Source organism: Novosphingobium aquiterrae, from assembly GCF_042434435.1.
Lineage (GTDB): Bacteria > Pseudomonadota > Alphaproteobacteria > Sphingomonadales > Sphingomonadaceae > Novosphingobium > Novosphingobium aquiterrae.
On sequence record NZ_JBHLTL010000006.1, the window covers coordinates 555,170 to 609,120 of the forward strand.

General features: G+C 65.1%; 57 protein-coding genes and 2 pseudogenes (2 of these 59 running past the window's edge). 25 read left to right on the forward strand and 34 right to left on the reverse strand.

Annotated elements, in window-relative coordinates; all coding sequences use genetic code 11:
• A protein-coding gene (locus ACFFF7_RS12480) for an amino acid permease (RefSeq protein WP_379481679.1) crosses the window boundary here: on the reverse strand, positions 1-122 show its start. Its footprint begins 1,186 nt before the window's first position; the window shows 122 of its 1,308 coding nt (coding positions 1-122); its start codon is at positions 120-122; its stop codon lies off the left edge, out of view.
• Positions 123-196: 74 nt separating this feature from the next.
• Between ACFFF7_RS12480 and ACFFF7_RS12485 the strand changes: the two genes are divergently transcribed.
• The gene (locus tag ACFFF7_RS12485; RefSeq protein WP_379481680.1) at positions 197-1,807 is read left to right on the forward strand and encodes a tetratricopeptide repeat-containing sulfotransferase family protein; all 1,611 of its coding nucleotides are present in this window, start codon (positions 197-199) and stop codon (positions 1,805-1,807) included.
• Between the two features lie 111 nt (positions 1,808-1,918).
• Positions 1,919-4,489 (forward strand): TonB-dependent receptor, encoded by a 2,571-nt coding sequence (locus ACFFF7_RS12490; RefSeq protein WP_379481681.1) that lies wholly within the window; start codon positions 1,919-1,921, stop codon positions 4,487-4,489.
• 56 nt (positions 4,490-4,545) lie between these two features.
• Here the strand turns inward: ACFFF7_RS12490 and ACFFF7_RS12495 are convergent, their stop codons facing one another.
• The 6 genes from ACFFF7_RS12495 to ACFFF7_RS12520 form a co-directional block, all read right to left on the reverse strand.
• Entirely contained in the window at positions 4,546-5,280 is a 735-nt protein-coding gene (locus ACFFF7_RS12495) for an alpha/beta fold hydrolase (RefSeq protein ID WP_379481682.1), read from the reverse strand.
• The gene (locus ACFFF7_RS12500; protein ID WP_379481683.1) at positions 5,277-5,741 is read right to left on the reverse strand and encodes a low molecular weight protein-tyrosine-phosphatase; all 465 of its coding nucleotides are present in this window, start codon (positions 5,739-5,741) and stop codon (positions 5,277-5,279) included. The genes ACFFF7_RS12495 and ACFFF7_RS12500 overlap by 4 nt, the downstream gene beginning before the upstream one ends.
• The gene (locus ACFFF7_RS12505) at positions 5,734-6,012 is read right to left on the reverse strand and encodes a hypothetical protein (protein WP_379481684.1); all 279 of its coding nucleotides are present in this window, start codon (positions 6,010-6,012) and stop codon (positions 5,734-5,736) included. The genes ACFFF7_RS12500 and ACFFF7_RS12505 overlap by 8 nt, the downstream gene beginning before the upstream one ends.
• Positions 6,013-6,015: 3 nt before the next feature.
• Entirely contained in the window at positions 6,016-7,569 is a 1,554-nt protein-coding gene (ubiB, locus tag ACFFF7_RS12510; protein WP_379481685.1) for a 2-polyprenylphenol 6-hydroxylase, read from the reverse strand.
• 1 nt (position 7,570) lies between these two features.
• Complete coding sequence (locus tag ACFFF7_RS12515; RefSeq protein ID WP_379481686.1) at positions 7,571-8,302, reverse strand: class I SAM-dependent methyltransferase; 732 nt, start codon at positions 8,300-8,302, stop codon at positions 7,571-7,573.
• A gap of 115 nt (positions 8,303-8,417) precedes the next feature.
• A complete protein-coding gene (locus tag ACFFF7_RS12520) occupies positions 8,418-8,936 on the reverse strand; it encodes a DUF1993 domain-containing protein (protein ID WP_379481687.1) in 519 nt (172 codons plus the stop codon).
• Positions 8,937-9,056: 120 nt separating this feature from the next.
• On the opposite strand from ACFFF7_RS12520, the gene mutM reads away from it, so the two are divergent.
• The 4 genes from mutM to ACFFF7_RS12540 all read left to right on the forward strand — a co-directional run bounded on the left by mutM (position 9,057) and on the right by ACFFF7_RS12540 (position 12,923).
• Positions 9,057-9,872 (forward strand): bifunctional DNA-formamidopyrimidine glycosylase/DNA-(apurinic or apyrimidinic site) lyase, encoded by an 816-nt coding sequence (mutM, locus tag ACFFF7_RS12525; protein WP_379481688.1) that lies wholly within the window; start codon positions 9,057-9,059, stop codon positions 9,870-9,872.
• Positions 9,873-9,976: 104 nt separating this feature from the next.
• Positions 9,977-10,237 (forward strand): 30S ribosomal protein S20, encoded by a 261-nt coding sequence (gene rpsT / locus ACFFF7_RS12530; RefSeq protein ID WP_379481689.1) that lies wholly within the window; start codon positions 9,977-9,979, stop codon positions 10,235-10,237.
• A gap of 518 nt (positions 10,238-10,755) precedes the next feature.
• Positions 10,756-12,201: a chromosomal replication initiator protein DnaA gene (gene dnaA / locus ACFFF7_RS12535; RefSeq protein WP_379481690.1), complete on the forward strand. Its 1,446-nt coding sequence runs from the start codon at positions 10,756-10,758 to the stop codon at positions 12,199-12,201.
• A gap of 95 nt (positions 12,202-12,296) precedes the next feature.
• Complete coding sequence (locus tag ACFFF7_RS12540; protein ID WP_379481691.1) at positions 12,297-12,923, forward strand: LysE family translocator; 627 nt, start codon at positions 12,297-12,299, stop codon at positions 12,921-12,923.
• A gap of 4 nt (positions 12,924-12,927) precedes the next feature.
• Here ACFFF7_RS12540 and ACFFF7_RS12545 read toward each other — a convergent pair whose 3' ends face one another.
• The gene (locus tag ACFFF7_RS12545) at positions 12,928-13,698 is read right to left on the reverse strand and encodes an SDR family NAD(P)-dependent oxidoreductase (protein ID WP_379481692.1); all 771 of its coding nucleotides are present in this window, start codon (positions 13,696-13,698) and stop codon (positions 12,928-12,930) included.
• A 3-nt stretch (positions 13,699-13,701) separates the two neighbouring features.
• On the reverse strand, positions 13,702-15,399 hold the full coding sequence (locus tag ACFFF7_RS12550) for a class I adenylate-forming enzyme family protein (protein WP_379481693.1): 1,698 nt from the start codon (positions 15,397-15,399) through the stop codon (positions 13,702-13,704).
• 106 nt (positions 15,400-15,505) lie between these two features.
• Between ACFFF7_RS12550 and ACFFF7_RS12555 the strand changes: the two genes are divergently transcribed.
• Entirely contained in the window at positions 15,506-16,273 is a 768-nt protein-coding gene (locus tag ACFFF7_RS12555) for a HesA/MoeB/ThiF family protein (RefSeq protein WP_379481694.1), read from the forward strand.
• Here the strand turns inward: ACFFF7_RS12555 and ACFFF7_RS12560 are convergent.
• Positions 16,270-16,608 carry a GFA family protein gene (locus ACFFF7_RS12560; protein WP_379481695.1) on the reverse strand — a complete coding sequence of 113 codons (339 nt, stop codon included), beginning with the start codon at positions 16,606-16,608 and terminating at the stop codon, positions 16,270-16,272. The genes ACFFF7_RS12555 and ACFFF7_RS12560 overlap by 4 nt on opposite strands.
• Positions 16,605-17,303 carry an NAD-dependent deacylase gene (locus tag ACFFF7_RS12565; protein WP_379481696.1) on the reverse strand — a complete coding sequence of 233 codons (699 nt, stop codon included), beginning with the start codon at positions 17,301-17,303 and terminating at the stop codon, positions 16,605-16,607. Before ACFFF7_RS12565 ends, ACFFF7_RS12560 begins: the two co-directional genes overlap by 4 nt.
• A gap of 35 nt (positions 17,304-17,338) precedes the next feature.
• Here ACFFF7_RS12565 and dapB point away from each other — a divergent pair, with 35 nt between their 5' ends.
• Positions 17,339-18,067, forward strand: coding sequence for a 4-hydroxy-tetrahydrodipicolinate reductase (gene dapB, locus ACFFF7_RS12570; RefSeq protein WP_379481697.1), 729 nt, complete (start codon positions 17,339-17,341; stop codon positions 18,065-18,067).
• Positions 18,064-18,702, forward strand: coding sequence for an endonuclease III (gene nth, locus ACFFF7_RS12575; protein WP_379481698.1), 639 nt, complete (start codon positions 18,064-18,066; stop codon positions 18,700-18,702). The genes dapB and nth overlap by 4 nt, the downstream gene beginning before the upstream one ends.
• A gap of 2 nt (positions 18,703-18,704) precedes the next feature.
• Here the strand turns inward: nth and ACFFF7_RS12580 are convergent, their stop codons facing one another.
• The gene (locus ACFFF7_RS12580) at positions 18,705-20,051 is read right to left on the reverse strand and encodes a dicarboxylate/amino acid:cation symporter (RefSeq protein WP_379481699.1); all 1,347 of its coding nucleotides are present in this window, start codon (positions 20,049-20,051) and stop codon (positions 18,705-18,707) included.
• Between the two features lie 65 nt (positions 20,052-20,116).
• Positions 20,117-21,253 (reverse strand): succinyl-diaminopimelate desuccinylase, encoded by a 1,137-nt coding sequence (gene dapE / locus ACFFF7_RS12585; RefSeq protein WP_379481700.1) that lies wholly within the window; start codon positions 21,251-21,253, stop codon positions 20,117-20,119.
• Positions 21,254-21,306: 53 nt separating this feature from the next.
• Between dapE and ACFFF7_RS12590 the strand changes: the two genes are divergently transcribed.
• Complete coding sequence (locus ACFFF7_RS12590; RefSeq protein ID WP_379481701.1) at positions 21,307-21,768, forward strand: cupin domain-containing protein; 462 nt, start codon at positions 21,307-21,309, stop codon at positions 21,766-21,768.
• Between the two features lie 6 nt (positions 21,769-21,774).
• Here ACFFF7_RS12590 and ACFFF7_RS12595 read toward each other — a convergent pair whose 3' ends face one another.
• On the reverse strand, positions 21,775-22,443 hold the full coding sequence (locus ACFFF7_RS12595) for a glutathione S-transferase family protein (RefSeq protein ID WP_379481702.1): 669 nt from the start codon (positions 22,441-22,443) through the stop codon (positions 21,775-21,777).
• A gap of 406 nt (positions 22,444-22,849) precedes the next feature.
• On the opposite strand from ACFFF7_RS12595, the gene ACFFF7_RS12600 reads away from it, so the two are divergent.
• The 4 genes from ACFFF7_RS12600 to ACFFF7_RS12615 all read left to right on the forward strand — a co-directional run bounded on the left by ACFFF7_RS12600 (position 22,850) and on the right by ACFFF7_RS12615 (position 28,228).
• The gene (locus ACFFF7_RS12600; protein ID WP_379481703.1) at positions 22,850-25,171 is read left to right on the forward strand and encodes a TonB-dependent receptor; all 2,322 of its coding nucleotides are present in this window, start codon (positions 22,850-22,852) and stop codon (positions 25,169-25,171) included.
• 2 nt (positions 25,172-25,173) lie between these two features.
• The gene (locus tag ACFFF7_RS12605; protein WP_379481704.1) at positions 25,174-26,511 is read left to right on the forward strand and encodes an alkaline phosphatase family protein; all 1,338 of its coding nucleotides are present in this window, start codon (positions 25,174-25,176) and stop codon (positions 26,509-26,511) included.
• A gap of 100 nt (positions 26,512-26,611) precedes the next feature.
• The gene (locus ACFFF7_RS12610; RefSeq protein WP_379481705.1) at positions 26,612-27,031 is read left to right on the forward strand and encodes a VOC family protein; all 420 of its coding nucleotides are present in this window, start codon (positions 26,612-26,614) and stop codon (positions 27,029-27,031) included.
• Between the two features lie 12 nt (positions 27,032-27,043).
• Complete coding sequence (locus tag ACFFF7_RS12615; protein ID WP_379481706.1) at positions 27,044-28,228, forward strand: acyl-CoA dehydrogenase family protein; 1,185 nt, start codon at positions 27,044-27,046, stop codon at positions 28,226-28,228.
• Here the strand turns inward: ACFFF7_RS12615 and yihA are convergent, their stop codons facing one another.
• From yihA to ACFFF7_RS12645, 6 genes are all read right to left on the reverse strand, one after another.
• Positions 28,229-28,903 carry a ribosome biogenesis GTP-binding protein YihA/YsxC gene (gene yihA, locus ACFFF7_RS12620; RefSeq protein WP_379481707.1) on the reverse strand — a complete coding sequence of 225 codons (675 nt, stop codon included), beginning with the start codon at positions 28,901-28,903 and terminating at the stop codon, positions 28,229-28,231.
• Positions 28,875-30,650 carry a membrane protein insertase YidC gene (gene yidC / locus ACFFF7_RS12625; RefSeq protein ID WP_379481708.1) on the reverse strand — a complete coding sequence of 592 codons (1,776 nt, stop codon included), beginning with the start codon at positions 30,648-30,650 and terminating at the stop codon, positions 28,875-28,877. Before yidC ends, yihA begins: the two co-directional genes overlap by 29 nt.
• Positions 30,651-30,721: 71 nt before the next feature.
• Positions 30,722-30,931: a membrane protein insertion efficiency factor YidD gene (yidD, locus tag ACFFF7_RS12630; protein ID WP_379481709.1), complete on the reverse strand. Its 210-nt coding sequence runs from the start codon at positions 30,929-30,931 to the stop codon at positions 30,722-30,724.
• Entirely contained in the window at positions 30,928-31,296 is a 369-nt protein-coding gene (gene rnpA, locus ACFFF7_RS12635) for a ribonuclease P protein component (protein WP_379481710.1), read from the reverse strand. The genes yidD and rnpA overlap by 4 nt, the downstream gene beginning before the upstream one ends.
• A gap of 8 nt (positions 31,297-31,304) precedes the next feature.
• Positions 31,305-31,439 (reverse strand): 50S ribosomal protein L34, encoded by a 135-nt coding sequence (gene rpmH, locus ACFFF7_RS12640; RefSeq protein WP_039388288.1) that lies wholly within the window; start codon positions 31,437-31,439, stop codon positions 31,305-31,307.
• A gap of 112 nt (positions 31,440-31,551) precedes the next feature.
• Entirely contained in the window at positions 31,552-32,235 is a 684-nt protein-coding gene (locus tag ACFFF7_RS12645) for an alpha/beta hydrolase (RefSeq protein ID WP_379481711.1), read from the reverse strand.
• A gap of 148 nt (positions 32,236-32,383) precedes the next feature.
• Here ACFFF7_RS12645 and ACFFF7_RS12650 point away from each other — a divergent pair.
• Together ACFFF7_RS12650 and ACFFF7_RS12655 are read left to right on the forward strand one after the other, a co-directional pair.
• Positions 32,384-33,025 (forward strand): annotated as a pseudogene (locus tag ACFFF7_RS12650) (magnesium chelatase domain-containing protein); the annotation flags it as partial.
• 112 nt (positions 33,026-33,137) lie between these two features.
• A complete protein-coding gene (locus ACFFF7_RS12655; RefSeq protein ID WP_379481712.1) occupies positions 33,138-33,548 on the forward strand; it encodes a hypothetical protein in 411 nt (136 codons plus the stop codon).
• 613 nt (positions 33,549-34,161) lie between these two features.
• Here ACFFF7_RS12655 and ACFFF7_RS12660 read toward each other — a convergent pair.
• The 5 genes from ACFFF7_RS12660 to ACFFF7_RS12680 all read right to left on the reverse strand — a co-directional run bounded on the left by ACFFF7_RS12660 (position 34,162) and on the right by ACFFF7_RS12680 (position 40,548).
• Positions 34,162-34,851 carry a recombinase family protein gene (locus tag ACFFF7_RS12660; protein ID WP_379481713.1) on the reverse strand — a complete coding sequence of 230 codons (690 nt, stop codon included), beginning with the start codon at positions 34,849-34,851 and terminating at the stop codon, positions 34,162-34,164.
• Positions 34,852-36,732: 1,881 nt separating this feature from the next.
• On the reverse strand, positions 36,733-37,047 hold the full coding sequence (locus ACFFF7_RS12665) for a hypothetical protein (protein ID WP_379481714.1): 315 nt from the start codon (positions 37,045-37,047) through the stop codon (positions 36,733-36,735).
• Positions 37,044-37,808 carry a hypothetical protein gene (locus tag ACFFF7_RS12670; protein WP_379481715.1) on the reverse strand — a complete coding sequence of 255 codons (765 nt, stop codon included), beginning with the start codon at positions 37,806-37,808 and terminating at the stop codon, positions 37,044-37,046. Before ACFFF7_RS12670 ends, ACFFF7_RS12665 begins: the two co-directional genes overlap by 4 nt.
• Positions 37,809-38,317: 509 nt before the next feature.
• On the reverse strand, positions 38,318-38,788 hold the full coding sequence (locus ACFFF7_RS12675; protein ID WP_379481716.1) for a hypothetical protein: 471 nt from the start codon (positions 38,786-38,788) through the stop codon (positions 38,318-38,320).
• Between the two features lie 122 nt (positions 38,789-38,910).
• Positions 38,911-40,548, reverse strand: coding sequence for a recombinase family protein (locus ACFFF7_RS12680; RefSeq protein WP_379481717.1), 1,638 nt, complete (start codon positions 40,546-40,548; stop codon positions 38,911-38,913).
• Between the two features lie 110 nt (positions 40,549-40,658).
• On the opposite strand from ACFFF7_RS12680, the pseudogene ACFFF7_RS12685 reads away from it, so the two are divergent.
• Both ACFFF7_RS12685 and ACFFF7_RS12690 read left to right on the forward strand, forming a co-directional pair.
• A pseudogene (locus ACFFF7_RS12685) lies at positions 40,659-41,534 on the forward strand (YifB family Mg chelatase-like AAA ATPase); the annotation flags it as partial.
• A gap of 9 nt (positions 41,535-41,543) precedes the next feature.
• Entirely contained in the window at positions 41,544-41,972 is a 429-nt protein-coding gene (locus ACFFF7_RS12690; RefSeq protein WP_379481718.1) for a hypothetical protein, read from the forward strand.
• 179 nt (positions 41,973-42,151) lie between these two features.
• Here ACFFF7_RS12690 and ACFFF7_RS12695 read toward each other — a convergent pair whose 3' ends face one another.
• Both ACFFF7_RS12695 and ACFFF7_RS12700 read right to left on the reverse strand, forming a co-directional pair.
• Complete coding sequence (locus ACFFF7_RS12695) at positions 42,152-42,472, reverse strand: hypothetical protein (RefSeq protein ID WP_379481719.1); 321 nt, start codon at positions 42,470-42,472, stop codon at positions 42,152-42,154.
• A 66-nt stretch (positions 42,473-42,538) separates the two neighbouring features.
• Positions 42,539-43,051, reverse strand: a complete 513-nt coding sequence (locus ACFFF7_RS12700; protein ID WP_379481720.1) for a winged helix-turn-helix transcriptional regulator — start codon at positions 43,049-43,051, stop codon at positions 42,539-42,541.
• 195 nt (positions 43,052-43,246) lie between these two features.
• Between ACFFF7_RS12700 and ACFFF7_RS12705 the strand changes: the two genes are divergently transcribed.
• Positions 43,247-43,591, forward strand: coding sequence for a DUF8200 family protein (locus ACFFF7_RS12705; protein WP_379481721.1), 345 nt, complete (start codon positions 43,247-43,249; stop codon positions 43,589-43,591).
• Positions 43,592-43,668: 77 nt separating this feature from the next.
• On the opposite strand, the gene ACFFF7_RS12710 is transcribed toward ACFFF7_RS12705, so the two are convergent.
• The 4 genes from ACFFF7_RS12710 to galE all read right to left on the reverse strand — a co-directional run bounded on the left by ACFFF7_RS12710 (position 43,669) and on the right by galE (position 47,465).
• The gene (locus ACFFF7_RS12710) at positions 43,669-44,280 is read right to left on the reverse strand and encodes an HAD family hydrolase (RefSeq protein WP_379481722.1); all 612 of its coding nucleotides are present in this window, start codon (positions 44,278-44,280) and stop codon (positions 43,669-43,671) included.
• A gap of 95 nt (positions 44,281-44,375) precedes the next feature.
• The gene (ykgO, locus tag ACFFF7_RS12715; RefSeq protein ID WP_004210176.1) at positions 44,376-44,501 is read right to left on the reverse strand and encodes a type B 50S ribosomal protein L36; all 126 of its coding nucleotides are present in this window, start codon (positions 44,499-44,501) and stop codon (positions 44,376-44,378) included.
• 259 nt (positions 44,502-44,760) lie between these two features.
• A complete protein-coding gene (locus ACFFF7_RS12720; protein WP_379481723.1) occupies positions 44,761-46,389 on the reverse strand; it encodes a M20/M25/M40 family metallo-hydrolase in 1,629 nt (542 codons plus the stop codon).
• 71 nt (positions 46,390-46,460) lie between these two features.
• Complete coding sequence (galE, locus tag ACFFF7_RS12725) at positions 46,461-47,465, reverse strand: UDP-glucose 4-epimerase GalE (protein WP_379481724.1); 1,005 nt, start codon at positions 47,463-47,465, stop codon at positions 46,461-46,463.
• A 135-nt stretch (positions 47,466-47,600) separates the two neighbouring features.
• Between galE and ACFFF7_RS12730 the strand changes: the two genes are divergently transcribed.
• From ACFFF7_RS12730 to ACFFF7_RS12745, 4 genes are all read left to right on the forward strand, one after another.
• Positions 47,601-48,305 (forward strand): DUF4136 domain-containing protein, encoded by a 705-nt coding sequence (locus ACFFF7_RS12730; protein ID WP_379481725.1) that lies wholly within the window; start codon positions 47,601-47,603, stop codon positions 48,303-48,305.
• A 69-nt stretch (positions 48,306-48,374) separates the two neighbouring features.
• Positions 48,375-48,968, forward strand: a complete 594-nt coding sequence (locus ACFFF7_RS12735) for a DUF4136 domain-containing protein (protein ID WP_379481726.1) — start codon at positions 48,375-48,377, stop codon at positions 48,966-48,968.
• Positions 48,965-50,113: a M14 family metallopeptidase gene (locus ACFFF7_RS12740; RefSeq protein ID WP_379481727.1), complete on the forward strand. Its 1,149-nt coding sequence runs from the start codon at positions 48,965-48,967 to the stop codon at positions 50,111-50,113. The genes ACFFF7_RS12735 and ACFFF7_RS12740 overlap by 4 nt, the downstream gene beginning before the upstream one ends.
• An 83-nt stretch (positions 50,114-50,196) precedes the next feature.
• Positions 50,197-50,436 carry a hypothetical protein gene (locus tag ACFFF7_RS12745; RefSeq protein WP_379481728.1) on the forward strand — a complete coding sequence of 80 codons (240 nt, stop codon included), beginning with the start codon at positions 50,197-50,199 and terminating at the stop codon, positions 50,434-50,436.
• 3 nt (positions 50,437-50,439) lie between these two features.
• Here the strand turns inward: ACFFF7_RS12745 and ACFFF7_RS12750 are convergent, their stop codons facing one another.
• The 3 genes from ACFFF7_RS12750 to ACFFF7_RS12760 are packed head-to-tail and all read right to left on the reverse strand — an operon-like array spanning position 50,440 to position 52,081.
• Complete coding sequence (locus ACFFF7_RS12750) at positions 50,440-50,859, reverse strand: cytidine deaminase (RefSeq protein WP_379481729.1); 420 nt, start codon at positions 50,857-50,859, stop codon at positions 50,440-50,442.
• Between the two features lie 11 nt (positions 50,860-50,870).
• Complete coding sequence (locus ACFFF7_RS12755; protein WP_379481730.1) at positions 50,871-51,572, reverse strand: glycoside hydrolase family 25 protein; 702 nt, start codon at positions 51,570-51,572, stop codon at positions 50,871-50,873.
• Positions 51,573-51,598: 26 nt separating this feature from the next.
• Entirely contained in the window at positions 51,599-52,081 is a 483-nt protein-coding gene (locus tag ACFFF7_RS12760) for a UPF0262 family protein (RefSeq protein WP_379481731.1), read from the reverse strand.
• Positions 52,082-52,210: 129 nt separating this feature from the next.
• On the opposite strand from ACFFF7_RS12760, the gene ACFFF7_RS12765 reads away from it, so the two are divergent.
• Both ACFFF7_RS12765 and rpoZ read left to right on the forward strand, forming a co-directional pair.
• A complete protein-coding gene (locus tag ACFFF7_RS12765) occupies positions 52,211-53,719 on the forward strand; it encodes a replicative DNA helicase (RefSeq protein WP_379481732.1) in 1,509 nt (502 codons plus the stop codon).
• 110 nt (positions 53,720-53,829) lie between these two features.
• Positions 53,830-53,951, forward strand: partial view of a DNA-directed RNA polymerase subunit omega gene (gene rpoZ, locus ACFFF7_RS12770; protein WP_379481733.1) — the 5' portion only. The gene runs 223 nt beyond the window's last position; 122 of the gene's 345 nt are visible here — the first part of the coding sequence; its start codon is at positions 53,830-53,832; its stop codon lies beyond the right edge, outside the window.

Consider the following 53,951-nt stretch of genomic DNA (forward strand, 5'->3'; position numbering starts at 1 on the left):
TGGTTCCAGCCGAGTGGTGCCAATGTTGCCGGGAGCAGGTAGATGCCCGAGCCGATCATGTTGCCCACGACCAGGGCGAGCAGTGCCCAGAACCCCAGTTTGCGTGCGCCGCTGCCGGTCATTGCCGTCTCCCCCGTCGGTGATGGTCGCAACCTATCGCTTGATTGCGCGGCGTCACCATGTTTGTTGCACGGCAATGTTTGCGCAAACCCAATCCTCATGGCTGTCCCGGCTCGGCCAGTATCATCCCCGCCTGATCGCAGCGGCGATGGCGATGAACGACAACGACCTGCCCAAGGCCGAACCGCTGCTGCGCGCGCATCTGAAGGAGGATCCCTTCGATGTTGCCGCGATCCGCCTGTTCGCGGAACTGGCCGGACGGATCGGGCGCAACAAGGACGCCGAGACCCTGCTGCGCCGCGCGCTGGAGCTGTCGCCCGCCTTCACTGCGGCGCGGGCCAACCTGGCGCTGGTGCTCTACCGCCAGAATCGCCCGCTCGAAGCGATCGCCGAGCTTGACCAAGTGATCGCTGAAGAGCCTGACAATGCCGGGGTCGGCAATCTCAAGGCCGCCTCGCTCAGCCGGCTGGGCGATTTCGACGATGCGCTGGGGGTCTATGCCGAGGTGCTGAAGCGCGTGCCGAACCAGCCGCGGGTGTGGATGAGCTATGGTCACGTGCTCAAGACCGTCGGGCAGCTCGACGAAGGTATCGCCGCCTATCGCCGTGCGATCGAGATCATGCCGACCCTGGGTGAAGCCTGGTGGAGCCTGGCCAATCTGAAGACCTATCGCTTCAGCGATGCCGACATTGCGGCCATGGAAGCGGCGCTGACAGCACCCGACCTGCCCGACGATGACCGCTTCCACCTCGACTTTACGCTGGGTAAGGCGCTGGAAGACCGGGGTCAGGCCGATGCGTCCTTCGCCCATTATGCCGCGGGCAATGCCCTGCGCCGCACGCAGATCGACTACGAAGCCCAGGAGGTCAGCCGCCACGTCGATCGCTCGATCACGCTCTATACCCCGGACGTCTTCGAACGCCGCGCTGGACAGGGCTGCGATGCCCCGGACCCGATCTTCATCCTGGGCATGCCGCGCGCCGGATCGACCCTGGTCGAACAGATCCTTGCCAGCCACAGCCAGGTCGAGGGCACGATGGAGTTGCCCGACATGCCCGCCCTGGCCAAGCGCCAGCGGCCCTATCCGGAAGGCGTCGCCCAGCTGTCCGGCGGCGACTTGCGCGCGCTGGGTGAGGAATTCCTCCAGCGCACCCGCATCCACCGCAAGACCGGCCGGCCGTTCTATATCGACAAGCTGCCCAACAACTGGGTCCACGTCCCGCTGATCCACCTGATCCTGCCGAACGCACGGATCATCGATGCACGGCGCCATCCGCTCGGCTGCTGCTTTTCCAACTTCAAGCAGCACTTCGCGCGGGGTCAGACCTTCAGCTACGATCTGGAGGACATGGGACGCTATTATGCCGACTATGTCCGGCTGATGGCGCACGTCGACCGGGTCCTGCCCGGACGGGTCCACCGCGTGATCTATGAGCGGATGGTCGACGATACCGAGGCTGAAGTGCGCGCCTTGCTCGACTATTGCGGGTTGCCGTTCGAGGACGCCTGCCTCGCCTTTCACCAGACCGAACGCGCGGTGCGCACGCCGAGTTCGGAACAGGTACGCCAGCCGATTTACCGCGACGGGACCGAGGCGTGGAAGCCCTACGATCGGTGGCTGGATCCGCTGCGCGGCGCCTTGGGACCAGCGCTCGAACATTACCCGGATGCGCCGCCCGCGTGGTAATTGTGCAACGCAATACGTGCGATTGGTGACAGATTGATGCGCCCGGCTTGACGCTTGCCGCATCCCGACTCACTGTGTCCCGCAATGTCCGCAGCACATCGGGGAAGTCGCATGCGTTTCAATACTCGCCGGGCCATCATGTCCGCGCTGTTCACCACCACCGCCCTTGCCGCCGCGCCGGCCTTCGCGCAGGAAGCGCCAGCCGATGACACCACTGTCGATCCGTCCGAAATCGTGGTGACCGCGCAAAAGCGCTCGGAAAACCTGCAGAACGTACCGATCTCGATCCAGGCGCTGGGCACGCAAAAGCTTGACCAGCTCAACATCTCGGACTTCAAGGGCTACGCGGCGCAGCTGCCCTCGGTGTCGTTCCAGTCGAGCGGCGCGCCCGGTTCCAGCGTGATCTACATGCGCGGGATCGCCTCGGGCAGCGACGGCAACCATTCGGGCTCGCTGCCTTCGGTCGGCGTCTATCTCGACGAACAACCGGTGACCACGATCGGCGGCAACCTCGATGTCCATATCTACGACATCGCCCGGATCGAAAGCCTGTCGGGCCCGCAGGGCACGCTCTATGGCGCCTCGTCCGAAGCCGGAACGATCCGCATCATCACCAACAAGCCGTCGACCGCAGGCTTCGAAGGCCGCATCGATGGCGAAGTCAACACGATCGATCACGGCGGCTGGGGCGGCAAGCTGGAAGGCATGATCAACGCTCCGCTGTCGTCATCGGCAGCATTGCGCGTGGTCGGCTTCTATCAGAAGGACGCCGGGTTCATCGACAACGTCCCGGGCAGCCGCAGCTTCCTCGACGGCGCGGTGATCGACGCCGCACCACTGGGCAAGGGCAACGCGGCGCCGGCGCTTGCCGCTGCAGCGGCGGCAGGCGGGATCACCGTCGACAACGCCGCTTTCGTCAAGAACAACTACAACTACACCGACACCTGGGGCGGCCGCGCCGCGCTCAAGCTCGACCTCGACGACAACTGGACCGTGACCCCCACCGTCCTGTATCAGGAACAGCGCGCTTACGGCACCTTTGCCTTCGATCCCTCGGTCGGTGACTTGAAGATCCAGCGCTTCTTCCCCGAAGGTCGGCGCGACCGCTTCATTCAGGCGGCGCTGACGCTTGAAGGCAAGCTGGGCAACTGGGACGTTACCTATGCTGGGGCCTATCTCGACCACACCGACCGCACCGAGAGCGACTACACCGACTACGCCGAGTACTACGATTCGTACTATGCGAGTTCGGGCGGGATCGCCGGCTACCAGTATTTCGTCGATTCGCTGGGCAACACCATCGATCCGCGTCAGCACATCCTTGGCACCGACCATTTCAAGAAGATGAGCCACGAACTGCGCATTGCATCGCCATCGACCGATCGCTTCCGGTTGGTCGCCGGGATGTTCCTGCAGCACCAGTCGAACGACATCCTGCAGGACTACCAGGTCACCAACCTGGCACCAGCCATGTCCGTCAACGGATCGCCCGGCACGCTGTGGCTGACCAAGCAGCACCGCAACGATCGTGACTACGCGATGTTCGGCGAAGCCAGCTTCGATGTGACGGATACGTTCACCCTTACGGGCGGTCTGCGCGTCTTCATGTACGACAACGATCTGATCGGCTTCTTCGGGTTCGGGGCAAATCCGGCGAACAATTACCAGGCCTCGCCGACCAACGCGGTGGATACGCGCAAGTACGGCGTATCGCAGTGTTTCACCACCGCCGGCGACCGGCTCTACGACCGGGCGACCGATACTTTCAGTTCCTCGAGCACGCTGCTTCCGGGCGTCGTAGCGGGGACGCCTTGCACCAACCTCGGCGTGGCCACCAACGGGACCGTCATTCCCGTCAAGGCAGTCGGATCGGGGGTGACCTATCGCTTCAACGCGACCTGGAAGCCGGTTCAGGGGATGATGGTCTATGGCACCTTCAGCCGTGGGTTCCGTCCTGGCGGACAGAACCGCTTCGGTGATTTCGGCGCCTATCAGCCTGACTACCTGAAGAACTACGAAATCGGCTTCAAGACCTCGCCGGCGCGCGGGGTCCGGCTCAACGGGGCGGTTTATCGTCAGGACTGGGACAACTTCCAGTTCAGCTATCTGGGGCCGAACAGCTTTACCGTCATCATCAACGGCCCGAATGCGCGGATCTGGGGTGCGGAACTCGATGCGGGCTACAATGTCGAGAATTTCGCGCTCAACGTGAACGCGTCCTACACTGACGCTATCATGCAGAAGAACCTGTGCCGGGGCTTCGATCCGACCTTTGAATGCACCAACGATCTGCCCAACGGCGATCCCAATTCGATCAAGGCGCCAAAGGGCACCCGCCTTCCGATTACGCCGCAGTTCAAGATCGCCGGAACGATGCGCTATACGGTGCCGATGGGTGACGCCAAGGCCTATGGGCAGGTCAATGCGTCGTATCAGACCTGGGCGCGCTCTGCGCTGCGCGATGGGGACGCGGCATTGCTCGGTCGGCTTGACCCCTATGGCCTTGTCAATCTTGCGGTCGGTGCCGATTGGGACAAGTTCAACCTCGAACTGTTCGTCTCGAACGTGTTCGACGAACGCGGACAAGTGTCTAAGTTTGTCCAGTGCGGCAGCTGTTCGCGGATCTACACCGTACCGACCGTGCCCCGCATGTTCGGCCTGCGGGTCGGCGCCAAGTACTGAGATCAGTCTAACTGCCAAACGAGCGCCCCGGACCCTGCAAGGTCCGGGGCGTTTTGTCATGGGCCCGCGATGGCCTTAAGCGCATGCGCCAGCGCCGAATAGTGCGATGCACCTGGAACTGTGACCAGACGGCTTTCGCCTGGGAGGGAGGCCTTGAGCGCCGTCGCCATTGCCGGCGGAGTCCAGGTGTCGGCATCGCCTTGCCAGATCGTCGTTGGGCTACCGATCGCGGCAAGGCTTTCCCGCCAGTCGCTGACATAGCGCAACACTTCGGCAATGAAGCCATGCGCGTTGCGGCCAAGGCCGTTGCGCAGCACCCCGGCCATGGCGACGATGAAAGCCTTGTCCCGCACCAAGGCTGCATCGGCGCCAGCTGCGCCGGCCATCAGGCGGCGCATCAGCCAGGCTGGGGCGATGCGTGCGACCAGGCTTTCGGCGTGAACAAGGGCGCGGAACAGAGCCGGTCTCTGCGCGGCCAGGCGGAACAAGGCGCCGCCAGCCATGTGCGGCAGGAAATCGCCCAGCTGCAGAGGCCCTGCCGGCGAAACGAGGTGAATGTGCGCCGCGCGATCGCCAAGGCGCGCCGCAACCTGCAGCGCGATCGGCGCACCAAGAGAGAAACCGATCAGCGTCCAGCCATCGCCATGCAGCAAGCCGGCAAGCTGCTCGACGGTCTGCCCTTCATTCCGGTCGGGTACGACTGCACCCTCGCGCAGGGCAGGCGGGGCGAACTGGCTCCATTCGCCCGGGCCACCGGGCATGCCATGGAAATAGGCGATCCGCCCGGTCACCGCGACAGCTTGGCCACCAGAGCCCTGGCAGCGGCTGTCACATCGGCCCAGGTCTCAAGGAAACCCGCCGCGTCGCCGTACCACGGATCAGTCAGGTCCTGTCCCGCGCGGCCCGGAACCAGATCGAGGATAAGCCCGAGCTGTGCCGCGTGCCCCGCGGGCGCAATCCGCCGCAAGTTGCGCAGATTGGCATGGTCGGCGGCGAAGATATGGGTGAACCGGGTAAAATCGGCCGGGCGTACCTGACGCCCGCGATAGGCCGCGATATCGATGCCGTAAGCGGCAGCGGTGCGGATCGCACGCGGATCGGGCGGTTCGCCGACGTGATAGTCAGCCGTGCCCGCTGAGTCCGCTATGACAGTCAGTCCTGACAATGCCACTTCATGCCGAAATGCCGCTTCGGCCAGTGGCGAGCGGCAGATATTGCCCAGGCAGACGAACAGGACCGCCGGATCAGGCATCGCCGTCGCCAAAGCGTTCGAGACGAAACGCGGCGCTGAGATATTCGTCGGCTGCAGCCTTCAGCTGCGGCTCCTTGGCAAAAGCCTCAGCCGGCAGCGGTGCCATGTCGAGGGCGTGGAGCAGGGTCCACAGCGCGAAGCGGCGGCCGGGTTCGCGCTCGATCCCGAAAGCGATCTTCAGCTTTTCGGTCGCCCGGTCGAATTCCGCCTCGGTCAGATTCGCCGGGTCGTCGCTGCCGAAGAAGTGCACCAGCAGCGCTTCCAGATCCATGGCTCAGCCCAGCCAGTGCAGCGTCTGCGCCGCCCACAAAGCCAGGCCACCAGCAGCCGCTGCAACAAGATAGCTGGGCCAGCGCCGCTCGCCGCGGCGGCGATCCCAGATCAGCTCGACCGGGGGCAATGGCGGTGCATCCGGAGCACCGCCCCTTGGCGGATATCGTTCTTCCAACCGGCGGACCAGATCGGGCACGCGCAGGAGCGTTTCGGTGTCCTTGCGCAGCCGCTCGGCGATCGCGGCTTCCGGACCCAGTTCGTCGCGAATCCATTCGCGCACATAGGGCGCGGCGACATCCCACATGTTGATTTGCGGGTTGAGCTGGGTCGCCAGCCCTTCGACCATCACCATGGTCTTTTGAAGCAGCAGCAGGTGCGGCTGGGTCTGCATGTCGAATTCGCGGGTGATCGCGAACAGGCTGTCGAGCATCTGCCCGACCGACAGTTCGCTGACCGGGCGGCCGCGGGTCGGCTCGCCCACGGCGCGCAGCGCGGTGGCGAACTCGTCGACCGAATGATAGCTCGGCACATATTGCGCCTCGAAATGGATCTCGGCGACGCGGCGATAATTGCCGGTGGTCAGGCCATAGAGAATTTCCGCCAGCCACAACCGGGCCCGGCGGTCGATCCGTCCCATGATCCCGAAGTCGATCGCGGCGATGGTACCGTCCGGCTGCACGAACAGGTTGCCCTGGTGCATGTCGGCGTGAAAATAGCCCAGGCTGATCGCCTGCTTGAGGAAGGTCAGCACCAGGTGGTTGGCCAGGGCTGCCAGATCGTGACCGGCTGCGCGCAGCGCCTCGGTCTCGTTGATCTTGATGCCGTCGATCCAGTCGATGGTCATCACGCGGCCATTGGTCCGGTCCCAGTCGATCCCGGGCACGCGATAGCCCTCGGTCGATTTCATCAGATCGGCGAGTTCCGAGGCTGAAGCAGCCTCTCGCCGCAGATCGAGTTCGCGCAGCGTCCAGCGCTTGAAATTGGCAATGACCAGGCGCGGGCGCAGCCGTGTCGCCTCGCCGCCCAACGCCTCTAGATGGGCAGCCGCCCATTCGTAGGTCTGGATGTCGTCCGCGAACTTCTCGCGAATGCCAGGGCGCAGCACCTTGACCGCCACCGTCCTGCCCTCGGTCGTCACCGCGCGGTGGACCTGGGCGATCGAGGCTGCGCCGACCGGCACGTCCTCGATACTGGCGAACAGCGCCGACAGCGGCTTGGCAAAGCTGCGCTCGATTTCGTCCTTGATCGCCGCGAACGGCACGGGTGGAAGACTGTCCTGCAGCAGCAGAAGATTGGTTGCCGCTTCGTCGCCGACGATGTCGGGCCGCGTGGCCAGCGTCTGGCCCAGCTTGATCGCCGCCGGGCCGATGTCCTGGAATGCCCCGGCGTAGTCGGGGACGCGTGGCTGGAGCGTACCGAAGCGGGCGATCCGCACCATGCGCCGGACCGGGGTAGGGGTGTTGGGATCCTTCTCGATCCCGCGCAGTGCACCGTGCCGTGCAAGCGTGCGGCCCCAGCGCAGCAGGCGCAAGATATGCGTCGAAGGCCGCGTCACCTCAGACTTTCCACCCCGAATGGATGGCGACCAGGCCGCCCAGAATCGGTTCGACCCGGGTGCGGGCAAAGCCGGCATCGCGGATCATCCGTTCGAATTCGGGCATGGTCGGAAAGCGACGGATCGATTCGATCAGATAGCGGTACGAATCCGCATCGCCGGCGATTGCACTGCCGATCTTCGGCACCAGCTTGTGCGAATAGAGGTCATAGGCTTCCTTGAAACCCGGCCATTCGGTCGTCGAAAACTCCAGGCAGAAGAACCGCCCGCCATGCTTGAGCACGCGGTGCGCCTCGGCCAGGGCACGGTCGATGCGGGTGACGTTACGGATCCCGAAAGCGATGGTGTATGCATCGAAAAAGCGGTCGGGAAAGCTCAGTTCCTCGGCATTCTGGCGCGACCAGACAAGGCTGTCGAGCCCGCGCTCCATGGCCCGCTCGATCCCGACATCCAGCATATCCTGGTTGATGTCGGAAACCGTAACCTGCGCACCGGCCGCAGCCAGGCGGAAGGCGATGTCGCCGGTGCCGCCGGCCATGTCGAGGATCTGCTCGCTGTGCTGCGGCTTGACCCGACGCACGAACTTGTCCTTCCACAGACGGTGCATGCCGCCCGACATTGCATCGTTCATGATGTCGTACTTGCGCGCGACGCTGGAAAAGACTGCGCCGACCTTTTCGGTTTTCTCCTCGGGAGAAACCTCGTCGTAGCCAAAGGATACCGTATCGTTCATGCGCCGCGCATTAGCGGCAACCGCCGCTGCGTGCCAGCGAAGAGTCGGTGTACGGAAGGGCAATCCGCCCTCTGCCGGACCTGCCGGAAAATGGCGGATGCCCGTCCTGTTGCGGTCAGCCCGGCGCGAACATGTGCGGCGCCATGTGCATCAGGAAGTCGGCCTTGCCCAGCGGCACGCCCTGGCTGCGCAGGATCGCGTAAGTGGCGGTCGCATGGAACATGAAATTGGGCACGGCAAAGCCCGAAACGAACGTGGCGCCATCGCATTTCAGGCCGCCGCCGTTGGGGAAAGTCAGCACGATCTCGCGATTGGCACCGGCATCGAAAGCGGCCGGATCGATCGACTGCAGATAGGCGATGGTCCTGTCGCAGCGGTCCTTCAGTTCGGCAAAGGTCGCCTCGGTGTCGGGCATCGCCGGGGCTTCGCCGCCAGTCAGCCGCGCCGCGACCCCCTTGGCGCCATCGGTTGCGATCTGGATCTGATTGGGCAGGGGATGCATGTCGGGTGCCAGACGCGCGTCAAGCAGGGCGGTTTCGTCGCCATGTGCAGCGGCCTTGTCGAGCCAGGCTTTCATGTTGCCCAGCATGGCGATGAAGCCGGGAATGGCGGATTGATAAAGTGAAACGGCCATCGCGTGTTCTCCCAAGTGATTGCGTGCGTTGCCACTGTCTAGGCACACGGGATATTAGTTGCAATACGAAACTAATATCCCGTGGACAAGGTGCCGAGCCATGCCTAGTCCGAAATGGACATGCCAGAGCTTCCCGAAGTCGAAACCACCGTGCGCGGCCTGCAGCGCTATCTTGAGGGGCAGCGAATAGCGCGGATCGCGACCTACCGCGCCGATCTGCGGCGGCCCTTTCCCGAAGGTCTGGTTCAGGCCATGACCGGTGCGACCATTACCGCGCTGGGACGGCGGGCGAAGTACGGTCTGATCCACACCGACCGCGATCAGACCCTGGTGTTCCATCTTGGCATGTCGGGCCGTTGGCGGATCGAGCCGGATGCGCTGGGTCCGCACGATCATCTGGAAATCGAAACCGCTGCCGGGCATCGCCTGGCCCTGTGCGATCCGCGCCGTTTCGGATCGGTCGATCTGCTCGATACCTCTGCACTCGATCAGTGGCCGACCTTCGCTGCGCTGGGCCCGGAACCGCTGGGCGACGATTTGACCGCGGCCTATCTGAAGTCGGCCCTTGCCGGGCGCGTGGCGGCAATCAAGCTGATGCTGCTCGACCAGCGCGTGATTGCGGGCCTGGGCAATATCTATGTCTGCGAGGCGCTGTTCCGCGCGCGAATCGACCCGCGCAAGCCTGCCGGACAAGTCAGCGGGCCGGCATTGCAACGGCTCGTCCCGGAAATCCGCGCTGTCTTGGGCGAAGCGATCGCAGCAGGCGGCTCGAGCCTGCGCGACTATGCTCGGCCGGATGGCGAACTGGGCTATTTCTCCAAGCGGTTCGACGTCTATGACCGCGCGGGCCAGCCTTGCGTGCGGGACGGCGCGCCGATCCAGCGCGTGGTCCAGGGCGGGCGCAGCACCTGGTTCTGCGCAAGGTGCCAAAAATAACCGCAATACTTGACGATTCGCAGACCCGCAGTTAAGGGCCGCGCTTCCCGTGGGGCCGATTCCGTTCGGCGCCCCGTTTTTGCACGAGTTTTCTAAGGACGAACATGGCCAATACGCCGCAAGCCAAGAAGCGCATCCGCCGCAACGACCGTCGCGCCGAAATCAACGGCAACCGTCTCGGTCGCATCCGTACCTTCGTCAAGAAGGTCGAATCGGCGATTGCCGGTGGTGACAAGTCGGCAGCAGCCGACGCGCTCAAGGCGGCGCAGCCGGAATTGGCCCGCGGCGTGGCCCGCGGCGTGCTTCACAAGAACACGGCGTCGCGCAAGCTGTCGCGTCTGACCAAGCGAGTCGCCTCGCTCTGATTCGCGCCGATCAGGGCGATTCGTCCCTTGTCGGGACACCGCCTTAGGTACGAATACGGAACATCGAAGCTGAAAAGCCGGCCCGCAAATGGCCGGCTTTTTTCATGCTTACGTATGTGTCCTGTGCTGCAGTGCACTAAGCTGGTGGAATCCCACGATTCGCACTTGATCTCGATGGAAAATTCAAACTTAACAGTACGTTAGGACTTGGTGACGGGATTCCGCCGTGCAGCGGGTCGTCAAGGCGATTTATTTCATTTTTTTTACGGCGAACGCCTTGCTCTCGTCGCTGCCTCGTCCATAACGCGGGGACTGTCCGGCACGGTTTCCCGCGTAGGACATCACAACACATCGCGAAATGGTAGCGTCGACTTGGGCAGTTGGCGCAAGGCGTTCTGTGGGGCTTCGCCACGCAGATCATGGCCGTAGTGTAAATTGGGGGCGTCCGGGTGACTGGCACGGGATTGGGCGGACAGCGGGGCATTGCCGCTGCCGGAAACAGGAATGATGTAGAGCGCATGAAAGAAGAACAAGAAGCGCTCGACCTTGCCGCCGACTGGGCTGACATCAGCCAGGGCCTGCGCAAGGACCTGGGTCATCAGCTACATGGGCAGTGGATCAAGCCGATCCAGCTGGGCACGTTCTGCAAAGAAACCGGAACGCTGGACCTGTTCCTGCCGACCGAGTTCTCGGCCAACTGGGTGGCCGACCGCTTTGCCGACCGGCTGTCGCTGGCGTGGAAGATCGCGCGGCCCGACGTGCGCCACGTCCGCATCTCGGTCCAGCCGCATCGCCGCGCGCTGTCCGGGCTGCGCCTGGGCCGCGAAGACGGCGTGCGCCGCGCGGCCAATGACGGCGCACCGCCGTCGCAGCCGGGCGATGCGCTGGGTATGGGCGCGGCCGAGCTGGGCGGCATGGCCGCCGGCGGCATCGGCATGGCCTCGATCGGGCTCGATCCCTCGCTGACTTTCACCACCTTTGTCACTGGCAGCGCCAATGTGCTGGCCAGCAATGCGGCGCAGCGCATGGCTGCCACCGAAACGCCGCAGTTCGCGCCGCTTTATCTCAAGGCCGCGACCGGGCAGGGCAAGACGCACCTGCTCCATGCGATCGGCCACGCCTATCTGGTCGCCCATCCGCGGGCGCGGATCTTCTATTGCTCGGCCGAGCGGTTCATGGTCGAATTCGTCCAGGCGCTGCGCCAGAACCAGACGATCGAGTTCAAGGCGCGGCTGCGGGGGTTCGACCTACTGCTGGTCGACGACATCCAGTTCATCATCGGCAAGGCCAGCGCCCAGGAAGAGCTGCTCTATACGATCGACGCGCTGCTGGCTGAAGGCAAGCGGCTGGTCTTTGCCGCGGATCGCGCTCCGCAGGCGCTCGACGGAGTTGAGCAGCGGCTGCTGTCGCGCCTGTCGATGGGTCTGGTGGCGGACATCCAGCCGGCCGACATCGAGCTGCGCCGCGCGATCCTCGAGCACCGTCTGCAGCGCTTCAGCCCGACCCATGTCCCCGCCGACGTGGTCGAGTTCCTCGCCCGGACGATCAACCGCAACGTGCGCGAACTGGTCGGCGGGCTGAACAAGCTGATCGCCTATGCACAGCTGACCGGGCAGGCGGTGTCGCTGCAGCTGGCTGAAGAACAACTGACCGACATCCTTTCGGCCAATCGTCGCCGCATCACGATTGACGAGATTCAGCGTACCGTCTGCCAGTTCTACCGCGTCGACCGCACCGAAATGGCATCGAAGCGCCGCGCCCGCGCCGTGGTCCGCCCGCGCCAGGTGGCGATGTATCTGGCCAAGGTGCTGACCCCGCGCAGCTACCCGGAAATCGGCCGCAAGTTCGGCGGACGTGACCACTCCACCGTGATCCACGCGGTGCGCCTGATCGAAGACCTGCGTACCCGCGATGCCGACATGGACGGCGACGTGCGCAGCCTGCTGCGCCAGCTGGAAAGCTGATCTCTCCACCGCCTATCCACCCGTTTCACCCTGGCGGTGCACAGCCTTGTCAACAAGGCTGTGCACCGTTGCGCCTGTTCTGATAGCCTGTCCCGATGATCGACATGTCGCATCTCGCCGCGTTCCTGGTGGCGGCAACACTGCTGACCATCACCCCCGGCGTCGATACCGCGATGGTACTCCGCGCTGCGACGGTCGAGGGGCGACGCGCCGGTTTGCTGGCAGCATTGGGGATCAATCTGGGCTGCCTGATCTGGGGCGGTGCCGTGGCGCTGGGTCTGGGCACGGTGCTGCAAGCCTCGGCCCTGGCCTTTGCGATCATCAAGCTTGCTGGCGCGGCCTATCTGGTGTGGCTTGGCATTGGACTGTTGCTTCGCCCGCGCAGCGCTCTGGCCCAGCCTGACGCCGCGTTGCCCGGCCCGAGAGGCAGTGCCTTCCGCCGCGGACTACTGACCAACCTGCTCAATCCCAAGATCGGGGTGTTCTACATCAGCTTCCTGCCGCAATTCGTGCCCGCCGGCGCGCCGGTTGCGGCAACGACGTTTTTCCTGGCCGTGCTGCACGACGTGCTGGGCCTGGTGTGGTTCGCGATATTGATCGGCGCAACGGTTCCGCTCAACCGCTTGCTGCGTCAGCCGCGTACGCTGCGCTGGCTCGACCGCTTGACCGGCGCGGTATTCGTCGGCTTCGGCCTGCGGCTGGCCATGTCGTCGGCGCGCTAGGCGCCTAGGCGGACAGCCCCCCGTCGACCACCAGTTCGCTGCCGGTGGTAAAGGCCGCGCGGTCCGAAGCGAGAAACACCACCGCATCGGCGACATTCTGCGGCTCGCCCAGATGGCCCAGCGGATGCATGGCCGAGACCTGCGCCAAGACCTCGTTATTGCCGAGCTGCTGGGCCTGGGCGAAGTCGTCGACCAGATGGCGGCCCATGTCGGTGTCGATCACCCCCGGGTGGACCGAGTTGACCCGGATCCGCGCCGCCGCCAGTTCCTTGGCGCAGCCCTTGGTGAACAGCCGCACCGCGCCCTTGGTGCTGTTATAGCAGGTCGCCCCGGCAGCGCCTTCGATACCAGCAACCGAGGACAGGTTGACGATTGCCGAGCCGCCGCGCCACTGGTGCGCGCGTTCGGCGAGCAAGGGGACCGCGGCCCGGGTGCCCAGGAATACGCCTTCGACATTGACGGCATGGAGCCGTCGCCAGTCGTCCAATGTGGTTTCGGTGATCGGCTTGAACAGCCACAGCCCGGCATTGTTGACGAGCACGTCAAGCCCGCCAAGTTCGGCCCTGATCCAATCCATCGTCGCGGCCCAGTCGTCTTCGCTGGTGACGTCCTGCGCGTGGGCGATGCCGCCGATTTCAGCGGCGAGGCCCTCAGGCGCGGTCAAGTCGGTGACGGCCACCTTGGCGCCTGCAGCAGCCAGAGCACGCGCCGCCGCCGCACCCAGCCCGGTCGCCGCTCCGGTCACCAGCGCTATGCGTCCATCAAGATCGCCCATGCCTCAAGCCTCCGTGGTTTCGCCGGCGAACAGGTCGCGCAAGTCGCGGCGCAGGAATTTTCCGCTGGCATTGCGCGGCAGCGGATCGGTGAAGAAGCGGACGAAGCGCGGCACCTTGTGCCGGGCGAGGTGCGCCGCGCAATGCGCCTGCAAGGCAGCCTCATCCAGCGCAGCGTCGGACTTGAGCACCACAGCCACGGCGATCTCTTCGCCCATCCGGTCATCGGCCACGCCGAAAACGCAGCACTCCGCCACCGCCGCATGGCGATAGACGCTGGCCTCGACCTCGGTGCAGCTGACGTTCTCGCCGCCGCGGATGATGATGTCCTTCTTGCGGTCGACGAGATAGATGAACCCGTCTTCGTCGATCCGCGCGACATCGCCGGTGTGGAGCCAGCCATCGGTGATCGCTTCGGCCGTGGCCTCGGGACGGTTGATGTAACCGCGGATCACCGATGATCCGCGCACCCACAGCTCGCCCGCTTCGCCGGGCGCGACATCCTTGCCATCGTCACCGACCAGCCGGGTTTCGAAATTGGGCAGGGCGGGGCCCGCGCTGTCGGGGCGGTCGGTGAAGAAATCGCCGCCGACCGAGGTGATTACGCCGCAGGTTTCGGTCATGCCATAGCCGGTGGTGGGGCGGGCGGTGGGAACCCGCGCATCGATTTCCAGCACCTGGTCGGGCGGGACCTGCGCCCCGCCGCCGGACAGCGACAGCAGGCTGGTGGTATCGGTCTTGGCAAAGTCGGGGTGGTTGATCACCTCGCGCGCCATGATCGGCACGCCGCTCATCCCAGTGACCTTTTCGCGCTCGATCAGACGCAATGCTTCGCCCGCATCCCAGCGGTACATCAGCACCAGCGTGCCGCCCAGCGCGGTTGCGGCATAAGCGCCGCAGTTGTTGGCGGTGACATGGAACAGCGGCGTGGTCAGCAAGGTCACCGGTGGTGGCGGATCGGCGGGGGGCGCTTCGCCGGTCGCACGCTCCATCGCCATGGCATTTGATGCGCCGGCGTAAAGCAGGTTGACCAGATTGGCGACGCAGCCGCGGTGGGTCAGCTGCGCGCCCTTGGGAAAGCCGGTCGTGCCGCTGGTGTAAAAGATGCTGGCGTCCGAATCCGGATCGACCGTCACATCGGGCAGTGCGCCGGGATGGGCGATCACATCAGCCCACGGCGTCACGTCGGCAGGCATTTCGGCCAGGCGTACCCCGACCAGGGGGATGGTTCCGGCCAGATCCGGGCACTGGCGAAACCGGTCGAGCCGCTCCGCATCGCAGATCAGCACTTTTGGCGCCGAATCGCGCAGCGCGTAGTCCATTTCGTCGGGGGTCCACCAGGCGTTCATCCCTACCGCGGCAATGCCGACGCTGGCGCAGGCCCAATAGGCCAGCATCCATTCGGGATAGTTGCGCATCGCAATGGCGACGCGGTCGCCGGGGCGCAGGCCCTGATCGAACAGCCACGCCGCGATCGCCGTGGTCTGGCGATGCGCATCGGCATAGGTCATCCGCTCGTCCTGATAGACCTGATAGGTTCGCTCGGCGAAAGCGGCAGAGGCCAGCCAGAACTCGCGCACCGAAGGCGGCGCATTCTTGTAGGTGCGGATCCGGTTGCCCAGGATATCCGCCTCGATCACTTCGAATTGCCCACCCGGACCGGTCAGTTCTTCGCGCGCCTGGCGCAGCTCGGCATAGTGCATCGCTCATCCCGTTTTTCTTAATTGTCCGGTTAATGCCGGAGTCGGGGAGCAGGGGCAAGCGGCGAACGTCTCGCCTGCCCGGGGTTTTGTGCGTAAGGGGCCTTGAATGAGCTTGCCGCCCGACCGCCTTGACCGCTTTGCCCGCCACATTGTCCTGCCCGAAGTGGGCGGCGCGGGGCAGGTAGCGCTGGCACAGGCGCGAATCGTGCTGATCGGTTGCGGGGGGATCGGATCGCCGGCGCTACAATATCTCGCAGCAGCGGGAGTCGGTTCGATCACGCTGGTCGACAACGATGTGGTCGATGCCAGCAATCTGCATCGCCAGACGGTGTTCACCCCGGCGGATATCGGTCGGCCCAAGGCCGACGTTGCAGCCGACTGGATCCGGCGGTTCGACGGGGCCCTCAAGGTTCGCGCCTGCGTCGGGAGGATCGGGGGGCAAAGCGCGGCGGCGATCCTTGAAGGTGCCGATCTTGTGCTCGACGGCTGTGACAACTTCGCGACTCGCCTGGCCGTGTCGGACGCCTGCGTGGCGCTGGGCGTGCCACTGACCAGCGCAGCAATTGGCCGCTTCCAGGGGCAGGTCGCGAACTTCGCCGGGCACCTGCCCGGGGAGAGCTGCTATCGCTGCTTCGTGGGCGATGCCTTCGATGCCGAAGACTGCGATACCTGCGCCGCCGATGGCGTTCTGGGCGCGATGGCGGGGATGGTCGGCGCCTTTGCCGCAATGCAGGCGATTCGCGTCCTGCTGGCCGGCAAGGCCACGCTCGGTGATCCGCAATGGGGCCGGCTGCATCTGGTCGAGGGGCTGACTCCGGCAATGCGGACAATGCGGATCGCCAAGGATCCGGCGTGCAAGGGCTGTTCCGCCTAGAAGCTTGCCCCATCGATCAGCCGCCGCGGCAGGTCCTGCCACAGCGCGGGATCAAACATCCGCAGATTGATGGCCATCCTTGGGTAATCGGGATCGACCGGGGTCCAGTGCGTGATGCATCCGCAGGTCGGGCAGTGCCAGTTGTCGATCATGCAGTCGCCCTGGCGGTAAGGTTGGCCCGTTCCTTCGATCGTAACCATCGCAGGCGCGGTATGGTGCCACAGCCCGCCGACCCGGCGGCACAGCGAGCAGTTGCACTCGGCGCAATCGCCGGGCGTTACGCGCAGCACCAGCCGGATCGCGCCGCAGTGGCAGCTGCCGCGGTGTTCGCTCATTGCAGCAGCTCATCGACCCATTGCGGAACCACTTCGCTTGCAGGCCCCAGCCGGGTTTCGTGGAACCAGCTTGAGCCCTGGCTCCGTTCGAGGTTGAGTTCCAGCGTCCGCGCACCCAGTTCGCGGGCATCGCGGACGAAACCGGCCGCGGGATAGACCGCGCCCGATGTGCCGATCGAGACAAACAGGTCGGCTTGGCGCAAGGCGGCATAGATCCGCTCCATCTGGTAGGGCATCTCGCCGAACCAGACCACGTCCGGGCGCAGGCTGCGCGCCTGACACACCGGGCAGGGTGGCCGCGCAAGCAGCGGTTCGCGCCATACGGATCGCACATCGCAGCTGGTGCACCATGCCTTGAGATGCTCACCATGCATGTGCAGCACGCGGTGGGCGCCGGCGCGCTCGTGCAGATCATCGACGTTCTGGGTGACGATCAGCAATTCACCCGGCCATTCCGCGTCGAGCCGGGCAAGCGCGAAATGGGCCGGATTCGGCTCCTTTTCCTGAATGGCAGCGCGGCGCATGTCATAGAAGCGGTGGACCAGGTCGGGGTCGCGGACAAAGGCCTCGGGCGTGGCGACGTCCTCAACCCGGTGCTGCTCCCACAGGCCGCCACCATCGCGAAAGGTGTCGATCCCGCTTTCCGCCGACACCCCGGCGCCGGTCAGGATCACGATATTGCGGATTTCACTCATGTCGCCCATGAAGCACGACACCAATGGGGACGGCAATGGCAAGAATCGGGATCATCGGCAGCGCGGGACGAATGGGCCAGGCGTTGGTCGACGCCGTACTGGCAGCGGGCGAGACTCATGCCGGCGGGGCCGACAAGGGCGATGACCTGGCGGCGCTGGCAGCGGGCAGCGACGTGCTGGTCGATTTCTCCAGCCCGCACGCGCTCGAAGCCAGCCTTGACGCTGCCGTGGCAGCCGGGGTGCCGATCCTGATCGGGACCACCGGGCTGGAGGAACGGCATCACTTTCTGTGCGATCACGCCGCCGAGCACGTCGCGGTGCTGCAGACCGGCAATACCTCGCTGGGGGTGACTCTGCTGGCGCACCTGGTGCGCGAGGCGGCGCAGCGGCTGGGCGAGGACTGGGACATCGAAGTGATCGAGACGCATCACCGGATGAAGGTCGATGCCCCGTCGGGCACCGCACTGCTGCTGGGGCAGGCCGCGGCAGAGGGGCGCGGCGTGGATCTTGCTGGGCACAGCGAGCGCGGCCGCGACGGGATCACCGGGGCCCGCGCGCGCGGTGCGATCGGCTTTGCCAGCCTGCGCGGCGGCACCGTGGCGGGCGATCACACGGTACAGTTCCTGGGTAATGACGAACGCATCGCGCTGTCGCACCTGGCCGAGAATCGCCGGATCTTTGCACGTGGTGCCGTCCGCGCTGCGCAATGGCTGATCGGCAAGCCCGCGGGGCGCTATACCATGCCCGAGGTGCTGGGTCTTTGAACAAGGCCGATCAGTTCGAGTTCTTCCGCCGCCTGGCCGAAGACAATCCCGCCCCGGAAACCGAGTTGGCCTTTGGCAATACCTACCAGTTGCTCGTCGCGGTGGTGCTGTCGGCGCAGGCGACCGATGTCGGGGTCAACAAGGCAACCCGCGCGCTGTTCCGTGACGTGACGACCCCGCAGCAGATGGTGGCGCTGGGCGAGGAGGGGCTGAAGCAGCACATCAAGACCATCGGACTGTTCAACGGCAAGGCGAAGAACGTCATCGCCCTGTCGGAAATCCTGGTGCGCGATCACGGCGGCGAAGTGCCGGCCGATCGCGATGCGCTGACCGCGTTGCCGGGGGTGGGCCGCAAGACCGCCAACGTTGTGATGAACTGCGCCTTCGGGGCCGAGACCTTCGCGGTCGACACCCACATCTTCCGCGTTGGCAACCGCACAGGGCTTGCCAAGGGCAAGACCCCACTGGCGGTCGAGAAGCAGCTGGAGCAGGGCGTGCCGGCCCCATTTCGCGTCGGCGCACATCACTGGCTGATCCTCCACGGCCGCTACATCTGCAAGGCGCGGCGTCCCGAATGCTGGCGCTGCCCGGTGGCCGACCTGTGCGCGTTCAAACCGAAGTCGGAAGCGCGTTAAGACTATTGCCCCGGATCGAGGTGCAGCCCGCGCTTGCCGTGTTCGGGCGTGTCGTGGGGGGCCTCCGGCTCGCCATCGGCGGGTAGCGGCGGCTGCAGCATGCCTTCCCACTTGGTGATCACCGCGGTGGCGACCGAGTTGCCCAGTACGTTGGTCGCGGTGCGGCCCATGTCGAGGAACTGGTCGATCGCCAGAACCAGCGCGATCCCTTCCACTGGCAGGTCGAACATCGCCAGGGTCGCGGCGATCACCACCAGGCTGGCGCGCGGCACCGCGGCGATGCCCTTTGAACTGATCATCAGCGTCAGCAGGATCAGGATCTGGGTGCCGATTGGCAGGACATGGCCATAGGCCTGGGCGATGAAGATCGTCGCGAAGCTGGCGTACATCATCGACCCGTCGAGGTTGAAGCTGTAGCCCAGCGGCAGCATCAGCCCCGAAATACGACGCGGCACCCCGAAGCGGTCGAGCTGTTCGAACAGCTTGGGCATCGCCGCTTCGCTCGACGCGGTCGAAAAGGCGATCAGCACCGGCTGGCGAACATAGCGGATCAGCATCAGCACCCGGCTGCGCAGGAACACGAAGCCGATGCCGATCAGCAGCGCCCACAGGATCAGCAGGCTGAAATAGAACTCACCCAGCAGCTTGGCATAGGTGCCGAGGATGCCCAGCCCGTTCTTGGCCACCACCGCCGCCAGTGCGCCGAACACCGCGAAGGGGGCAAAGCGCATGACATAGCCGGTGATCTGCAGCATCAGCTCGGCCAGCGCCTCGGCCCCGCGGACCAGCGGCTTGCCCTTTTCGCCGATCGCGGTCAGCGCGATCCCGGCGAACAGCGCGAAGACCAGGATTTGCAGGACGTTGTTGTCGGCCATCGCCTGGATGATGTTCTTGGGGAAGACGTGTTCGATGAATTCGAACATGTCGAGCTTCTTGACCTCGCCGATCGACTGGCTGGTCGCAGTCAGGTCGACCCCGACCCCGGGCTGGAACAGGTTGACCATCAGCAGGCCCAGGCTGATCGAGATGAAGCTGGCAATGATGAACCAGACGATTGCGCGGAAGCCGATCCGCCCGACCGCCGAACTGTCGTTCATGTGGGCCAGACCCGAAACGATCGTGGCCAGTACCAGCGGGGCGACCACCAGTTTGATCAGGTTGAGGAAGATGGTCGAAAGGACCTGGAAGCTGCGCACCCAGTGCTCGGTGGTCATCACGCCAGCCAGCAGGTTCTGGTTGACCAGGTAACCGACGACGATGCCCAGGACCATGCCGATCAGGATGCAGCGGGTCAGGTAGGTGCTGAGCACATGGATGAACCAGCCGAATGGCGATCTGCGCTCTGTCATGACCCTTCAAATCCCTCAGGTTATTTTGTTGCCGGCGATGGTAACAGCCGGTGCGTGTATTGCAATCAGCCCGCCAGCGCGGCCAGCGCCACGCGCGAATAGATCCGCGCCAGGGCGTCGAGATCGGCCACCGCCACCGCCTCGTCACGCTTGTGCATGGTCGCGTTGCACAGGCCGAATTCGATCACCGGGCACAGGTCTTTCAGGAACCGCGCATCGCTGGTTCCGCCGGTGGTGCTGGCTTCGGGGCGCAGCCCGATCTCGGCCTCGACCGCGTCGGCGATCAGCTGGCTGAATGCGCCGGGCGGGGTCAGGAACGCCTCACCATAGACCACCGGGCGGGCCTTGCCGCCGTGCTTTTCGGCAATCGCGCTGACCCGCTCGCCCAGGCCCTTGCCGGTGTGGAGGTCGTTGAAGCGGATCGACAACCGCGCCTGCGCCCGTGCCGGAATGACGTTGGTCGCCGGATTGCCGACCGACAGGTCGGTAATCTCAAGGTTCGAGGCCTGGAACCAGTCGGTGCCATCATCCAGCGGCATGGCCTTCAGTTCGGCCAGCATGTGGACCAGTTTGGTGATCGGATTGTCGGCCAGGTGGGGATAGGCGACGTGGCCTTCCTTGCCCTCCACCTCCAGCCAGATGTTGGTCGATCCGCGCCGCCCGATTTTCATCGTATCGCCCAGCCAGTTGACGCTGGTCGGCTCGCCCACCAGGCACAGATCGGGAATGGCGCCGACGGCGCGCATATGCTCGATCAGTGCGACGGTGCCGTACTTCGCCGGGCCTTCCTCGTCCCCGGTGATGACGAAGCTGATCGTCCCAGCCTCCTGCGGCACCGCGGCGGCGGCGGCGACCATCGCCGCGATCGCGCCCTTCATGTCAACCGCGCCGCGCCCGTAAAGCAGATTGCCGCGCACTTCCGGCGCAAACGGCGCGCTGGCCCAGTCGTCGCCCGGGGGGACCACGTCGACGTGACCGGCGAACGCGAAGTGGCGGCTGCCCTCCGGTCCGTGGCGGATCGCGAACAGGTTCTCGACCGGCCCGTCAGGCGCTTCGCCGGTGATGAAGCGGTGCACGGCAAAGCCCAGCGGCGTCAGCTGCGCTTCGAGGCAGTCGAACACCAGCCCGGCTGCGGGCGTGACGCTGGGGCAGGCAATCAGCGCTTCGGCCAATTCGAGTACGGGAGGCGGGGTGTTGCTCATGCGTGTCCTTCGCATATGGTGTCGCGGCCAGCCGCACAAGCCGGAGCCTGACCATGCCCAAGCTCGATATCGCAGCCATCCCGCAAAGCAATGCCACCGGCTATCCCGCGCCGTTCGACCAGGCGGTGGAAGGCCGGTGGTGGCGCCGTCTGGCGCCGGCCGGCGGGCTGACCGCGCTGGGGGCCAGCCATGTCGTGCTGAAGCCGGGCGGCTGGTCGAGCCAGCGCCACTGGCACCGCGGGCAGGACGAATTGCTGGTCATGCTGACCGGCGAAGCCGTGCTGGTCGAGGACGAGGGGCGCACGGTGCTGCGTCCCGGCGATGTCTGCGCCTGGGCCGAAGGGGTGGCGAACGGCCATCACCTGATCAACGAAAGCGGCGCGGATTGCAGCTTCGTGGCAATCAGCGCGGGACCGGACCTGGGGGGCGAATATTCGGATATCGACATGACGTTCACCGACGAAGGCTATTACCACAAGGACGGCTCACGCTATCCGGCCGAGCGGATGAAGTAACCGGACCTAGCGCGCCGGCTCGGCCTCGAACTGCTCGATGGTCCAGTCCTCGGCCTCGGCCGCGGCGACCCAGGCCTGCAGCCATTCGTGTTCCCACACCGCTTCCATATAGGCCAGGGCAAAGCCGGGGACGGCGATGCCATAGCTGATGAAGCGGCTGACGACGGGCGCGTAGATGATGTCGGCGGCGTTGAAGGTGCCGAACAGGAACGGCCCGCCCTGACCGAAGCGGGCGCGGGCTTCGGCCCACAGCGTCAGGATGCGGACGATGTCGGCCTTGGCCGCCTCGCTGATCGTCGCGCCCTCGATCCGGCGGCGGACGTTGAGCGGGCATTCGCTGCGCAGCGCCTGGTAGGAACTGTGCATTTCCGCGACCATCGATCGGGCCATGGCGCGGGCATCGTCGGCCTTGGGCCAGAACCGGTCGCGCCCGACCTTGTCGGCCAGGTATTCCATGATCGCGACGCTGTCCCAGACGACCGCGTCGCCGTCCCACAGCACCGGGACCTTGCCGGATGACGGCGCGATCTCGTCGTGTTCCTTTTTGCGCATGTCCCAGTCGTCGCCATAGAGCGGGACCATGATCTCCTCGAACGGCAGCCCCGATTGCTTGGCGGCCAGCCAGCCGCGCAGCGACCAGCTTGAATAGTTCTTGTTGCCGAGGATCAGTTTCATGGCCTTGGTGCGTAACCGTTCAGGTTCAGCCTGTCGAGGCTGAACCGCTTCACATAAATGGCAGTGTCCTGCGCGCAAAAAGGGAACCCCGCCGCGCGCCGGGCACAGCGGCTGCGGCAAGGTGCAAATGCCATCGCGGAGATGGGCATCGGGTACGGTCTGGAAGGGACGGATCGGGCCGCGGCGCATCCCCAGTCTATGCGGGAAAGGCGCTTGTGTAGGAAAGGCGAACCTGCGCGCGCAGTGAGCGCCGGTCCGATCATGCTGTCGTCAGCGCGTCACACAATGAACGAATTGGCGTAACCGATCTGCCTTCGAAAGTTCATCGAACTGCCGCCAAACTGGCATCGCGCCGTAACACGCCCCGCCTACCTGCCCACCTGTCACATCACCAACGGGGGGCACCATGCGCCGACTTTCAATCCTTCTGCTTTCAACCGCTGCCTTGCTGCCGCAAGCGGCCCTGGCCAGCGCCGCGCCGGCCAGCACTGCCGATACCGTCGCCGCCGACGAAGCGCCTCCGGTCGAAGAGACGGGTGAGGAAATCGTCGTGTTCGGACGCGGCCAGTCGCGTCAAGTCCAGGAAGTCCGCGCTGTCGATATCGCCCTGCTGGCGCCGGGTTCCAGCCCGCTGCGCGCGATCGAAAAGCTGCCCAGCGTCAACATCCAGTCGGCCGACCCGTTCGGTGCCTACGAATGGTCGACCCGCGTGACGATCCGCGGCTTCAACCAGAACCAGCTGGGCTTCAACCTTGACGGCATTCCGCTGGGCGACATGACCTATGGCAACCACAACGGCCTGCACATCAGCCGCGCCGCATCGGGCGACAACATCGGCCGTACCGTGGTGTCGCAGGGATCGGGTTCGATCACCACGCAGTCGACCAACAACCTGGGCGGCACGCTGGAATTCTTCACCGTCGATCCCGCCGACGTGTTGGGGGTGACCGCATCGGCCACCTATGGCGATTCGAACACGGCGCGCGGCTTTGTCCGCGTCGCGGTGGGCAGCGCGGACGGCCCGCGCGCTTTCGTCTCGGGCCAGTACGGTACCGCCGACAAGTGGAAGGGCGAAGGCAAGCAGCGCCAGTGGATGATCAGCGCCAAGGGCGTGCTGCCGCTGGGCGCGGCGATGCTCGATGCCTACATCACCCATTCCGACCGGGCCGAGCAGGACTACCAGGATCTCTCGCTCGAGATGATCAACCGTCTTGGCTATGACTGGGACAACTTCGGCCCATCGAACTATGCCCTGGCGATCCAGGTGGCCGATATCGGGGCCAATCGCGGCGACAGCGGCACCACGCCGCTCAACCCCGCCGCCGGGACGGTCTATCCCGCGCCGATCGCCTCGCTCGACGATGCATATTATGACGCTTCGGGCCTGCGCCGCGATACGCTGGGGGCGCTGGGGCTGTCCGTGCCGCTGGGCGACACCGCGACCTTCAAGGTCAAGGGCTATTACCACAAGAACGAAGGCCAGGGCACCTGGGGCACCCCCTATGTCAACAGCCCGACCGGCGTGCCGATGGCGGTGCGCACCACCGAATACGCGATCGACCGCTATGGCGTGTTCGGCAATGTCGAGGCCGATCTGGCGTTCAACCACCTCAACGTCGGGGCGTGGTTCGAAAACAACGACTTTAACCAGGCGCGGCGCTTCTATGCCTATACCAGCCGGACCGTGGCCGGGCAGGACCACCTGAAGTTCATGCGCAATCCGTTCTTCACCCAGTGGGACATCGACTTCAACACCAAGACCATCCAATACTTCGTCCAGGACGAGATCAAGCTGGGCCAGGCCAAGCTCAGCCTGGGATGGAAGGGCTTCAAGGTCGACAACCACGCCGCGCCGGTGATCGCGGGCGGACGCACCGCTGGCGATCTCAGCACCGAAGACTGGTTCCAGCCGCATGTCGGGGTGAACTACGATTTCGGCAGCGGGATCGAGGCTTTCGCCGGCTTCAGTTCGGTGACCCGCGCCTTCGTCTCGTCGACCACTTCGGGACCGTTCTCTTCGACCCAGGCCGGGTTCGACGCGATCAAGCCGCTGCTCAAGCCTGAAGCGTCGGACACCTATGAGGCCGGGCTGCGCTTCGGCTCGGGCGGGTTCCACGGGGTGCTGGCGGGCTACTACGTCAACTTCCGCAACCGCCTGCTGACCATTCCCACTTCGGTCGGGATCGTCGGTGCGGCCAATGCCTTGCAGAACGTCGGCTCGGTCCGCGCCCAGGGGATCGAGGCCAGCGGCGAATACCGCATGGGTCCGTGGACGCTCTACGGATCGTACAGCTACAACGACAACACCTACCGCGACGACGTGGTGATCCGGACCACCGATTCGGAAGGCGGTCCGATTGTCACCACGATCCCGACCGCCGGCAAGAGCGTGGTCGATTCGCCCAAGCACCTGGCCCATGGCGAAGTCAGCTATGACGACGGCCAGCGCTTCTTCCGGGTCGCGGCAAACTACATGTCGAAGCGCTTCTTCACCTATACCAACGACAAGTGGGTCGATGCCCGCACCCTGATCGACGTCGCGGCGGGTTACCGCTTTGGCGAGGGTGACAAACACCCGTTCGAGGTGCAGTTCAACATCACCAATCTGTTCGATCTCAACTACGTCTCGACGATCGGCTCGAACGGCTTCGGCAACAGCGGCGACAACCAGACGCTGCTTGCCGGGTCGCCGCGCCAGTTCTTCGTGACGCTCAAGACAGGGTTCTGACCATGAAGGCCGTGCTGCTCGCTTCCGCTCTTGTTGCCTGTCTTGCCGCCACGGCGGCGCAGGCCGAACCGGTGCTGATGATCTCGATCGACGGGCTGCGTCCCGGCGACGTGATCGAGGCCGAGCAGCGCGGCCTCAGGCTGCCCAACCTGCGCAAGTTCCTGACGGAGGGGGCCTGGGCCACCGGGGTCAAGGGCGTCCTCCCGACGGTTACCTATCCCAGCCACACGACGTTGCTGACCGGGGCCAGTCCGGCGCGGCACGGGGTGGTCAGCAATACCACCTTTGATCCCACGCAGATCAATCAGTCCGGCTGGTACTGGTACGCCAGCGACATCAAGTCGCAGACCCTGTGGCAGGCGGCGGCGACAGGCGGCTATTCGGTCGCCAACGTCCACTGGCCAGTCAGCGTCGGGGCCGGGGGCGTGACCTGGAACCTGCCGCAGATCTGGCGCACCGGGCACGACGACGATGCCAAGCTGGTTACCGCTCTGGCGACGCCGGGGCTGGTTGCCGCGCTGCAGAAAGCGACCGGCGAATCCTATGCTCCGGGGATCGATGAAAGCATCGCCGGGGATGAAAACCGCGGCCGCTTCGCTTCCCAGCTGATCGCCAGCCGCAAGCCGGGGTTCGCCACGGTCTACTTGACCGCGCTCGATCACCAGCAGCACCTGGACGGGCCCGATACGCCGGGCGCCCATGCCGTGCTGGAACGGATCGACGCGATTGTCGGCAAACTGGTCGCGGCCGAGCTGAAGGCGCGGCCCGATGCAGTGATCGCGGTGGTCAGCGATCACGGTTTCGAAGCGATCAGCACCGAAACCAGCCTGTTCCGCGCCTTCATCGATGCCGGGCTGATCAAACTGGATGCCAAGGGCAAGGTCAGCAGCTGGGACGCCATGCCCTGGCCATCGGGCGGATCAGCTGCCGTGGTGCTGGCTCGTCCAACCGACGCCGCGCTGGTCGCTAAGGTCGGCGCGCTACTCGCCGCGCTCAAGACCGATTCGGCCACCGGCATCGCCGCGATTGCCGATGCCAAGGCGATCGCCGCGATGGGCGGCAATCCGCAGGCCAGCTTTTATGTCGACTTCGCCCCAGGTGCTTCTGCCGCCAACTTCGCCGGGGCCAATGCGCCGCTGGTCGGCCCGTCCAGCTACAAGGGCACCCACGGCTATTTCCCCGCCGCGCCGCACATGCGCTCGACCTTCCTGATCAAGGGCAAGGGCGTGCCGAAAGGCCGTTCGCTTGGCGAGATCGACATGCGCGCGATCGCACCGACCCTGGCGAAGATCATGAAGGTGCGGCTCGAAGGGGCAGAGCTGCCGGCGCTGGCGTTCTAGCGCGCTGCAGCGGACGCGGCGGGTTCGAATAGGACTTGTTGCAGCGGGTCAAGTTCAGCATGGTCGGCGCAAGCTGCCATGCTGAGCAAGGACCCCCGCATTGTCCCTCCGTCCGTTCCATCTTGCCTTTCCGGTCCGCGACCTGGCCGAGGCGCGCGCCTTCTGGGGCGGAGTCATGGGCTGCGCCGAAGGGCGATCGTCCGATCAGTGGATCGATTTCGACTTCTACGGACATCAGCTGGTCGCGCATTGCACCGGCGCGCAGGCGGGCGATGCGGGCAAAAACCCCGTCGACGGCCACGGCGTACCGGTGCCGCACTTCGGGATCGTCCTTGAGATGAGTGATTGGCAGGCCCTGGCCGACCGCCTGACCGCTGCCGGCGTGCACTTCGAAATCGCACCCTATGTGCGTTTCAAGGGCCAGGTCGGCGAACAGGCCACCATGTTTTTCCGCGATCCCAGCGGCAATGCCATCGAGATGAAGGCCTTTGCCGATCTGGGGCAGCTGTTCGCGAAATAGGGGGTAGAGGCTATGCATCTTGAGCTGACTGGCGAGGACTTGGCGTTCCAGCATGAGGTCCGCGACTGGATCGCCGCCAGCCTGACCGACGATATCCGCGAAGCTGCCGCCAAGGCCGGCAGCGTCTTCGTCGAGAAGGCCTATGGCCTGATGTGGCAGGCCAAGCTGGCGGCAAAGGGCTGGGCCGCGCCGTCATGGCCGCAGGAATATGGCGGCACCGGCTGGACCGAGTCCCAGCGCCACATCTTCGCCGCCGAATGCCGTCGCGCCGGCGCGCCATCGGTTGCGCCGATGGGGCTGCGCATGGTCGCCCCGTGCATCATGCGCTACGGCACCGCAGAGCAGAAGGCGCATTACCTGCCGCGGATCCTGGCGGGTGAGGATTACTGGTGCCAGGGCTATTCCGAACCCCAGGCGGGATCGGATCTGGCCGCGCTGCAATTGCGCGCCGACAGCGACGGCGATCATTACGTGCTGAACGGCTCGAAGATCTGGACCACCCACGCCCACGTCGCCAACAAGATGTTCTGCCTGGTCCGCACCTCACGCGACGCGGCGCGTCAGGCGGGGATCACCTTCCTGCTGCTCGACATGGCCAGCCCGGGGATCGAGGTGCGGCCGATCCATTCGATCGCCGGCGATCACGATTTCAACCAGGTGTTCTTCGAGGATGTCCGCGTGCCGATGTCGGGCCGTCTGGGCGAGGAAGGGCAGGGCTGGACCGTGGCGAAATACCTGCTCGAGTTCGAGCGGACCAGCGCCTATGCCAGCGGCCTGTTCGCCGCGCTGGACGATGTGCGCGCGGCGGCGGCGCATGCAGGCCTGCTCGAATCGCCTGAATTCCGCCGCAAGCTGTCGCTGGCTGCCGCGCAGGTCAGTGCGATCGAAGCGGTCGAGGCCGTGGTGCTGTCGGCCATGGCCAGCCAGGGCAGTCCCGGTCCAGCATCCTCGATCCTCAAGGTCCAGGGGACCGAGGCCGAGCAGGCGATCCAGGAATTGGCGGTCGAAGTCGCCGGGCCCTATGCCGCCGCCGATCAGCACGACGCCCGCCAGATCGGCAGCAATGTCGCGCCACTGGGCGATGGCTTCACGATGATGGCGGTGCCGCGCTATCTCAATGGCCGCGCCGCCTCGATCTACGGCGGATCGAACGAGGTCCAGCGCGGCATCGTCGCCAAGGCCGTGCTCGGGCTGTGATCAGCCCAGCTGCGCATCCTCAAGGATCGCGGCGCGCAGTTCGGCGATGCCCATGCCCTTTTCCGCCGAGGTCACGTGGACCACAGGGAAAGCGGCGGAATGCTTGCGCGCTTCGGCCTGGGTTGCGGCCAGCGCGGCTTCCAGCTCACTCGCCTTGATCTTGTCGGCCTTGGTCAGGACCAGGCGGTAACCGACCGCGGCCTCGTCGAGCATCTGCATCATCTCGCGGTCGACCGGCTTGGGGCCGTGGCGGCTGTCGATCAGCACCAGGGTGCGTTTCAGCACCACCCGCCCGCGCAGGAAATCGCGGACCAGCCGCTTCCAGTTGTCGACCACCTTGATCGGTGCCTTGGCAAAGCCGTATCCGGGCATGTCGACCAGCCGCAGCCGGGTCGGCTCGCCCACTTCGAAGAAGTTGAGCTCCTGCGTGCGGCCCGGGGTGACCGAGGCCCGGGCGATCGATTTGCGCCCGGTCACGGCATTGATCAGGCTGCTCTTGCCGACATTGGAGCGTCCGGCGAAGGCCAGTTCCGGAAAGTCCGGATCGGGCAGGAAAGCCAGCGAAGGCGCACTTTTCAGGAACTCGACCCGGCCCGCGAACAGGCGGCGCGCCTGTTCGGTCAGGTCGTCGGCATCGTCCACCGGATCACCCCCGTGCCTTGGCCCGCGAGGCATCGGCCGTGTCCTTGTCGGCCTGGGCCTTCAATTGCGGATGCTTGCGGTAAAGGTAAGTCTGCTGGGCGATGGTCAGCACGTTCGAAGTGATCCAGTAGATCAGCAGGCCCGCAGCGAACGGGGCCATGATGAACATCATCATCCACGGCATGATCGCGAACATCTGCTGCTGCACGGGATCCATCTGCGCCGGGTTGAGCTTGAACTGGAAGTACATGGTGATGCCCAGCAGCAGCGCGAGGACACCGATCCCCAGGAACGCCGGGGGATTGAATTGGAGCAGCCCGAACAGGTTGAGGATGTGCAGCGGATCGGGGGCGGAAAGGTCCTTGATCCACAGCACGAACGGCTGGTGGCGCATTTCGACCGCCAGGATCAGCACCTTGTACAGCGCGAAGAATACCGGAATCTGCAGGAACATCGGCAAGCATCCGGCGAGGGGGTTGACCCCTTCCGCCTTGTACAGCTTCATCACCTCTTCCTGCTGCTTCTGCTTGTCGTCCTTGTAGCGTTCCTGCAGCGCCTTCATCTTGGGCTGGATCGCGCGCATTGCCGCCATGCTGGCGAACTGGCGCTGGGCGATCGGGAACATGATCCCGCGCACGATCAGGGTCAGCAGGATGATCGCGACGCCGAAATTGCCGGCCAGGCCGAACAGCGACTTCAGCAGCCAGAAGATCGGCTTTTCGAACCAGCGGAACCAGCCCCAGTCAATCGCTAGGCCGAACTTGGGCACGCCCGCCGCCTCGTACTTGTCGAGGACATTGGATTCCTTGGCCCCGGCGAATAGCCGGGTGGTGCGGGCCAGCTCGGTCCCCGGAGCGACCGTCGTATCGCCATAGACCAGATCGGCACGGAACACCTTGTTGCCCAGGCTGCGAAAGCTGCTGGTGGCGCCGGCGGCATCGGGGATCAGCGTCGACATCCAGTAGATATCGGTGAAGCCGACCCAGTCGGTCTTGCCTTCGTTGGCGACCTGGCCGGGTTCGCTGACGTCCTTGTAATTGGGGCCGAAGCTGACCGTGCCGTCGAAGGCCCCGAACGGACCCGAATGGACGTTCCAGGTATCGACGCTGGCGGTCTTGTCGGTGCGGTTGATGAAGGCAAAGGGCTTGACCGAGACCGGCGCGGTTCCGGCATTGGTCACGGCCTGCTTGACCGTGATCATATAGGCATCGTCGATGCTGTAGGTCAGGCTATAGGTCTGGCCGGTGCCGTTGCTGGCGGTCAGCGTGACCGGGGTCTGCGGGGTCAGTTTTGCCCCGGTAGGGGCAGTCCACACCGTTCCGGCATTGGGCGCGCCGACGCCCTGGCCAAGGAAGCCGAACTGCGCGAACTGCTGCGCCGGGGTTCCCGCGGGGGAGAAGATCCGCTGCGGCCCGCTGTCCTTCTGGATCGCGGCGGTATGGTGGTTGAGCGTCAGGTCGTCGATTACCCCGCCGGTCAGGTTGAGGCTGCCCGACAGCCCCGCCGCGGCGATCGGCACGCGGCCCGCGGGATTGAGCGCGGTCTTCAGATCCTGCGCCTCCAGCGCCTGGTCGGCGGCGCTGGTCAGTCCGCCCTCGCGGGTCGGCTTGGCGCTGGCCGCGGCGCTGGGCGCGGGCACGGCGCCGTCTGCGGCGACAGCTACCGGCTTGGGCTTGTTCGCCTGCGGATAGAAATAGCGCACCCCGGCATCCCAGCCGAACAGCAGCAGCGCGGTCAGCACTACGGCCAGGATGATGTTGCGCGAATTGGTCTTGTCCACGAAGGCGTCCCTGTTTTTCGTCAATGCGGTTCAGATGGGGGGTGTTTTAGTCGGATCAAGCAGTTCGCGGTTCACGGCACCGGATCATGGCCGTGCCCGCCCCACGGATGGCAGCGCATTATACGCTTCGCCGCCAACCAGCTACCCTTAATCGCGCCGTGTTTCAGCCAGGCTTCGATAGCATATTGCGAGCACGACGGGGCGAAGCGGCAGGTCGGCGGCAGCACCCGTGACGGGCCCAGCTGCCAGCCGCGCGCGATCAGGATCAGCACGCGCTTCATCGCCGGTCCCCGCGCGGTTTGCGCGGCGGATCGCCCTTGCCCTGGGCGGCGCGCGACAGCGCCATGGCCAGTTCCTCGCGCAGCTTGGCAAAGTCACGCTCGACCCCGCCGTCGCGGCCGATCAGCACGTGGTCGTGCGCGGCCAGGCCTGCCTCGGGCAGCATTTCGCGCAGCAAGGCGCGAAAACGGCGCTTCATCCGGTTGCGGACCACGGCATTGCCGATCTTCTTGGTGACGGTGATGCCAAAGCGCATCGTCGCGCCGCCGTTGGGGTGCACCAGCAACACAAAACCGGGACGTGCTATGCGCAGGCCCCGGTTAGCGGCTAGGAAATCCGCCCGCCGCGAAAGGACGGACAGGCCCAAGGTTTAGCTCAGGCGGACAGCTTCTTGCGGCCGCGGGCGCGGCGCGCGCGCAGCACCTTGCGGCCGCCGACAGTGGCCGTGCGGGCGCGGAAGCCGTGGCGACGGGCGCGAACGAGGCGGCTGGGCTGGAAAGTGCGCTTCATGGGTAGAAACCTTCGAATCTCTAAAACAAGGAATGCCGCCCATGCGGGGAGGCCGAATTACAGAGGCGGGCCGTTACGTGAGGTGCCCGGACGAGTCAAGCGGGGAACGCGCCTAATTCAGGCTGACCCAGGCCTTCATGTCGCCCGCGGTCAGCCACTTCGCCCGTGCGAAGGGGACCGAGTTGGTCATGGCATAGAACGCCACGGCCTGCGGCGCGGTCATGCCCATTTCGCGGTAGTAATCGAGGTAGGCGCGGTTTTCCGGCGCGTCGGCGGGATAGTCCCTGGCCTCGCGCCCGTCCTCGTCTTCCCACGAATGAACGGCAAATTCCGCGCCCTCGTCCGCAATACGCCGGGTGCCGGCTAGGAACAGCTCGACCCCGCCCGAGCGGACCGAGCCGCCTGCCGGGACGTGGGTAGCCATGCCGCGGGCGTGGATCATCCGCCCCAGCCGCAGGTTGGCGCGGTCATCCTCGGTGCCGGGGCATTCCAGCATCTCGATCACGGTGATGCCGGGGTGGGCCTTGAGCATGGCTTCGAACTGCGCCGGGCTGCGCGCGTCGGTCACGTCGACCAGCGCGGCGCGCGTCGCATCCAGCACCCGGAACGGACCGTAGGCGGCGATCCCCTTCGGCATGGCCGGCGGCGCTACACCTACGATCCGTTCCGAGCCCCCCTGGCTTTCGAAGACGGTATCCTCGATCGTCACCACGGTTTCGACCACCGCGTCGCGCGCGCTGGCCGGAACGGCGGTCAGCGCAAGCAGCGGCAGGATTAGGGCGGCGAACAGACGCATTGCAGTCTAATCGCCCAGATCCCTTTACTGCATTGCCAAGGGGGCGGGTTAAGAACAGGTTACCGTCGATTCAGCAGAACTTGTCCTCGACAGAGCGCACGCGGTCGGCCATCACCGCAATACTTCGTATTACTACAGGGGCTTGGCTTTGGTCGCGCTGGTTTCGACGGTTGCCTATCTCGGGCTTGAGGCACGCAGTGTCGAGGTGCAGTGCCAGATCGCCCCCGGCCTGCCGCGCTTCAATCTGGTTGGCCTGCCCGACAAGGCGGTCAACGAAAGCCGCGAGCGGGTCCATGCCGCGCTGGCGGCGATGGGATTGTCGCTGCCGCCCAAGCGGATCACGATCAACCTCTCACCCGCCGACCTGCCCAAGGAAGGATCGCACTACGATCTGCCGATCGCACTGGCGCTGCTGGCGGCGATGGGGGTGACCGATGCCGAGCAGCTGGCCGACTATGTCGCGGTGGGCGAACTGGCACTCGACGGGCGGATCGCGGCGACGCCCGGCGTGCTGCTCGCCGCGCTCCACGCCGCGCAAGCCGGCAAGGGGCTAGTCTGCCCCGCTGCGCAAGGGGCAGAGGCAAGCTGGGCAAGCGGCGTGGCGGTGGTCGCCGCGCCCGATCTGGTCAGCCTGCTCAACCACCTCAAGGGCACCCAGCAGCTGGCCCCGCCCCAACCGGGGGAGGCCGCGCCGCCGGGCTTCGGCCCCGACCTCAGGCAGGTCAAGGGGCAGGAAACCGCCAAGCGCGCATTGGAAATCGCCGCGGCGGGCGGGCACAACCTGCTTCTTGGACGAACTTCAAGACCCCTTGCGGATGTTGAGAACTTTGAGGCCGAATTGCTTGAAGTGGTTAGATCGCGGTATGCTGCCGCCGTCCATCGCGGAGTTAGCTGGGGGAACCATGAAGATTGAGCGGGCTCAGGTCTTGTTGGCAGTTGGGGGTGGGGTTGTAGGGAGCATTTGCACTGCCGCCGTTTTCTTTTTTGGCACCGGAGCGGCCTACGGGCGCTTGCAGGCTAACGTTCAGAACCTTCAAGACAGGCTGAAAGCAATCGAGCGGCCCGCCCCAAAGGTGGCTCTGGGAGACGTCTGTTTGGAGATAGTGCAGGCATACACTTCGGCGACAACCGATGCCCTGCGGGGCGGCGTTCGGCAGGAGCAATTGGGACGCTTGATGGAGAAGATGCGCTGCTTTTCTGACGTCTCCGCCGCTGCTTCAGACTCAGCAGCCTCGGAAGAAAGTCCCGTGTCCTCGAAGCCGAGTGAGGAAGGCGAAGCATCGAAGGACGCACAGCGGCTTTCAGCCGAATGACTTGCGCAAATACGTGCAGACAACTTGCGCATCCTCTCCCGCATCTGAGATTAAGACCTTACTCGTTGGGTTAGAGGAATCAGGTTGCCAACCTCGCAACTTTAGCCACTTTAGTGCTTAGTGCGTTTGGAGCTTAGATGACGATGCGGACCCTTACGACCTTTTGCGTAGCTCTAAGCTTGCTCTCAGGAGTTCCTGCGCTGGGCCAATCGTCGGACATACCCAAGCGGGCGCCAGCAACTGCGAGAGACGTATTCCTTGGGTGCAGTCTATTGATTCGTGATGAGACGTTGACCTCTGAGACTAGGGAGGACCGCTCCCAGAAGCCTTATTCTGCGCTGTCATGTGCTGTGACGGCATTAGTGGCGATAGGTTATGAAAACCGAATAAAGCCGGGCAACGAGTGGGCCTACTGTTTGCCGAACAACGCCTCAACCTCAACACCTTCTAACCAGCAGAAGGCGATGGCCATGGTGTATGTGGATTTCTATGAGAAATACGGGATCAAGGACCCGGGTATGCAAGGGCTGACCATGATGCTCTATGCTCTCAAGACCAGCTGGCCCTGCAAGTAAGCCGGTCGAAAAAAAGCAGGGCAAAGCGCGCCCACCGTCTAAGCCGACAGCCGCGCCACTAGGTTACTTACGGTCGAAGGGTGCCACATTCCGCCCCGCGCTGTCCTAATGTGCCTGCGGTTCAACTCACCGGCCACCTGAGCTAGCGACGTAGCGCCGCCCGCGCGGATGTCCTCTAGGACCTCCCGCAGGTCTCCCGCGAAGGCGTCAGCGTTGGCCCGGATCGCGGCCACTGAGGCTCCGTTGCCCTTGGCGGCCCTGCGAAGTGCAGCGGCTCCGTTAGGGTTTCCCAGCCGGGTCCCTCTGGCCTTGGCGGCTGCTAAGGCCTCCCGCGTCCGGGTTGCGGTTGCCTTGCGCTCAGCCTGCGCCACGGCGGCCATGATATGCACGGTTAGCTCCGTCGCCTCGGGCATATCTGCCGCAGCAAACCGCGCCCCGCTCTCCTGCAAGGTGGAGAGGAACGCGACGGAACGGCTGAGGCGGTCGAGCTTTGCCACGACTAGGACGGACCCTGTCAGCTTGGCTAGGCGAAGGGCCTTGAGCAACTCGGGGCGGTCGGCGCGCTTGCCGCTCTCCACCTCAGTATGCTCCGCCACCACATCCCAGCCCCGGCTATCGCAGAGCTTTCGCACGGCAAGGCGCTGAGCCTCCAGCCCTAGGCCAGAGCGGCCCTGAGCCTCAGTCGAAACACGGTAATAGGCCACAACCCTGCACATAACTGCCTCCATACAAACCGGCGCAACGTCCGTTAGGCCATTTTGTATTACAGGATTGTAAGCGGTGAAATGGGGACGGGACTCAACTCGCCGCAGGCCGGAGTCGTTTGGACTCAAAGCCCTCACGCTAGTGGAAGCATCACCTTCCGCGCTCCTGCGGTCCTGCTAGCTGGGCTGCCTCACCACAACAGGAGGCAACATGACTGACCATGACTTTGAGCGCCGCTGCGCTGCTATCGCTGAGGCCGTGCGGGAGCGGATCGCCCGACTGCTAGGGGAAGCTGGAAGCCGGAAGCGGTAGACCGGGCTAAGAGAACCGTGGGGGTCCATCAATCCCCCACGGCTCACCAAGCCCCCGCCCGAATGCGCCCCCTGCGGCCCGCCTAGGGACTAGGCCGGGTGGATTGCAGGAGACACGGCGGGAGCCGGTGGAACGGGCTGCCCACCCCACCCTCCACCGGGGGGAACCGGGGCGGACGGCGGGGGCGCTAACCCGCTCCGTAATTTTGTGGCGAAAGTGATTGGTCAGGTGACGTGCGCCCACGTGCGGCGGGACCGGATTGAGGCAATGGCTTGGCGGGTGACGCCATAACGGAACGCCAACGCCTTCGAGCCTGAGGGGCTCTCTCGGATCGCCCTAACGTCTGCCTCAGTGAGCTTGGCGTGTCGCGCGCCTTCACCTCGGGCATGGCCTCCCCCTCTGCCTTGGGCGGGCTTGGGGTCAGCAATCCAGCCGTAAACCTCGTCCCCCAATTCCTCGTCCCATATCCACCCCCACCGCCCCCCCACGGGAGGCACAAAGGGGCGCTCAGGGCGCTTCTCTAGGGCAAGGTGGGCGGGATTGATGCAAGTTGGGTCGCCGCAGGTGCAGCCGACAGCATAGCCCGCAGGAACCTCCTGCCCGGTCCTAGAGCACCACGCGCGGCGGCGGTAGCGGGAGGGGGCGCGGTGGTCGGTTTCCTCAATCCATATCCAGTAGGGAGAGGTGGGGCTGCGTCGGCGGTTGCGGAGACGCACGTGCCAGCAGCCGCTAGCGTTGGCGATCACCCCACGGGTCAACCGCAGGCCCCCACGGGCGCACGGCAGGTCATCGGCGGGGGCGAGCTCATAGCCGTCCGGCAGGGTGCCACGCGGTGCATTGGCGCTGGGCTTGTCGAGCAAGAGGGTCTCCGGTGGTTATGGAAAGTGGCGCGGGGGTTCCTGCCAATCCCGGCTGGCAAGGAACCCCCGCGCACCTGTCCCCACAGACAGGCGGAAGGGGGGCGGCGCTGGGGAGCGCCTCAAGGGCTACAATGGGCAAACCTGAGGTTTGCGATTGTGGAGATTTTGGCCCGCGCATTTCTGCGGGTTTGAGGGGGGCTTAGCAGGACATTTTGAGGTCCCGGGTATTAGGGTGGCTCCCCCCTCAAATGTCACGCTAACCCCTCACAGCAGCAGGAGGATTACAGCGGTCCAAAAGGCTGCCCGCATTGACGGGCTCACCGTGGTCCCCGCAGTGACTTGGGGTCCACGTCATAGGGCACAATGCCGCAGGCCTTCAGTTCGGCGGATAGCTCCGCCTCAGTCAAGACCCCCCAGCCTTTGCGATCATAGAGGGAGCGAAGCTCCGCAAAGGCGTGTTCGCGGGGGACAGTCAGGCCATAGATCGGCGGGCGCGGGTCCCGCGAGTTGACCGGGCCAACCTGCCCGACAAAATCGAGACGGGTTAGCAGGGTCAGCAGGACAGAGGCGGGCTGGGCGTTGACCGGGGCCGCTCCCCGCTGCGCTTGCTTCCGACAGGCGGGGCCGCAGTAGCGGGAGGTGGATCGGCGGGCGCGGTAGCTTGTGCCGCACTGGTCGCAGGATTGCTCCCGGCCAGCGGTGGGGGCCGCCGAAGCGGCCTTCCCGTTCATGCTACCGCTTGCCTAGTCCGGGCTTCAGGTCCGGCTCAGCGGCCCTCCTGCCGGGTCCTTCCGGCTCCTGCGGGGCGGCCTCGGGGGCAGCGGCGGGAGCGGCAGGGGTGGACGGCAGGACGATCGGCTGGGGCTCGCAGGGGAGACGGTGGAGCGGTGCGCCCATATCGACGCGCACGGTCCCGTTGAGCTCCTCAGTGATGACCTGCCGGTTGCGCTCGGCATAGCCGGGGCTGGTCGGGCTGTAGGGGTCGGGAAGGACGGGCTTGTCCTTGGTGCCCCGCTTGGGCCAGCCGCGTGGTTTGTGGCGGCTCATTGCGAGCCTCCGCGCGAACGGACGCGAGCGTCAACAGCGGCCTGAATGCGCTTCTCGCGAAGCGCAACCTCCGCGCGCTTTTCCACCTCTTGCATATCGGCCAGCTTGGCCTGTTGGGTCTTTCGGAGGCCAACGCTCGTTTTGAGCGCCTTATCAAGCCGCCGCTGAGCTTCGATGCCAAGGCCCCCATTGTCAGCGAACAGGAGGCGCGCCTTGTAGAGCAAGTCGGCCTGACGCTGGATCGCGGTGCGGCGGGCCGCCTCGCCCATGACAAAGATAGGGCGGGGGCGGGACTTCCCGTCCGGCCCAACTTCGGTCTCATAGCGAGCGACCTCCGCAAGCTGCGCGGTGATGCGGTCGATCTCGTCAATGGCGCGGTCATGTTCGCGGGTGATGCGCGACCGCTCCTGCCAATACTCGTCCACGTGTCCGGCAAACCCGGTCTTGCTCCGAATGTCCAAGGTGTTGTCGCGCAGGACCTCAGCAACGGCAGCGGCCTCGGCTGCGGCCCGCTTGTGCTGTGGGATGTATTGCAGTTTCGCCTCGGCTGCGGCGCGCAGCATAGGGGGCAAGGCGGCAACGCTCGTGGGCAGGCTCAAATTGGCCTGTTCATTGCTGGTCGAAATGCCGGGCAGGTCAGCCGGGTCGATCGACAGGATCGCGTCGGCGATGTGCTGGTCAGCCGGGTCGATGTCGTAGGTGGGCGGGGTGTAGCTCGCGGTGCCGCTGGCAACCGGGCTTGCGTCGGTGTTGTCGCTCATTGGCGATTATCCTTTTTCTGTGGGGTAGAGGTGCGGGACTGGCCCGCAGGTGTTGCTCAGGCTCGGCCTGAGGCAGGTGAACCTCAGGAGGTCCTGAGGGCGTCCGGCAGGAGACCTGCCGGGAAGACCAATCCCGACAAACCAAACCGCGCAGCGGTGAAGGCCCAGCCTCAGGGGGACCCTGAGGGGCTGACGCTCAGGAGGTCCTGAGGTTGTCTTGTGGGATTGGTATTTGGGAGAGGATTAGGAGTGGTAGGTCTTGCTGTAGGCCTAAAGTGGGCTTCGGCAGGAGAGCCTCAGGTTAACCTCAAGGTGATCCTTGTTCCCGCACCCACAGCCGCGACGTGACGCGCGCGTATACGTGAGGGAGCCTGCGGGAGATGTTTCATTTCACCAAGGGTGTGTGCCAATTAGCTGCGGCCGAAACGGGACTAAAATTGGTTCTCTCTTCAAGGGGGCTGACTAATTGTTGAGGGAGGCACAGCAGGCGCTACACCTCCCCCCGTCGCCTAAGCGTCCGGCGACAATGCAAGCAGCGTTTCTCCGCCATTGATGCGCACAGCGGCCAAGTTGACACTGACCCACGGGCTGGCCGGACGATCACCCGAAATTGCGCCAGACCCAGTGTCTAGCCAGTAATTCCCGGCTCGAAGCCAGACGCCCTCTCGATTAGCGACGCACCAATCTGACCTATCAAGGATTCGCTGACCTGACTGTCCAGTCATAAGAGCGGGGTCGTAGTTGATAGTAGCGTTCGGGACGCAAACACCCAGCAAGTTTGGATGATCGTCCAGGTCGATCAACTCTCCAGCAAACGCTGAGAAGTCTCCGATCCCCGGGGAACCAAGAGAAACAGCGTAGGCGTTTTCCCTTAGCTTCGCCCGCATATAGAGCAGCGATGTCCCGTTCGGGGCAATGGAGTGGAAAATTGTCCCGGCGACTAATTCTGAAACCGGCTGAGGCAATTCAAGTGTAAACATCAAAATCTCCTGTTGTGGTGCAAGCAATTTAGAATGCTTGCTCGTTAAGTGAAGTCGCTAAATCATTGATCGTGAGAGGTTCAATCGGAGAGAATCCCTCAATTGAATAGTTCAACATGGGGCTATCGAGCCAGCCGGTCCGGCCATGCAAAGCGGATTGTGCTCTCGCCGCCTTGTCGCCAGCGGAGGGCTAGAACTCCTGCTAGATGGTCAACCGTAACCCCCTCAAAGATTGCCCTCAGGGCGGCATTCACCCGGCTAATATCGAGTGGCCGGGGCTCCTCCCCAAGGCCCATAGCGTCCTGCAATGCTCCCACGCGGGCCACGACTAGCCCGTGGTCGGCAATCGCCCGCTGGTCCTCTAGGCGGCTGAGGTCCGCCCGCAGGGAGGTTAGCTGGGCCTCCAGCGCACGGACCCGGCTGGCAACGGACTGCGATGGGTGCCGCTGGCAAAGCCCCACCAACCGCTCGACTTCGCTCTCGGTCTCCGCGATCACAGCGGACAGGTTGGCGTGTTCGGCGTCCAGCCCACCCCCCGCTTCCCCCGCCGGGATGTCCGCAAGGATCGCCTGCCAGTCGCGCTCAAAGGCTTCTTGTAGGAGGTCCAACGGGACGGAGCGGTAGGGGTGGGGAGCCGCCCCGGCCTTGGCGCGAGTGCAGACAAGCTTGGGTTTGCCGCCCTTGCTCCCGCTGCCCTTGTAGACCCGCGTCATAGCCGCGCCGCAGTCGGGACAGCGGGCCAGCCCTGCGAACAGGTTGGACAGCGGGGCCTTTGCGCCCCTGCCTTTGACGGCGGGGGTGCGCCCGTCTTTGATCGCCCGGACGGCCAGCCAATCCCCCCGGTCGATTACGGCAGGATAAGCCCCCTCAATACCCTCCTCTAGGCAACGCTCTCGCTTCCCCGTCCCGTAGTCCATCCTGCCGGGGGTCAGGGTGCCAATGACTGCCGGATTGCGCAGGAGCTTGGCGATAGTCGAACGGTGCCACATCGAACTGCGGCCCATAGTCGGGACCTTGGCGGCGTTAAGGCGCTCAGCGATCTTGTGTTCGCCCAGTCCCTCCAGCGTCCAGCGATAGACCCGCCGGACGGTCTCGGCATGGGGCTGTCGCTCCTGCCAATGCTCCCCCGTCCAGTGCAGCCAACCGGGGCCTCGGCTGGTCAGCTTTGTGTCGCGTCCGTCGCGGACCCTAAGGCGCTTTTCGGCCCACGCGGCGGCAACCCGCTGGCCCTTCACCTTGCTTTCCTCATGGGCGCGCCAAGAGACCATTAGGGCGATCAGGAGCGCCGAGGCGTCGCTGTCGAGCCGCTGAGCGTCATACTCCAGTCCGTCGCTTAGCGTGACGACTGTAACCCCTGCCTCCACGATGTCGTCCAAGAGCCGGGAGACCCTGCGGGGCGGCATTCGGCTAATCCGGTCTAGGCTCTCAACTAGCAGGTAGGAGCCGGGGGCGATCAACCCTTCCCGGCAGGCGAAGACAAAGCCGCCCAACCCACTATCCTCTGCCGTGTTGGCCCCCCGGAAGGCGGAGACCCCAAGGTCCTTCAGGTTCAAGGTTTCGTCCAGCGCAACCGGGGCAAGGCCGTCGGCTTCCCGTTCGGCATTCTTGCGGGAGACCCATCGGGCCGCCGCGTCGGCCTGCCTTCGGAAGCTGTCGCCTTGCGCCTGTTCGGGGGTGGAAAATCGGGTGTAGCTGTAGACGCGCGGGGCTTCGGCAGGGAGGTCCTGCGGGATGACCCTGAGGGCGGCTGATTGTCTCATTCGTTGCTCCTGTCGTTTACGGCGGGGCCTCACTCCCCAAAGGGCTGACCAATTGCCGGGGCCTTCACTCCCCAATGGTGTGTGCCAATTGGGGTCTTCAGGAGCGTCTAATGCTGATGATCGGGCCGCCCGGCGCGGGCAAGTCGCTGCTCGCTTCGTGCCTGCCCGGGATATTGCCTGAGCTCTCCGCGGCCGAAGCGCTCGAAGTGTCGATGGTCGCCTCGGTCGCGGGCACGCTGGAAGAGGGGCGGATCAGCCGCGCCCGGCCGTTCCGGTCGCCACACCATTCGGCCTCGATGGCGGCGCTGACCGGCGGGGGCCTGCGGGTCAAGCCAGGCGAGGTCAGCCTGGCCCATCTTGGCGTGCTGTTTCTCGACGAATTGCCCGAATTTCAGCGCGCGGTGCTCGATTCGCTGCGCCAGCCGCTTGAAGCCGGGGTGGTCGATGTCGCCCGCGCCAATGCCCACGTCACCTTTCCGGCACGAGTCCAGCTGGTCGCGGCGATGAACCCGTGCCGCTGCGGCCACCTCGGCGATCCGGCGCTGGGCTGTTCCCGCGCCCCGCGCTGCGCCGCCGACTATCAGGGCAAGGTCAGTGGGCCGCTGCTCGATCGGATCGACCTGCATGTCGAAGTCGACCCGGTCAGCGCTGCCGACCTCGCCCTGCCGCCACCCGGCGAAGGCAGCGCCGAAGTCGCCGCCCGCGTCGCCGCCGCGCGTCGGGTCCAGACTGCGCGGCTGGATGGCACCGGGCGGCGCAGCAATGCCGAACTCGACGGCGACTTGCTCGAAATCCACGCGACCCCGGACGACCCGGGACGCAAGCTGCTGCTCCAGGCCGCCGAAGCGATGCGCCTCTCGGCGCGCGGCTACACCCGGATGCTACGGGTGGCGCGGACCATCGCCGATCTCAGTGGGAGCGAGGGGGTGGGGCGGATCCATGTGGCCGAAGCGCTGAGCTACCGCCGGACCGCGCCGCGGGCTTAGGCAGGTAAAATGCTCAAGATCTTTGTCCGCGCAGTCTTGGTTGGGACTCTAGCCGGGGCCTGGCTCCCAGTCATGTTTGCATTTTTGGCCGCGATGCTTGTGTTGTCAGATTCGACCGATTGGACTTCTAAGTTGACACTGATTGCGTCCCTTGTTGGCTGGCCAATCATTATCACGCTCTGTTTCGTGCTTCTTTCAAGCTTGCTTATCGGAGTCCCTGCGACGCTGCTTTTTCGCAGGACGAAAGCGGACGTGCCTATAACGTACGCAGCCTTAGGTGCTCTAACGGGACCATTGATGGTTATGGCCGCAATGTGGATTCAACGTACCGGCTACGGCGTCTGGCCTCTCGCGCTTTCAATATTCAGCGGCGGGATGACGGGCTGGACGTGGGGTACGCAGCGAATGATCTGGTTCGCCGAGCACACCAAGGCCTAACTTGTCACACTGAACTTGTTTCAGGGTCCTTAGTCCCGCACGATTCGCTGCTCGCAATTGCAACCATAATTTGCCGGCTGGCTTGTCAGTTCGCACTTTGCCACGAACGACGAAATCTATCCTGAAACACGTCCGGGATGATGATCTTAAGCATGCCGTTCTTGAATTGCAGGCTTCGTTCAGATCGCGAAGAGCAGCCGGTCGGTCTCGCGCGGTAGGGCGTCATCCTCCAGCGCCAGCGGGTCGAAACCGTCTTCGGTCACCGCGACGTTGCTGAGGCCCTTGAGCTTGAAATAGCCCAGGCGCCGCTCGTCGTCGCTGCGCCAAGCCTTGCCGGTGTTGAGCGCGCCGACGTAGAGTTCGTCGTGGCGTTCGAACAGCTGGTGCGGGGCGAGGACCAGCTGGGTGCTGTTGTAATCGGCGCGGATCAGGACGCGGCGGGCGATCGCTTCCAGAAATTTGCGTTCATCGCTGGCGGGCAGGTCCGGGGCTTGTTGCATTGCAGCATAATGCGCAAGATGCGCGAAAATGCAAATCGGAATACGTAGGCATTGCGCCCAGGTCGTTCAGCGCAGCGCGTTCAGGGCCGGGCGGACTGGGGCGTCCGAATCGTCATGCACGGCCGCGCCGACGTCGGCCCGGTCGCGCCATTCCAGATCCTTGGGGCCCAGGGTGCGGCCGTCGTGGGCATGGATTTCAATCGGGGCGATCGGCCGGCCGTCCACGCAATCGCACAGCACCGGATTGCTCGGCACGCCTTCGCCGTACTTTTCGCCCCACTGGCGCAGCGCCAGCATCGCCGGAAGCAGGTCCAGCCCCTTTTCGGTCAGGCGGTATTCGATCTTGCGGCGATCGTCGGGCAGCGGCTCGCGCTTCATGATGCCGTGCTCGACCAGGCGGGCCAGCCGGTTGGAGAGGATGTTGCGGGCAATGCCCAGCACGCCCAGGAACTCCTCGAAATGATGCAGGCCGTTGAAGGCGGCGCGCAGGATCATAAACGACCAGCGTTCACCCATGACCTCAAGCGCTGCGGGCAGGCCGCAGTTCTGGCTATCGAGCGGTTCGTGGAGCTTTCCCATTGGCGATCCTCTTCTTGGTGCAGACCCTAACGCATTCCGCCTTGAGGGTGCACAAAAAAATCTTTGCTGCGACGCACAGTTTCACGTTGCAACTGAAAACCTATCCTGATAGGTAGTGATTCGCAACGCAAATCGACATGCCCTCCCTCCCAGGATTGCCGATCCCTGTGTGCAGACACGAAAAGGGGAAATACCATGATCACCCAGACCCAGAACGCCTTCCCGCGCCTGTTCCTTGCCGCGGGCCTTGCCCTGGCCGGCACCATCGCCAGCTTTGGCGCCACCGTCTCGCCGGCCCATGCCGGCACCAACGCCTATTCCGCGACCCTGGCAGCGGGCCTTGAAGCCCCGGCCAAGAAGGTCGTCAACGGTGTCCTGTGGAAGTGCGAAGGCGATTCCTGCGTCGGCGCCGTCGACGGTGCTCGTCCGGTCAACACCTGCCGCCAGGTCGTCAAGACCTTTGGCGCGGTTTCCAAGTTCGCCACGCCCAAGGGCGATCTTGGCGCTGAAGACCTTCAGCGCTGCAACGCCGCCGCCTGAGGCGTAATTCTCCAGGCTTCCTGACAGCCCCCCCTAGACAGGCCTCCGTCGCAAGACGGGGGCCTTCTTTTTTGGGCTCAGCCGAGCAGGCCGCGGGCGCGCAGATCGCGTTCGAGGCCAGCGGCATCGGTGAAATGGTGCCCATGCCAGCCGCGTTCGCGCGCGGCGGTGACATTGGGCAGGCTATCGTCAATGAACAGCATCGTTTCCGGGGCATGGCCAAAGCGCCGCTCGGCCAGCGCGTAGATCGCCGCACCGGGCTTGGTCAGCTTTTCGTCGCCTGAGACGACGATATCGCGGAACCGGTTCAGCAGCGGAAAGGTCGGGGCAAAGCCGGCCCAGGTGTCGGCGCCGAAATTGGTGATCGCGTAGAGCGGCACGCCGCCCGCATGCAGCGCCTCGACCAGTTCGGGGCTGCCCGGCACCGGCCCGGGGATCGAATCGTTGAAGCGCGCGAACCAGTCGGCAATCAGCGCGGCGTACTGGGGGAACAGCGCGCTGCGTTCTGCGACCATGTCCGCCGCCGGGCGCCCGGCGTCGTGCTCACCGTGCCATGACAGCGGGATGACCTCTTCAAGGAAGCGATCGAGCGCCGCCGGATCGTCGAAATGGTCCAGATAAGGCAGGCGCCGGTCCCACTGGACCAGCACATTGCCGACATCGAACACCACGGCCTCTATCGCGCTCATGCCTTGCTCCATGGCTCAGAAACAGCAGCGGCCCGCGCTCCGTGTGGAGGCGGGCCGTTGTTAGACCGGCCGGCAAACCGGCCAGCCAGGGCGAATCAGCCCTGGCGCGCCTTGAAGCGGCGGTTGGTCTTGTTGATCACGTAAGTGCGGCCACGGCGGCGAATCACGCGGTTGTCGCGGTGGCGGCCCTTGAGCGACTTGAGGCTGTTGCGAATCTTCATGGTTTCTCTCGTGCGGGCAAATCCCGCGGAAATTGGAAGTGGGGCCGTTATGGGTGACGGGGCGCGAAGTCAAGAGATGAGAGTCATTTTGCTGGTGCGTTCGGCCCATCCGGGCCACTCTTGGCATCACCGGCCCGCTCCCCCTGCCCGACCACCCGTTCATGGTATCCTATGGGTGGTCGGGCAGGGGAGCGGGCCGGTGATGCTGGCTATCGAAGGATGTCGATAGCGCACCAACAAAACTTGGCCTCCGCCCTACTTATTCATCCGGATCGGTCACCTTGAAAGGATCGGTCGGCACCGGCTTCGTCGGCAGCGGCTGGCGCGGCAGGTCCTTGTCGCTGTTGGCGGCCTGCAGCAGCATGGCCGCCATGATCGTCGCCGCCTGGCGCAGATCGTCGCCGCGCATGTGGTCCAGCGTATCAAGGTTGGAGTGGTGGACCCGGCTGTCGTAATCCAGCGGGTCCTGGATGAACTGGTAACCAGGCAGGCCGATCGCCTGCATGAAGACGTGGTCGGTGCCGCCGGTCTTGCTGGTCACCACCCGGCTCGCGCCCATCCCGTCGAACGGGGACAGCCATTTCTTCAGCATCGGTTCGGCGGCGATGTTGTTCTCGGCATAGATCCCGCGAACCTTGCCGCCGCCGTTGTCGAGATTGAAATAGGCTTTCAGGTCATTGTAGCCAGCCTTGGGAGTGATCGGCCAGGCATTGGCCCAGGCGGCATAGGCGGCAATCCCGCCCAGCTTGGGATCGACCGGACGCGTGGCGAGATGCTGTTCGATATAGGCGCGGCTGCCGAGCAGGCCCTGCTCCTCGCCCGCCCACAGGGCAAAGCGGATCGTGCGGCGCGGCTTCACGCCCAGGCGGCTGAGAATGCGCGCCGCCTCCATCACCACCGCGCTGCCCGCGCCGTTGTCGGCGGCGCCGTCGCCCGCGATCCACGAATCGAAGTGGCCCCCGGCCATGACGTAGCCGGCCTTGGGGTCGCTGCCGACAATGTCGCCGAACAGGTTCTGCGCCTGCAAGGTGCTGTCATCGAAGCGCGCCGCAAGGCTTAGTTCGATTTCGGACGCGGGGCCGGTCTTGGCCAGGCGGACCAGGCGGCGGTAATCCTCGGCGGCAAGCTCGAAGGCGGGCAGGGCCAGAGTCTCGCCGGGGCGATAGTTATAGCCTTCGCCGTGGACCAGCTTGCCGTCGCGGTAGCTGATCTTGACCTGGGCCAGCGCGCCTTCGTCCTTGAGGAAGCGGCTGAGGTCGAGCGGATAGGTCACCCGCTTGACCCGGCGGTCCATCGCCGCGGGATCGAAGCTGGGCAGGTCGAACTTGTCGGCCTCGCCGATTTCCTTGTCATCCAGGCGGCGGAACAGCGGCTTGGTCGGTTCCTGCGTGGTCCCGGGCAGCGAGGTCAGGACGATCTTGCCGGCCAGCTTGCCCTTCCATTCCTGCTTCCACAGTTCGAACCGGCCCGGATTGCCGACCGGGGCGATGATGATTGGCGCGCGCAGCGTGCCATTGGTTGGCGGCGACCAGGCGACAGGCATCACCGTCATCTCGATCCGCCGCGGCGCGATCATTGTCGCCCGGTACGAATCGACATTCCAGCCAAGGCCGAAGTCGAAGCCTTCGCGGTGGACGTTCTGCAGGCCCATCGACTGGAAGCGCGCCACGGCCCAATCGGCCGCGCGGCGATAGTTCTCCGAATTGGTCAGGCGCGGGCCGATCCCGTCCATCAGCGCCGAGGCGGTGGTCATCGCCTCGCTGCGGTTGAGCCCCTCATCGATGACGGCATTAACCTGGGCGTCGCTGGCGTCGGCCAGAACGGGCGCGGAAGAGACAGCGGCCAGCGCACAGAGCGCGGCGGCGGCAAGCAAGCCGGATTTCGACATATTATGACATCCCCTAAGACGAATAATGCAGGCTTGCACAACAAAGCCTGCGCGCCAAGGGTGGACTTCCGTCAGGTGTCGCGAATTTCCGACAAACGACGTTCCCAGGCCAGGGCGTGCGCGACGATCGTATCGAGGTCGGCATACTTCGGCTGCCACGGCAGGGTCGCCTTGATCCGGCGATTGTCCGAAATCAGCGCGTCGGGATCGCCGGCGCGGCGCGGGCTGAGCTTGCGCTGGATGGTGCGATTGGTCACCCGGTCGACCGCATCGAGCACCTGCAGCACCGAGAAGCCGCTGCCGTAGCCCGCGTTCATGGTCAGCGAGCGGGCCGGCTGATCGATCAGCGCCTCGAGCGCGAGGACGTGGGCATCGGCGAGATCGCTGACATGGATATAGTCGCGCACCCCGGTGCCATCAGGCGTAGCATAGTCGGTGCCGAAAACCTCGACCGTATCGCGCTTGCCCAGCGCGGCTTCGACCGCGACCTTGATCAGGTGGGTTGCCCCGGCGGTCGATTGGCCGGTGCGCGCGCGCGGATCGGCCCCGGCGACGTTGAAATAGCGCAGCGCGCAATAGTTGATCGGATGCGCCCGGGCGACGTCGGCCAGCATGGTCTCGGTCATCAGTTTGGACATGCCATAGGGATTGATCGGCGCCTTGTCGGCATCCTCGGTCACCGGCGATGTCCGGGGCACGCCATAGGTCGCGGCGGTCGAGCTGAAGATGAAGTGCGGGATCCCGGCGGCCACGGCGGCGGCAATCAGTGCGCGGCTCTTGGCAGTGTTGTTGTGATAGTATTTGAGCGGGTTCTCGACCGATTCGGGGACGATGATCGACCCGGCGAAATGCATCACCGCACCGATCTTCTGTTCGGCAAAGATCCGCGCCAGCAGTTCGCCGTCCTCGATATCGCCCTGGTAGAACGGCACGCCTTCGGGCACGGCCCAGCGAAACCCGGTGGTCAGGTTGTCGATCACCGCGACCGGCCAACCGGCATCGGTCAGGGCAAGGACGGCATGGCTGCCGATATAGCCGGCGCCGCCGGTGACGAGAACGGGAAGTTTCGTGGTCATCGTCGCCATTTAGCGGGAACCTGCGCAAAACCGAAAGCCTAAACCGGCGAACGAATACGCATTCATCGCCGGGAAAGGTGGCAGGCCGAAGAGAGGGCGGGGCAAACGATACCTCCGGCCCCGAAAGGTCCAGCGATGACGACTGCCACCATTTCCCGCATAGCCGTCGCGGCGCTGGCGCTGACCCTGTCAAGCGGGGCGCTCATGGCCCAGTCCGGCCCGTGGGACGGCCCCGGCGATCCGCTGGGGCGTGGCGGCCATGAACCGGCGTGGCAATCGCGCAATGCTGCTGCGGCCGATGGCCGGATCGAGATTGCCCGGTTCCGTGCCGAAGGCGAGGCCGCGACCACGCTGCGTAGCGGGACAATCGCGGTGGTTGCCGCGCCGGGCGGCGCCGGCGGGACCAACCTGCGCCAGGACGCGACGTTCCAGGCCGCGGTCGAGAACGAACTGCTTCAGGCCGGCTATCAGGCCGCAACGGCCGGGGCTGGCGGGCAGATCGCCGAAGTGCGCATCGTACGCAGCGAAGTGCAGCCGGCCGAGGTCAAGCGCAAGCCGGTCAGCGGCGAAATGAGCGTCGGCCTGTCGAACCGCGGATCGATGCTCGGGCTCGGCCTCTATGTCGATGCGACCAAGCCGCGCAAGGCGCTGCTTTCGACCCTGCTCGAAACCCGCATCCGCGACCGCGCCAGCGGCGCGGTGCTGTGGGAAGGACGCGCCGCGATCGCGACGCGTGACGGCGATGCCAAGTGGAACGACAGCGCCATCGCCGAACGTCTGAGCCATGCCCTGTTCGACGGTTTCCCGCTGCGCACCGGCGCGGAAAGCCTGAAGCGCTGAGCGCGCTTGCACGCGCCGGAATTGCAGGACACATTCGTCCGGTCAGAATGCCCTGAAAGGTCGCCCGTGATGAAGTTGCTGCCCTTTGTGCTTGCCGCCCTTGGTCTAGCCGCCCTGGCGGGCTGCGTCGCGCCGGTCGGACCGGTCCAGGTCACCCGCTTTCACGCCGCGGATATCAGCCCGCTGGGCAAGGGCACGATCGCGGTCGAACCGGCACCGGGCACCGATGGCAAGTCGCTCGAATGGCAGACCTACCAGATCGCCGTGCAACGCCAGCTGGCTCTGCTTGGCTATGGCGAGGCCGTTTCGGGCCAGGGCAGCCAGATCGCCCAGCTGCGCCTCAGCCGCGCGGTGACCGATCCTGTGCGCCGCGACGGCCCGGTTTCCGTGGGGGTCGGCGGTTCGACCGGCAGCTATGGCAGCGGGCTCGGCATCGGCCTGGGCTTCAACCTGGGCGGCAAGCCCGCGCAGCAGGTCCAGACCGAGCTGGGGGTGATGATCAGGGATCGCGCCACCGGCCAGACCCTGTGGGAAGGCCGGGCCAGCTTCACGGTGGACAGCCACTCGCCGCTCGCCTCGACCGACCTTGCCGCAGCGAAGATCAGCGAAGCCCTGTTCAAGGGCTTTCCTGGCCAGTCGGGTGAGACTATCGAGGTCAAATGACCCTGCCGAACATCTCCATCGACGCCGCTTTCGACAGCGGCAACATCGAAGTTCTGTCCGTTTCCGGCGCCACCGCCAACCTGCGCATCCGCAAGGACCGCGAATCGGACTTCTTCCAGTGGTTCCATTTCCGTGTCGCCGGGGCGGCGGGGCGTGAACTTACGCTCAGGATTACCGGTCTGTCCGCCTCGGCCTATCCCGATGGCTGGCCCGGCTATGACGCCGCGGTCAGCGAGGACCGCGAATTCTGGGGCCGCGCCGACTGCAGCTATGACAAGCAGGCCGATGGCGGCACCCTGACCATCCGCTATCTGCCCGAAAGCGATCTGGCCTGGTTCGCCTATTTCGCGCCCTATTCGATGGAGCGGCATCACGATCTGATCGCCGAGGCGGCCGGCGCCGAGGGCGTGTCCTATCGCTGCCTGGGCCACAGCCTCGAAGGCCAGCCGATCGACTGCCTCGAACTGGGCGAGGGCGATCTGCAGGTGTGGCTCTATGCCCGCCAGCATCCCGGCGAATCGATGGCCGAATGGTGGATGGAAGGCGCGCTCGATTGCCTGACTGACGAGGCTGATCCGGTCGCCCGGCGGCTGCGTCAGCTGTGCCGCTTCCACGTGGTCCCCAACGCCAATCCCGACGGGTCGCGGCGCGGTCACCTGCGCACCAACTATGCCGGGATCAACCTCAACCGCGAATGGGCCGCGCCCAGCGCGGACAAATCGCCCGAGGTGCTGGCGATCCGGGGTGCCATGGACGAAACCGGCGTGCATTTCGCGATGGACGTCCACGGCGACGAGGCGATCCCGGCGGTGTTCCTCGCCGGGTTCGAAGGCATCCCGTCATGGTCGCAAGGTCTGCAGGATGGGTTCGATCGCTACAAGGCGATCCTCGCCCGGCGCACGCCCGATTTCCAGACCAGGCTGGGCTATCCGGTCGCCCGTGCCGGACATGCCAACATGACCATGTCGACCAACCAGCTGGCCGAGCGTTTCGGCGCGGTGTCGATGACGCTGGAAATGCCGTTCAAGGACTATGACGCGCTGCCCGACGCGGCTCAGGGCTGGTCGCCGGAGCGCAGCGCGCAGCTGGGCCGCGACTGCCTAGGGGCGCTGCTCGAATGGGCCCAGGAGCGCGCCGCAGTCTAAGGCTCTGCGTGCACTGGGGGTCATAGCCGGGAACCAATCCGGCAGCGGACCGTTTGGCCACCTGTACCAAGCAGGAGGCAACCATGTCCGAAGAACAACCCAACGTCACCATCATCAAGGAAAACGGCAGCAGCGGCGGATCGTGGCTGATCGGCATTGTTCTGATCATCGCGCTGGTCGTCGGCGCGATCTTCTTCATGAACTATTCGAGCAGCAACGCCGCCAAGAACAACGCCGTGGCCCAGGCTGCCAAGGATGTCGGCAATGCTGCGCAGGACGTCGGCGACGCCGCCAAGAAGGCCGCCGACAACGCGACCAAGTAAGAACTAGGTCAGGCTGGCCGGACCGAAGGCATTCGGCAACAGGTCCGATAGCCGGAATTCGGTGACGTCGCTTGCCCCGGCGCACCACACCAGCGGATCGGTGCCGCCAAGCTGGGCCAGCTCGCTCAGCACCTGGCGGCACCGTCCGCACGGGGCGACCGGATCGCCCAGCTGGCCAAGCGGTCCGCCGGTCACCGCCACAGCCATCAGCGCACCGCGCACGCCGTCGTTCATCGCCCGTGCCACGGCCGCGGTTTCCGCGCACAGCGTCAGGCCATAGCTGGCGTTCTCGACATTGGCGCCGGTCACCACAGTACCGTCGGCAAAGGCCAGTGCCGCCCCGACATGGAACTTGCTGTAGGGTGCATAGGCCCGGGTCAGCGCCTCGCGCGCCGCGGCGATCAGGGTGTCACGATCGGTCATCGGCGGCTCCATCACGGTTGTACCACGACCCAGCGCAGCCCGGCCTCACCCGCTTCGGTGCTGAGCGTGGCATTGGCCGTCCACAGCGTCCACGGGCGGCCGGCATAGTCGGGCTGGAACCGGGTGCGCACCAGCCACAGGTTGCGATCGATCTGCGAGGCGATCTTGTAGCGCGACTGGAAGCGGGCCGTCAGCTTGAGAATTGCCGGCTTGCCGGTGTGGTTCTCGATCTGGTTGAGGAAGGTGGTCAGCTCGCTTTCGATACCCTGGTCGCTGACCGGCGTCGGGCAATCGTCGCCCAGCATGTCGAGTTCGACCGCGGGCGGCAGCATGGTCGAATCGCGCGGGACCACAGTGACGAAGTTGGCCGCCTGGCGTTCGGCCGGCTGGCACGGATCATAACGGTGCAGCGCCCCGATCTGGACCTTGGCCGCCTTGGCCTCTTCAAGGTTGCGGGCGAAACTGTCGTCGCGGGCAAAGGCGCTGGCCGAGGCATCGAGGTAGGCGAAATCCGCGCCGATCGCTTTGAGCGCCTTCCAGTCGACCGGTCCGTCGCCGGTGCCGATCTCGGCGCCCTGCATCGGATAGGCGCTGCGCGGCGGCTGCCAGTGCCGGACTTGCCACCACGCCCAGCCGCCACCGATCAGCGCCAGCAGGCCAAGCACGCCAAGCAGGCGCAGCCGCAGCCGGCGGGAAGGATTCTTGCGAGCCATAGGTGTTGTTCTGCGCCCCGTCTTCTTCAGCCCCTGATATGCAGCACGCAGATCAGGGTAAACAGCCGCCGCGCCGTGGCGAAGTCGGTTTCGACCTTGCCTTCCAGCCGTTCCAGCAGCATCTCCGCCGCTTCGTTGTGGACCCCGCGGCGGGCCATGTCGATGGTTTCGATCTCGCTTGCCGTGGCGCGGCGGATCGCCTGGTAATAGCTGTCGCAGATCGCGAAATATTCGCGGATCGGGCGGCGGAACCGGCCCAGCCCCAGGATCAGCGTTTCCAGCACCGCGCCGTCCTCGTTGCTGGCTTCCAGGATCAGGCGGCCGTCGTCGACCGACAGTTTCAGGCGGTATGGCCCCTGGTGACCGGCCTCCCAGGCGCGCAGCGGTTTGAAGGTGTTCTCCTCGATCAGGTCGAAGATCGCGATGCGCCGTTCCTGCTCGATATCGGCGTTGCGCCACAGGATCGTCGCTTCATCCAGCGCGATGTCGATGATCCGTGGGTCGGCCATGGTGGCGGCGCTTTTCGCAGATGCAATATGGCGCGGCAAGGGGCTGGTGACCTTCCACAGGCTGTGGAGTAATATCGCCGCTCTTCCGGCTTGCACCCGCGCGCCGGTCTTCGCAAAGAACGCGCGACCATGGCCGAACTCGAACTGATCACCCGCCCCGACGAAACTGCCGCCCGCGCGCTGCCCAGCAACGTCGAGGCCGAGGCCGCGTTCCTTGGCGCGGTGCTGATCGACAACCGCGTGATCGAGGAATTGTCGACTCCGCTGCTGCCGATGCATTTCTTCGAGCCGATCCACGCGCGCATCTATGAGCGGATCCTGCAGCTGCTCGATCGCAAGGCGGTGGTCACGCCGATCACGCTCAAGCCCTATTTCGAAGCGGACGAGGCGCTCAAGGACCTTGGCGGCGCATCCTATCTGGCGCGCCTGACCGCCGACGGGCAGGGGCTGCTCGCCCCGCGCGAGCTGGCCGGGCAGATCTATGACCTGGCCTTGCTGCGCGAACTGATCTCGGTCGGCCGCAATCTGGTCAATTCGGCGCTCGACACCTCGGAAAGCGTCGAGCCGATGGACCAGATCGCCGCGGCCGAAGCGGCGCTCTACAAGGTTGCCGAAGGGGCCAGCACCGGCAGCGAGGCACAGGGCTTTGCCAGCGCGACCCGCACCGCACTGGGCATGATCGAGCAGGCGCTGCTGTCAGGCGGGCACATCTCCGGAACCACGACCGGGCTGACCTCGGTCAACGAGAAGATCGGCGGGCTGCACGATTCCGACCTTATCATCCTGGCCGGCCGCCCCGGCATGGGCAAGACCTCGCTGGCCACCAATATCGCCTTCAACGCGGCCGACCGGCTACGCCGCGATTTGGCCGACGGGATCGCCGCGGACAAGTCGGTGGGCGCGGCCACGGCCTTTTTCAGCCTGGAAATGAGCGCCGACCAGCTCGCCACGCGTATCCTCGCCGAACAGTCGGGGATCAGCAGCGAGGCGCTGCGCATGGGCAAGATCAGCCGAGACGATTTCCAGCAGCTGTCCTATGCCAGCCAGCGCCTGGCCGAACTGCCGCTGTACATCGACGATACCCCGGCGCTGTCGATCGCCGCGCTGCGCACCCGCGCGCGGCGGCTCAAGCGGCGGCACGATATCGGCCTGGTCGTGGTCGATTACCTCCAGCTGCTCCAGGGTTCGGGCCGGGCCAATGACAACCGGGTCAACGAAATCTCGGAAATCAGCCGCGGCTTGAAGACCCTGGCCAAGGAACTGGGCGTCCCGGTGATCGCGCTGTCGCAGCTCAGCCGCGCGGTCGAGCAGCGCGAGGACAAGCGCCCGATGCTGTCGGACCTGCGCGAATCGGGCTCGATCGAGCAGGACGCCGATATGGTCTGGTTCGTCTTCCGCGAAGACTATTACGTCGCTGCGCGCGAACCCAAGGTGCCGCAGGACAACGACGACGCCAAGACGCACGAGGCGCACGTCGCCTGGCAGGCCGAAATGGAGCGGGTTTACGGCACCGCCGAACTGATCGTCGCCAAGCAGCGCCACGGCTCGACCGGCAAGGTCCGCCTGCGCTTCGAAAGCCGGATCACCCGGTTCAGCGATCTGGCCGATGATTCGCTGGCCGGGCACAGTTACGACTGATTATTTTACTGTTCAATTACAGTGATTTATGCGAATTTTCCTTGACTTCGCGAATCGCCCCTGCGTAACAGTGGCCATTCCCTGCATGATTTGCTGAATTGGAGTGCCCGATGGCGCGCGTTACCGTTGAAGATTGTGTCGACAAGATCCCCAACCGGTTCGACCTTGTCCTGCTTGCCGCGCAGGGTGCGCGCGAGATTTCGGGCGGGGCAGAACTGACCATCGACCGCGA

What these genes read in the sequence shown, in the direction of transcription:
- ACFFF7_RS12645 (WP_379481711.1), bottom strand. Translation starts at nt 32,235, where the DNA reads ATGCGTCTGTTCGCCGCCCTAATCCTGCCGCTGCTTGCGCTGACCGCC.
- ACFFF7_RS12500 (WP_379481683.1), bottom strand. Translation starts at nt 5,741, where the DNA reads ATGCCTGATCCGGCGGTCCTGTTCGTCTGCCTGGGCAATATCTGCCGC.
- ACFFF7_RS12505 (WP_379481684.1), bottom strand. Translation starts at nt 6,012, where the DNA reads ATGGATCTGGAAGCGCTGCTGGTGCACTTCTTCGGCAGCGACGACCCG.
- ACFFF7_RS12560 (WP_379481695.1), bottom strand. Translation starts at nt 16,608, where the DNA reads ATGAGCGAACACCGCGGCAGCTGCCACTGCGGCGCGATCCGGCTGGTG.
- ACFFF7_RS12555 (WP_379481694.1), top strand. Translation starts at nt 15,506, where the DNA reads ATGAGCTTGCCGCCCGACCGCCTTGACCGCTTTGCCCGCCACATTGTC.
- yidD (WP_379481709.1), bottom strand. Translation starts at nt 30,931, where the DNA reads ATGAAGCGCGTGCTGATCCTGATCGCGCGCGGCTGGCAGCTGGGCCCG.
- ACFFF7_RS12695 (WP_379481719.1), bottom strand. Translation starts at nt 42,472, where the DNA reads ATGCAACAAGCCCCGGACCTGCCCGCCAGCGATGAACGCAAATTTCTG.
- ACFFF7_RS12545 (WP_379481692.1), bottom strand. Translation starts at nt 13,698, where the DNA reads ATGGGCGATCTTGATGGACGCATAGCGCTGGTGACCGGAGCGGCGACC.
- ACFFF7_RS12665 (WP_379481714.1), bottom strand. Translation starts at nt 37,047, where the DNA reads ATGAGCCGCCACAAACCACGCGGCTGGCCCAAGCGGGGCACCAAGGAC.
- ACFFF7_RS12720 (WP_379481723.1), bottom strand. Translation starts at nt 46,389, where the DNA reads ATGTCGAAATCCGGCTTGCTTGCCGCCGCCGCGCTCTGTGCGCTGGCC.
- ACFFF7_RS12705 (WP_379481721.1), top strand. Translation starts at nt 43,247, where the DNA reads ATGATCACCCAGACCCAGAACGCCTTCCCGCGCCTGTTCCTTGCCGCG.
- ACFFF7_RS12700 (WP_379481720.1), bottom strand. Translation starts at nt 43,051, where the DNA reads ATGGGAAAGCTCCACGAACCGCTCGATAGCCAGAACTGCGGCCTGCCC.
- ACFFF7_RS12580 (WP_379481699.1), bottom strand. Translation starts at nt 20,051, where the DNA reads ATGACAGAGCGCAGATCGCCATTCGGCTGGTTCATCCATGTGCTCAGC.
- ACFFF7_RS12565 (WP_379481696.1), bottom strand. Translation starts at nt 17,303, where the DNA reads ATGAGTGAAATCCGCAATATCGTGATCCTGACCGGCGCCGGGGTGTCG.
- ACFFF7_RS12605 (WP_379481704.1), top strand. Translation starts at nt 25,174, where the DNA reads ATGAAGGCCGTGCTGCTCGCTTCCGCTCTTGTTGCCTGTCTTGCCGCC.
- ACFFF7_RS12745 (WP_379481728.1), top strand. Translation starts at nt 50,197, where the DNA reads ATGTCCGAAGAACAACCCAACGTCACCATCATCAAGGAAAACGGCAGC.
- ACFFF7_RS12690 (WP_379481718.1), top strand. Translation starts at nt 41,544, where the DNA reads ATGCTCAAGATCTTTGTCCGCGCAGTCTTGGTTGGGACTCTAGCCGGG.
- ACFFF7_RS12660 (WP_379481713.1), bottom strand. Translation starts at nt 34,851, where the DNA reads ATGGAGGCAGTTATGTGCAGGGTTGTGGCCTATTACCGTGTTTCGACT.
- ACFFF7_RS12595 (WP_379481702.1), bottom strand. Translation starts at nt 22,443, where the DNA reads ATGAAACTGATCCTCGGCAACAAGAACTATTCAAGCTGGTCGCTGCGC.
- ACFFF7_RS12735 (WP_379481726.1), top strand. Translation starts at nt 48,375, where the DNA reads ATGAAGTTGCTGCCCTTTGTGCTTGCCGCCCTTGGTCTAGCCGCCCTG.
- ACFFF7_RS12520 (WP_379481687.1), bottom strand. Translation starts at nt 8,936, where the DNA reads ATGGCCGTTTCACTTTATCAATCCGCCATTCCCGGCTTCATCGCCATG.
- ACFFF7_RS12750 (WP_379481729.1), bottom strand. Translation starts at nt 50,859, where the DNA reads ATGACCGATCGTGACACCCTGATCGCCGCGGCGCGCGAGGCGCTGACC.
- ACFFF7_RS12675 (WP_379481716.1), bottom strand. Translation starts at nt 38,788, where the DNA reads ATGTTTACACTTGAATTGCCTCAGCCGGTTTCAGAATTAGTCGCCGGG.
- ykgO (WP_004210176.1), bottom strand. Translation starts at nt 44,501, where the DNA reads ATGAAGATTCGCAACAGCCTCAAGTCGCTCAAGGGCCGCCACCGCGAC.
- ACFFF7_RS12730 (WP_379481725.1), top strand. Translation starts at nt 47,601, where the DNA reads ATGACGACTGCCACCATTTCCCGCATAGCCGTCGCGGCGCTGGCGCTG.
- ACFFF7_RS12740 (WP_379481727.1), top strand. Translation starts at nt 48,965, where the DNA reads ATGACCCTGCCGAACATCTCCATCGACGCCGCTTTCGACAGCGGCAAC.
- ACFFF7_RS12765 (WP_379481732.1), top strand. Translation starts at nt 52,211, where the DNA reads ATGGCCGAACTCGAACTGATCACCCGCCCCGACGAAACTGCCGCCCGC.
- ACFFF7_RS12485 (WP_379481680.1), top strand. Translation starts at nt 197, where the DNA reads ATGTTTGCGCAAACCCAATCCTCATGGCTGTCCCGGCTCGGCCAGTAT.
- ACFFF7_RS12550 (WP_379481693.1), bottom strand. Translation starts at nt 15,399, where the DNA reads ATGCACTATGCCGAGCTGCGCCAGGCGCGCGAAGAACTGACCGGTCCG.
- dnaA (WP_379481690.1), top strand. Translation starts at nt 10,756, where the DNA reads ATGAAAGAAGAACAAGAAGCGCTCGACCTTGCCGCCGACTGGGCTGAC.
- ACFFF7_RS12760 (WP_379481731.1), bottom strand. Translation starts at nt 52,081, where the DNA reads ATGGCCGACCCACGGATCATCGACATCGCGCTGGATGAAGCGACGATC.
- ACFFF7_RS12590 (WP_379481701.1), top strand. Translation starts at nt 21,307, where the DNA reads ATGCCCAAGCTCGATATCGCAGCCATCCCGCAAAGCAATGCCACCGGC.
- ACFFF7_RS12710 (WP_379481722.1), bottom strand. Translation starts at nt 44,280, where the DNA reads ATGAGCGCGATAGAGGCCGTGGTGTTCGATGTCGGCAATGTGCTGGTC.
- ACFFF7_RS12515 (WP_379481686.1), bottom strand. Translation starts at nt 8,302, where the DNA reads ATGAACGATACGGTATCCTTTGGCTACGACGAGGTTTCTCCCGAGGAG.
- ACFFF7_RS12490 (WP_379481681.1), top strand. Translation starts at nt 1,919, where the DNA reads ATGCGTTTCAATACTCGCCGGGCCATCATGTCCGCGCTGTTCACCACC.
- dapB (WP_379481697.1), top strand. Translation starts at nt 17,339, where the DNA reads ATGGCAAGAATCGGGATCATCGGCAGCGCGGGACGAATGGGCCAGGCG.
- mutM (WP_379481688.1), top strand. Translation starts at nt 9,057, where the DNA reads ATGCCAGAGCTTCCCGAAGTCGAAACCACCGTGCGCGGCCTGCAGCGC.
- ACFFF7_RS12755 (WP_379481730.1), bottom strand. Translation starts at nt 51,572, where the DNA reads ATGGCTCGCAAGAATCCTTCCCGCCGGCTGCGGCTGCGCCTGCTTGGC.
- ACFFF7_RS12680 (WP_379481717.1), bottom strand. Translation starts at nt 40,548, where the DNA reads ATGAGACAATCAGCCGCCCTCAGGGTCATCCCGCAGGACCTCCCTGCC.
- rpmH (WP_039388288.1), bottom strand. Translation starts at nt 31,439, where the DNA reads ATGAAGCGCACTTTCCAGCCCAGCCGCCTCGTTCGCGCCCGTCGCCAC.
- galE (WP_379481724.1), bottom strand. Translation starts at nt 47,465, where the DNA reads ATGACCACGAAACTTCCCGTTCTCGTCACCGGCGGCGCCGGCTATATC.
- ACFFF7_RS12600 (WP_379481703.1), top strand. Translation starts at nt 22,850, where the DNA reads ATGCGCCGACTTTCAATCCTTCTGCTTTCAACCGCTGCCTTGCTGCCG.
- ACFFF7_RS12615 (WP_379481706.1), top strand. Translation starts at nt 27,044, where the DNA reads ATGCATCTTGAGCTGACTGGCGAGGACTTGGCGTTCCAGCATGAGGTC.
- ACFFF7_RS12670 (WP_379481715.1), bottom strand. Translation starts at nt 37,808, where the DNA reads ATGAGCGACAACACCGACGCAAGCCCGGTTGCCAGCGGCACCGCGAGC.
- ACFFF7_RS12540 (WP_379481691.1), top strand. Translation starts at nt 12,297, where the DNA reads ATGATCGACATGTCGCATCTCGCCGCGTTCCTGGTGGCGGCAACACTG.
- ACFFF7_RS12655 (WP_379481712.1), top strand. Translation starts at nt 33,138, where the DNA reads ATGAAGATTGAGCGGGCTCAGGTCTTGTTGGCAGTTGGGGGTGGGGTT.
- rpsT (WP_379481689.1), top strand. Translation starts at nt 9,977, where the DNA reads ATGGCCAATACGCCGCAAGCCAAGAAGCGCATCCGCCGCAACGACCGT.
- yihA (WP_379481707.1), bottom strand. Translation starts at nt 28,903, where the DNA reads ATGCCTCGCGGGCCAAGGCACGGGGGTGATCCGGTGGACGATGCCGAC.
- dapE (WP_379481700.1), bottom strand. Translation starts at nt 21,253, where the DNA reads ATGAGCAACACCCCGCCTCCCGTACTCGAATTGGCCGAAGCGCTGATT.